At 68.2% G+C, this 57,671-nt stretch carries 52 protein-coding genes, 4 tRNA genes and 1 pseudogene (1 of these 57 running past the window's edge); 38 read left to right on the forward strand and 19 right to left on the reverse strand.

Annotation, left to right across the window (positions count from 1 at the left end; genetic code table 11):
- The 5 genes and pseudogenes from VF106_RS12965 to VF106_RS12985 form a co-directional block, all read right to left on the reverse strand.
- A pseudogene (locus VF106_RS12965) lies at positions 1-216 on the reverse strand (2-oxoacid:ferredoxin oxidoreductase subunit beta); the annotation flags it as partial.
- Entirely contained in the window at positions 213-2,105 is a 1,893-nt protein-coding gene (locus tag VF106_RS12970) for a 2-oxoacid:acceptor oxidoreductase subunit alpha (protein ID WP_330839913.1), read from the reverse strand. The gene VF106_RS12970 and the pseudogene VF106_RS12965, both read right to left, overlap by 4 nt.
- Before the next feature lie 135 nt (positions 2,106-2,240).
- On the reverse strand, positions 2,241-2,987 hold the full coding sequence (locus VF106_RS12975) for an enoyl-CoA hydratase (protein WP_330839914.1): 747 nt from the start codon (positions 2,985-2,987) through the stop codon (positions 2,241-2,243).
- A gap of 67 nt (positions 2,988-3,054) precedes the next feature.
- Positions 3,055-3,369 (reverse strand): hypothetical protein, encoded by a 315-nt coding sequence (locus VF106_RS12980; RefSeq protein ID WP_330839915.1) that lies wholly within the window; start codon positions 3,367-3,369, stop codon positions 3,055-3,057.
- Entirely contained in the window at positions 3,369-3,818 is a 450-nt protein-coding gene (locus VF106_RS12985) for an Lrp/AsnC family transcriptional regulator (RefSeq protein WP_330839916.1), read from the reverse strand. Before VF106_RS12985 ends, VF106_RS12980 begins: the two co-directional genes overlap by 1 nt.
- A gap of 74 nt (positions 3,819-3,892) precedes the next feature.
- Between VF106_RS12985 and ddaH the strand changes: the two genes are divergently transcribed.
- Entirely contained in the window at positions 3,893-4,723 is an 831-nt protein-coding gene (gene ddaH / locus VF106_RS12990) for a dimethylargininase (RefSeq protein WP_330839917.1), read from the forward strand.
- On the opposite strand, the gene VF106_RS12995 is transcribed toward ddaH, so the two are convergent.
- Complete coding sequence (locus VF106_RS12995) at positions 4,670-6,052, reverse strand: amidase (protein ID WP_330839918.1); 1,383 nt, start codon at positions 6,050-6,052, stop codon at positions 4,670-4,672. The genes ddaH and VF106_RS12995 overlap by 54 nt on opposite strands.
- A gap of 36 nt (positions 6,053-6,088) precedes the next feature.
- Between VF106_RS12995 and VF106_RS13000 the strand changes: the two genes are divergently transcribed.
- Both VF106_RS13000 and htpX read left to right on the forward strand, forming a co-directional pair.
- On the forward strand, positions 6,089-6,871 hold the full coding sequence (locus VF106_RS13000; RefSeq protein WP_330839919.1) for a siderophore-interacting protein: 783 nt from the start codon (positions 6,089-6,091) through the stop codon (positions 6,869-6,871).
- 84 nt (positions 6,872-6,955) lie between these two features.
- Positions 6,956-7,822, forward strand: coding sequence for a zinc metalloprotease HtpX (htpX, locus tag VF106_RS13005; protein WP_330839920.1), 867 nt, complete (start codon positions 6,956-6,958; stop codon positions 7,820-7,822).
- Between the two features lie 49 nt (positions 7,823-7,871).
- Here the strand turns inward: htpX and rfbA are convergent, their stop codons facing one another.
- Both rfbA and VF106_RS13015 read right to left on the reverse strand, forming a co-directional pair.
- On the reverse strand, positions 7,872-8,753 hold the full coding sequence (gene rfbA / locus VF106_RS13010) for a glucose-1-phosphate thymidylyltransferase RfbA (protein WP_330839921.1): 882 nt from the start codon (positions 8,751-8,753) through the stop codon (positions 7,872-7,874).
- Positions 8,750-9,241, reverse strand: a complete 492-nt coding sequence (locus tag VF106_RS13015; protein WP_330839922.1) for a YajQ family cyclic di-GMP-binding protein — start codon at positions 9,239-9,241, stop codon at positions 8,750-8,752. The genes rfbA and VF106_RS13015 overlap by 4 nt, the downstream gene beginning before the upstream one ends.
- 126 nt (positions 9,242-9,367) lie before the next feature.
- Between VF106_RS13015 and VF106_RS13020 the strand changes: the two genes are divergently transcribed.
- Positions 9,368-9,451, forward strand: a tRNA-Tyr gene (locus VF106_RS13020).
- Positions 9,452-9,675: 224 nt separating this feature from the next.
- Here VF106_RS13020 and VF106_RS13025 read toward each other — a convergent pair.
- From VF106_RS13025 to VF106_RS13040, 4 genes are all read right to left on the reverse strand, one after another.
- The gene (locus VF106_RS13025) at positions 9,676-11,007 is read right to left on the reverse strand and encodes a hypothetical protein (RefSeq protein ID WP_330839923.1); all 1,332 of its coding nucleotides are present in this window, start codon (positions 11,005-11,007) and stop codon (positions 9,676-9,678) included.
- 194 nt (positions 11,008-11,201) lie between these two features.
- Positions 11,202-12,290 (reverse strand): hypothetical protein, encoded by a 1,089-nt coding sequence (locus VF106_RS13030; protein ID WP_330839924.1) that lies wholly within the window; start codon positions 12,288-12,290, stop codon positions 11,202-11,204.
- Positions 12,290-14,362, reverse strand: coding sequence for a hypothetical protein (locus tag VF106_RS13035; protein WP_330839925.1), 2,073 nt, complete (start codon positions 14,360-14,362; stop codon positions 12,290-12,292). The genes VF106_RS13030 and VF106_RS13035 overlap by 1 nt, the downstream gene beginning before the upstream one ends.
- Positions 14,359-14,955, reverse strand: coding sequence for a TIR domain-containing protein (locus VF106_RS13040; protein WP_330839926.1), 597 nt, complete (start codon positions 14,953-14,955; stop codon positions 14,359-14,361). Before VF106_RS13040 ends, VF106_RS13035 begins: the two co-directional genes overlap by 4 nt.
- A 224-nt stretch (positions 14,956-15,179) precedes the next feature.
- On the opposite strand from VF106_RS13040, the gene VF106_RS13045 reads away from it, so the two are divergent.
- The 8 genes from VF106_RS13045 to VF106_RS13080 all read left to right on the forward strand — a co-directional run bounded on the left by VF106_RS13045 (position 15,180) and on the right by VF106_RS13080 (position 21,704).
- The gene (locus tag VF106_RS13045; RefSeq protein WP_330839927.1) at positions 15,180-16,337 is read left to right on the forward strand and encodes a type I restriction endonuclease; all 1,158 of its coding nucleotides are present in this window, start codon (positions 15,180-15,182) and stop codon (positions 16,335-16,337) included.
- 22 nt (positions 16,338-16,359) lie between these two features.
- Positions 16,360-17,385, forward strand: coding sequence for a winged helix DNA-binding domain-containing protein (locus VF106_RS13050; RefSeq protein ID WP_330839928.1), 1,026 nt, complete (start codon positions 16,360-16,362; stop codon positions 17,383-17,385).
- A 168-nt stretch (positions 17,386-17,553) separates the two neighbouring features.
- On the forward strand, positions 17,554-20,208 hold the full coding sequence (locus VF106_RS13055; RefSeq protein WP_414638951.1) for a putative bifunctional diguanylate cyclase/phosphodiesterase: 2,655 nt from the start codon (positions 17,554-17,556) through the stop codon (positions 20,206-20,208).
- Positions 20,209-20,293: 85 nt separating this feature from the next.
- Positions 20,294-20,366, forward strand: a tRNA-Thr gene (locus tag VF106_RS13060).
- A 55-nt stretch (positions 20,367-20,421) separates the two neighbouring features.
- Positions 20,422-20,494 (forward strand) — tRNA-Met (locus tag VF106_RS13065).
- Between the two features lie 179 nt (positions 20,495-20,673).
- Positions 20,674-20,841: a 50S ribosomal protein L33 gene (rpmG, locus tag VF106_RS13070; protein ID WP_330839929.1), complete on the forward strand. Its 168-nt coding sequence runs from the start codon at positions 20,674-20,676 to the stop codon at positions 20,839-20,841.
- Positions 20,842-21,297, forward strand: a complete 456-nt coding sequence (locus tag VF106_RS13075; RefSeq protein WP_330839930.1) for an FAS1-like dehydratase domain-containing protein — start codon at positions 20,842-20,844, stop codon at positions 21,295-21,297.
- Positions 21,294-21,704: a MaoC/PaaZ C-terminal domain-containing protein gene (locus VF106_RS13080; protein ID WP_330839931.1), complete on the forward strand. Its 411-nt coding sequence runs from the start codon at positions 21,294-21,296 to the stop codon at positions 21,702-21,704. Before VF106_RS13075 ends, VF106_RS13080 begins: the two co-directional genes overlap by 4 nt.
- Here the strand turns inward: VF106_RS13080 and VF106_RS13085 are convergent.
- Positions 21,701-22,006, reverse strand: coding sequence for an ArsR/SmtB family transcription factor (locus VF106_RS13085; protein WP_330839932.1), 306 nt, complete (start codon positions 22,004-22,006; stop codon positions 21,701-21,703). The two genes, VF106_RS13080 and VF106_RS13085, sit on opposite strands and share 4 nt — an antisense overlap.
- 57 nt (positions 22,007-22,063) lie before the next feature.
- Between VF106_RS13085 and VF106_RS13090 the strand changes: the two genes are divergently transcribed.
- Positions 22,064-23,224, forward strand: coding sequence for an MFS transporter (locus VF106_RS13090; protein ID WP_330839933.1), 1,161 nt, complete (start codon positions 22,064-22,066; stop codon positions 23,222-23,224).
- Here the strand turns inward: VF106_RS13090 and VF106_RS13095 are convergent.
- Positions 23,221-23,979: an IclR family transcriptional regulator gene (locus tag VF106_RS13095; protein ID WP_330839934.1), complete on the reverse strand. Its 759-nt coding sequence runs from the start codon at positions 23,977-23,979 to the stop codon at positions 23,221-23,223. The genes VF106_RS13090 and VF106_RS13095 overlap by 4 nt on opposite strands.
- A gap of 191 nt (positions 23,980-24,170) precedes the next feature.
- Positions 24,171-25,391 (reverse strand): pyridoxal phosphate-dependent aminotransferase, encoded by a 1,221-nt coding sequence (locus VF106_RS13100; RefSeq protein WP_330839935.1) that lies wholly within the window; start codon positions 25,389-25,391, stop codon positions 24,171-24,173.
- Positions 25,392-25,647: 256 nt separating this feature from the next.
- On the opposite strand from VF106_RS13100, the gene VF106_RS13105 reads away from it, so the two are divergent.
- The 5 genes from VF106_RS13105 to rplA all read left to right on the forward strand — a co-directional run bounded on the left by VF106_RS13105 (position 25,648) and on the right by rplA (position 28,406).
- Positions 25,648-25,720, forward strand: a tRNA-Trp gene (locus VF106_RS13105).
- Between the two features lie 44 nt (positions 25,721-25,764).
- Positions 25,765-26,241 (forward strand): preprotein translocase subunit SecE, encoded by a 477-nt coding sequence (secE, locus tag VF106_RS13110; RefSeq protein WP_330839936.1) that lies wholly within the window; start codon positions 25,765-25,767, stop codon positions 26,239-26,241.
- Between the two features lie 72 nt (positions 26,242-26,313).
- The gene (nusG, locus tag VF106_RS13115) at positions 26,314-27,159 is read left to right on the forward strand and encodes a transcription termination/antitermination protein NusG (RefSeq protein ID WP_330839937.1); all 846 of its coding nucleotides are present in this window, start codon (positions 26,314-26,316) and stop codon (positions 27,157-27,159) included.
- Positions 27,160-27,195: 36 nt separating this feature from the next.
- A complete protein-coding gene (gene rplK, locus VF106_RS13120) occupies positions 27,196-27,627 on the forward strand; it encodes a 50S ribosomal protein L11 (RefSeq protein WP_330839938.1) in 432 nt (143 codons plus the stop codon).
- A 59-nt stretch (positions 27,628-27,686) separates the two neighbouring features.
- On the forward strand, positions 27,687-28,406 hold the full coding sequence (gene rplA / locus VF106_RS13125) for a 50S ribosomal protein L1 (protein WP_330839939.1): 720 nt from the start codon (positions 27,687-27,689) through the stop codon (positions 28,404-28,406).
- A gap of 99 nt (positions 28,407-28,505) precedes the next feature.
- Here the strand turns inward: rplA and VF106_RS13130 are convergent, their stop codons facing one another.
- Positions 28,506-29,267 carry a S1 family peptidase gene (locus tag VF106_RS13130; protein ID WP_330840036.1) on the reverse strand — a complete coding sequence of 254 codons (762 nt, stop codon included), beginning with the start codon at positions 29,265-29,267 and terminating at the stop codon, positions 28,506-28,508.
- 243 nt (positions 29,268-29,510) lie between these two features.
- A complete protein-coding gene (locus tag VF106_RS13135) occupies positions 29,511-30,338 on the reverse strand; it encodes a hypothetical protein (RefSeq protein WP_330839940.1) in 828 nt (275 codons plus the stop codon).
- A 275-nt stretch (positions 30,339-30,613) separates the two neighbouring features.
- Here VF106_RS13135 and rplJ point away from each other — a divergent pair, with 275 nt between their 5' ends.
- The 19 genes from rplJ to VF106_RS13230 all read left to right on the forward strand — a co-directional run bounded on the left by rplJ (position 30,614) and on the right by VF106_RS13230 (position 54,756).
- Entirely contained in the window at positions 30,614-31,156 is a 543-nt protein-coding gene (gene rplJ / locus VF106_RS13140; protein WP_330839941.1) for a 50S ribosomal protein L10, read from the forward strand.
- 28 nt (positions 31,157-31,184) lie between these two features.
- Positions 31,185-31,571, forward strand: coding sequence for a 50S ribosomal protein L7/L12 (rplL, locus tag VF106_RS13145; protein ID WP_330839942.1), 387 nt, complete (start codon positions 31,185-31,187; stop codon positions 31,569-31,571).
- A 213-nt stretch (positions 31,572-31,784) separates the two neighbouring features.
- Positions 31,785-32,915 (forward strand): ABC transporter ATP-binding protein, encoded by a 1,131-nt coding sequence (locus VF106_RS13150; protein ID WP_330839943.1) that lies wholly within the window; start codon positions 31,785-31,787, stop codon positions 32,913-32,915.
- Between the two features lie 298 nt (positions 32,916-33,213).
- Positions 33,214-34,008: an MlaE family ABC transporter permease gene (locus tag VF106_RS13155; RefSeq protein WP_330839944.1), complete on the forward strand. Its 795-nt coding sequence runs from the start codon at positions 33,214-33,216 to the stop codon at positions 34,006-34,008.
- Positions 34,008-34,826: an MlaE family ABC transporter permease gene (locus VF106_RS13160; protein ID WP_330839945.1), complete on the forward strand. Its 819-nt coding sequence runs from the start codon at positions 34,008-34,010 to the stop codon at positions 34,824-34,826. Before VF106_RS13155 ends, VF106_RS13160 begins: the two co-directional genes overlap by 1 nt.
- Positions 34,827-34,845: 19 nt before the next feature.
- Positions 34,846-36,222 (forward strand): MCE family protein, encoded by a 1,377-nt coding sequence (locus VF106_RS13165; protein ID WP_330839946.1) that lies wholly within the window; start codon positions 34,846-34,848, stop codon positions 36,220-36,222.
- Positions 36,219-37,253, forward strand: a complete 1,035-nt coding sequence (locus tag VF106_RS13170) for an MCE family protein (protein WP_330839947.1) — start codon at positions 36,219-36,221, stop codon at positions 37,251-37,253. Before VF106_RS13165 ends, VF106_RS13170 begins: the two co-directional genes overlap by 4 nt.
- The gene (locus VF106_RS13175) at positions 37,250-38,245 is read left to right on the forward strand and encodes an MCE family protein (protein ID WP_330839948.1); all 996 of its coding nucleotides are present in this window, start codon (positions 37,250-37,252) and stop codon (positions 38,243-38,245) included. The genes VF106_RS13170 and VF106_RS13175 overlap by 4 nt, the downstream gene beginning before the upstream one ends.
- Positions 38,242-39,420 (forward strand): MCE family protein, encoded by a 1,179-nt coding sequence (locus VF106_RS13180; RefSeq protein ID WP_330839949.1) that lies wholly within the window; start codon positions 38,242-38,244, stop codon positions 39,418-39,420. Before VF106_RS13175 ends, VF106_RS13180 begins: the two co-directional genes overlap by 4 nt.
- Positions 39,420-40,598, forward strand: coding sequence for an MCE family protein (locus VF106_RS13185; protein WP_330839950.1), 1,179 nt, complete (start codon positions 39,420-39,422; stop codon positions 40,596-40,598). Before VF106_RS13180 ends, VF106_RS13185 begins: the two co-directional genes overlap by 1 nt.
- On the forward strand, positions 40,599-41,864 hold the full coding sequence (locus tag VF106_RS13190) for an MCE family protein (protein ID WP_330839951.1): 1,266 nt from the start codon (positions 40,599-40,601) through the stop codon (positions 41,862-41,864).
- Positions 41,865-41,889: 25 nt separating this feature from the next.
- Positions 41,890-42,579, forward strand: a complete 690-nt coding sequence (locus VF106_RS13195; protein ID WP_330839952.1) for a hypothetical protein — start codon at positions 41,890-41,892, stop codon at positions 42,577-42,579.
- A 19-nt stretch (positions 42,580-42,598) separates the two neighbouring features.
- Positions 42,599-43,612 carry a nuclear transport factor 2 family protein gene (locus tag VF106_RS13200; RefSeq protein WP_330839953.1) on the forward strand — a complete coding sequence of 338 codons (1,014 nt, stop codon included), beginning with the start codon at positions 42,599-42,601 and terminating at the stop codon, positions 43,610-43,612.
- Positions 43,606-44,199, forward strand: coding sequence for an Rv1363c family protein (locus tag VF106_RS13205; protein WP_330839954.1), 594 nt, complete (start codon positions 43,606-43,608; stop codon positions 44,197-44,199). The genes VF106_RS13200 and VF106_RS13205 overlap by 7 nt, the downstream gene beginning before the upstream one ends.
- The gene (locus VF106_RS13210; RefSeq protein WP_330839955.1) at positions 44,196-44,867 is read left to right on the forward strand and encodes a hypothetical protein; all 672 of its coding nucleotides are present in this window, start codon (positions 44,196-44,198) and stop codon (positions 44,865-44,867) included. The genes VF106_RS13205 and VF106_RS13210 overlap by 4 nt, the downstream gene beginning before the upstream one ends.
- A 410-nt stretch (positions 44,868-45,277) precedes the next feature.
- On the forward strand, positions 45,278-48,772 hold the full coding sequence (gene rpoB, locus VF106_RS13215; protein WP_330839956.1) for a DNA-directed RNA polymerase subunit beta: 3,495 nt from the start codon (positions 45,278-45,280) through the stop codon (positions 48,770-48,772).
- Positions 48,773-48,864: 92 nt separating this feature from the next.
- Positions 48,865-52,764 (forward strand): DNA-directed RNA polymerase subunit beta', encoded by a 3,900-nt coding sequence (locus VF106_RS13220; protein WP_330839957.1) that lies wholly within the window; start codon positions 48,865-48,867, stop codon positions 52,762-52,764.
- A gap of 624 nt (positions 52,765-53,388) precedes the next feature.
- Positions 53,389-54,138 (forward strand): D-Ala-D-Ala carboxypeptidase family metallohydrolase, encoded by a 750-nt coding sequence (locus tag VF106_RS13225; protein ID WP_330839958.1) that lies wholly within the window; start codon positions 53,389-53,391, stop codon positions 54,136-54,138.
- A 69-nt stretch (positions 54,139-54,207) separates the two neighbouring features.
- On the forward strand, positions 54,208-54,756 hold the full coding sequence (locus tag VF106_RS13230; protein WP_330839959.1) for a DinB family protein: 549 nt from the start codon (positions 54,208-54,210) through the stop codon (positions 54,754-54,756).
- Here the strand turns inward: VF106_RS13230 and VF106_RS13235 are convergent.
- Positions 54,722-55,453: an ABC transporter permease gene (locus tag VF106_RS13235; protein ID WP_330839960.1), complete on the reverse strand. Its 732-nt coding sequence runs from the start codon at positions 55,451-55,453 to the stop codon at positions 54,722-54,724. The two genes, VF106_RS13230 and VF106_RS13235, sit on opposite strands and share 35 nt — an antisense overlap.
- Complete coding sequence (locus tag VF106_RS13240; RefSeq protein WP_330839961.1) at positions 55,450-56,349, reverse strand: ABC transporter ATP-binding protein; 900 nt, start codon at positions 56,347-56,349, stop codon at positions 55,450-55,452. Before VF106_RS13240 ends, VF106_RS13235 begins: the two co-directional genes overlap by 4 nt.
- Positions 56,350-56,580: 231 nt before the next feature.
- On the opposite strand from VF106_RS13240, the gene VF106_RS13245 reads away from it, so the two are divergent.
- Positions 56,581-57,671, forward strand: partial view of a sensor histidine kinase gene (locus tag VF106_RS13245; RefSeq protein WP_330839962.1) — the 5' portion only. The gene runs 43 nt beyond the window's last position; the window shows 1,091 of its 1,134 coding nt (coding positions 1-1,091); the start codon lies at positions 56,581-56,583; the stop codon falls past the right edge of the window.

Below are 57,671 nucleotides of genomic sequence, written 5' to 3' on the forward strand. Positions count from 1 at the left end.
GCAGCCGATCCCGGAGATGAACACGATGTTCTCGCGTTTGAGACCCAGCGAGGGCAGGAACGACTGCATGGCGTTGAGCACCACGTAGTCACCACAGCCCGGACACCACCGGACCTCCTGATCCGACTTGAAATCCTTCGCTTTCTGCGGCGCGTCGTCGGTGGGCACCAGGTCGAGCCCGCCGAGCGACGGAAGCCCCAGATCGACCGCGGTCATGCTCGAACCCCTTCAACAGCCTGCACATGTTCGGTAAAGACGTGCTGGAGTTCCTCCGCCTTGAACGGCAGCCCCGCGACCTTCGTGTAGGACCGCACGTCGACGAGGTACTTGCCGCGCAGCAGCAGCGCCAGCTGTCCCATGTTCATCTCCGGCACGACGACCCGGTCGTACCGCCGCAGCACCTCACCGAGGTTCGCCGGGAACGGGTTCAGGTGCCGCAAGTGCGCCTGTGCGATCGCCATGCCCTGACCGCGTACCCGCCGGCACCCCGCCCCAATCGGCCCGTAGCTCGATCCCCAGCCAAGGACCAGCACCCGCGCGTCGCCGGACGGGTCGTCCACCTCGAGGTCCGGCACGGTGACACCGTCGACCTTCGCCTGACGCAGCCTGACCATGCGGTCGTGGTTGTCCGGGTCGTAGGAGATGCTGCCCTTGCCGTCCGCCTTCTCCAGGCCACCGATCCGGTGCTGAAGGCCCGGCGTGCCCGGGATGGCCCACTCACGCGCGAGGGTCTCGGTGTCGCGGACGTACGGCCAGTGCTCGTCGCTGCCGTCCAACGCGTTCGGCTCGCTGGCGAACGTCACGCTCAGGTCCGGCAGGTCCTCGACCCGCGGGATCAGCCACGGTTCGGAGCCGTTCGCGATCGCCCCGTCCGACAGCAGCATGACCGGCGTCCGGTACTTCAACGCGATGCGAGTCGCCTCGATGACCGCGTCGAAACAGTCGCCGGGGGAGTTGGGCGCGACGATCGGCAGGGGCGACTCACCGTTGCGGCCGAACATGGCCAGCAGCAGGTCCGCCTGCTCGGTCTTGGTTGGCAGACCGGTCGACGGGCCACCACGCTGCACGTCGATGATCAGCAGCGGCAGCTCGGCCATCACCGCGAGCCCGATGGTCTCGGACTTGAGCGCGATGCCCGGCCCGGACGTGGTCGTGACGCCGAGCGAGCCGCCGTACGACGCGCCAAGGGCCGCCCCGATGCCGGCGATCTCGTCCTCGGCCTGCACGGTCGTGATGTTGAAGTTCTTGTGCTTCGACAGCTCGTGCAGGATGTCCGACGCCGGCGTGATCGGGTAGGCGCCCAGCAGCACGGGCAGCCTGGAGCACTGGCCCGCGGCGACGATCCCGTACGCGAGCGCCGCGTTGCCGGTGATCTGCCGGTAGGTCCCGGCCGGGAACTCGGCAGGCGGCACCTCGTAGGTGACCGCGAACGCCTCGGTGGTCTCGCCGTAGTTCCAGCCGGCGCGGAACGCCAGGATGTTCGCCTCGGCGATGTCGGGCTTGCGTGCGAACTTCTCACGAAGGAAGCGCTCGGTGCCCTCGGTCGGCCGGTGGTACATCCACGACAGCAGGCCGAGCGCGAACATGTTCTTGCAGCGCTCGGCGTCCTTCTTCGACAGGCCGGTGTCCGCGAGCGCACCCTGCGTGAGGGTGGCCATCGCGACCGGATACACCTGGAAGCTGGACAGCGAGTCGTCCTCGAGCGGGTCGCTGTCGTAGCCGACCTTGGTGAGGTTGCGCTTGCTGAACTCGTCGGTGTTCACGATGACCATGCCGCCGACGGGCAGGTCGCCGATGTTGGCCTTCAGCGCGGCCGGGTTCATCACGACCAACACGTCCGGCCGGTCGCCGGGTGTGAGGATGTCGTAGTCCGCGAAGTGGATCTGGAACGACGAGACGCCCGGCAGGGTGCCTGCTGGTGCCCGGATCTCGGCTGGGAAGTTCGGCAGCGTGGCGAGGTCGTTGCCGAACGACGCCGCCTCCGACGTGAACCGGTCACCGGTCAGCTGCATACCGTCGCCGGAGTCGCCAGCGAACCTGATCACGACCCGGTCGAGCTTGGTGACCTTCGTGGCCCGCCCGCCTCCGTTGACGCTGGTACTCATGCTCTGCTGGTCCCTCTCTCGCACGACTACGTGCACTACATATGAGGGTAGTCGTGCCTAACTCAAGGTCTCCCTGGTGCACAGGGTATTCGCGTTGGACATCACAATGTCGGCGCCCACATGCTGGGACGGCCGTCACGCCTGGCGGGAAATCCTGGCGCGCATCGCGGCAAGCAGCTCGGCGAACGCCGGGGTGTCCATGGACGCCAGCTGCGCGACGAGCTCCGTCTCGACAGCGTCGTCATGCCGATCGTAGGCGGCGGTCGTGCGGAGGGTTCGCTTGGTGGCGAGAACCAGGTCCCGGGGCGCCTTCACGGCAGGCTGGGCGAGCTCGACGGCCGCGGCGACCACGTCATCGACCTTCCGCAGCGCGAGCCCGGTTCGCACGGCCTCGTCGGCGTCCAGCACCTGCCCGAAGAGCGTCATGGCCGTCGCGGTCTGCGGCCCGACCAGCCGCTGGACCATCCAGGTCATCCCGCCGCCCGGATGCAGCCCGAGCTGGAGAAACCGCGCGTCGAACCGCGCCGACGGCCCGGCGAGCCGCACATCACAGGCAAGCGCGAGGTTGAGCCCGGCCCCCACCGCGGCCCCGTTGACCGCGGCGATGGTCGGCAGCGAGGACTTCGCGACGGCGAGGAACCCGGCATAAATCGCCCGCAGCCCGTCCTCCCGAGCCTCCCCGAGCGCCGTGAGATCCGCTCCGGCACAGAAGGCGGGCGGCGCCCCGGTGACGACGATGGCGGAGACCCCGTCATCGGCCTCACAGTCCGAGACATGCTGGACAAGCTGGGCGGACATCTCCAACGTCAGCGAGTTCCGCCGCTCAGGAAGATCAATGGTGACGACGCCGACCCCATCACGCCGCTCAAGCAACACACCCATGTCGAGACCCTAGCCCCCGCGAGTCGCGCGTTCGGCCCCCGCGAGTCGCGTTTTCGTGTACGCCGGCTCAGGCGCCGATCCAGCGGAACCAGGCTCTGCCCTCGTCGATGTGGAGCAGGAAGTCCTCGACCGGCTCGCCGGGCGCGACCAGCGTCAACGCGCCCGTGATCTGCTCGTACAGCTCTTCCCAGCGGCTGATGTCCTCGGGGTCGTCGCGGTCGAGCAGCGCCAGCTCGTCCGCGAACAACGGGGCCCACCGGGCGAAGCCGGGTTCGGCGGCGAAGCTGCCGGAGAGCCATGGGAAGTCCTGGTCCTCGATGGTGATCGTGCCGACCAACTCGTCCCCGGCGCGTAGTTCCCACCGCTCACCGAGCCAGGCCATCACGTCACCTCGGGCGCGGGCGGCCGCTCCAGCAACGTCGACAGCACGACGGTCGACACGGTCCGGTCGATCATGTCCACCGCACGAAGGCGTTCCAGCGCGTCCTCGAGGTGGTGGATGTTGGCCGCCCGCAGGTGGACGATCGCGTCCGCCGCGCCAGACACCGTGTACGCCGCGACCACCTCCGGCAGGGGAAGCAGCCGTGCCCGGATGCGGTCCGGTGTGACGTTTCCCATGCAGTGGACCTCGACGAAGGCCTCCGTGCCCCAGCCGAGCGCCTCGGGGTTCACCCTGGCCGTGAACCCCCGCAGCACCCCGGTGTCCAGCAGCCTGTCCACCCGCCGCTTGACCGCCGGCGCCGACAGCCCGACCACTTTCCCGATCTCCGAGTAGCTGCGCCGAGCATCCGACACCAGCTGCGAAATGATTCGCTGATCTATCGCGTCCACACGCAACATTCTGCCGCTCAGAGGGCGTCTGTGCGACATTGATCGCCGATTGAGCCGCCATCTACATTAGAATCATGACGGGCCGGGAGCAGACCGCACGCCGCTACCTGATGTGCGAGCCGAAGTACTTCACCGTGGAGTACTCGATCAACCCGTGGATGGACCCGAACGAGCCGGTCAGCGCCGAGCTGGCGGTCAAGCAGTGGACCGAGCTGGCCGACACCTACCGGCGCCTCGGCCACCGGGTCGACACCATTCGTCCGGTGCGGGGCCTACCCGACATGGTGTTCGCGGCCAACTCGGGCACGGTCGTCCATGGCCGCGTCCTGGGTGCCCGCTTCCGCAACTCGCAACGCACCGCCGAGGCCGACCACTTCCGCCGCTGGTTCCTGGACCACGGCTACCGCGACGTCACCATGCCGGCAGCCACGAACGAAGCCGAGGGCGACTTCGCGTGGACGGGGCAGATCCTCCTGGCGGGCACAGGCTTCCGCACAGACCCGGCCGCGCACGCCGAGGCGCAGGAGGTCCTGGGCGTCCCGGTCGTGTCCCTACAGCTGGTCGACCCGCGCTACTACCACCTGGACACGGCCCTGTGCGTCCTCCAGGAGGCAACCCCAACCCGCCCGGCCCACATCGCGTACTACCCAGCAGCCTTCTCACCCGGCTCCCAACGCGTACTGACCCGCCTGTTCCCGGACGCGGTGATCGCCAACGCCGCGGACGCGGAATGCCTGGGCCTGAACGGCGTCTCCGACGGCCGCAACGTCGTGCTTCCCATAGAAGCCACCCACCTGGCAGCACAACTGATCAACGCAGGCTACGAACCAACATTCGTGGACATCGCAGAACTACGCAAATCGGGCGGCGGCCCGAAGTGCTGCACGCTGGAGATCAGGGACTAGCGACGACCAGTCGAGCACCGACTCCAGCTGTGCCGCGAGAGAGATCAACAACTCCTCACTGCCCGCCGGTCCGAGGAGTTGTGCGCCGACTGGCAGCCCGGCGATGAAACCGGCTGGCACGTTCAACCCCGGCCACCCCAGTGCGTTCCACGGCCACGCGTACGGGCAGGCCGCCATCACCGTGCGGTCCGTTCGCCATCCCGACAGGCCGTCGATGGCACCGATCGGTAGTGGCGGTGTCGCGGTCGTGGGCGCCAACACCACGTCCACCCGGTCGAACAGTTGGCCGACCCGCCGCTGGTAGTGAGCGAGTGACGCCCGTGACAGCCGTAGCGCTCGGCCCGCCAGCCGCGCGCCGAGTCGGCCGGTGTCGCTCGTGCGGAAGTCCAGCAGTGCACGGTCCGGCGCCGCGGCGCACCACTCCTCGACGCCCGCCAGCGAGCGGGGCAGGAAGTTCAACCCCAGCAACCCGTACCGCGGGTCGGCGATCACGATCTCGTGTCCCAGCGAATGCAGCCGGCGCGCCACGTCGAGCACCGCGGCCCGCACGCCGGGGTCCAGGCGGATCCGCAGGCCGCCCATGAACGCCGGGCGCAGGGACAGTGCCACTCGCAGCCGGCCCGGTTCGCGTGCCGCCGCGGCCTGGAATCGCGTCGAGCCGGCCAGTACGTCCAGTAGCAGTGCGGCATCGCGCGTCGTACGCGCGAGCGGGCCCCACTCGGTGATCCCGTTGAACGCCTCCGGGGTCGGCAGCGTGCCCCGACCCGGCTTGATGCCGACCAGGTTGCTCCACGCCGCGGGGATCCGGATCGAGCCCGCGCCGTCCGAGCCGACGGCCGCCGCCACGATCCCCGCGGACACGGCCGCCGCCGAGCCACCCGACGAGCCGCCCGGGGTGTGGTCGAGGTGCCACGGGTTGCGGGTGACGCCGAACGCCGCGCCCTCCGTGACCGGCCACAGACCGAACTCCGGCGTGTTCGTCTTGCCGATGATCACCGCACCGGCCGCCCGCAGCTGCCGCACCAGCACGCCGTCGTCGGTGGCCACCGGGTAGTCGCCGGCGCAGCCGAACGCCGTCGGTTCGCCGGCCAGGTCCATGTCGTCCTTGATCGCGATCGGCACGCCAAGCAGCGGCAGCCGCTCGCCGGCCGCGAGTCGCGCGTCGGCGGCCTTCGCCTCGACGAGCGCCGCGTCCTGGCGCAGCCGGCGGAACGCGTTGAGCGTCGACTGTGTCGCCTCGGCCCTGGCCAGCGCCACGCGGGTCAGCTCGACGGAGGTGATCTCACCCGCCGCCAGCCGCCGCGCCTGCGCCTCCAACCCCTCGACCATGAGGATCAACATTAGGCCGGTGCGAAGATGGACGCGATGAACACGACCGTGAGCAGGCGTTCGCGCCGGCAGCAGACGAAGTTGTGGCGGGTCCCGGTCCTGCGGGTAGCGCGGCTGACACCACACATGACCAGGGTGACCGTCGGCGGCCCCGATCTGGCCGACTTCGCGTACGCCGGCACCGACCAGAACGTGATGCTCTACTTCTACCCGGACGACGTCGAACTGCCCGAGCCGCTGACCCTCGAGGCGGCCCGCGGCATGTGGTCCCAGGTCCGCCCGCTGACCAGGACGTACACGGTCAGCCGGTACGACCGGGACACGTGCGAGATCGACTTCGACTTCGTGCTGCACGACGACGCGGGCCCGGCGTCGGACTGGGCGAAGCGGGCCGAGCCCGGTGACCTGCTGATCTTCGTCGGCCCGTCGCCCGCCTACCAGCCGGACCCGATGGCGGACTGGCACCTGCTCGCCGGCGACGAGACCGCACTGCCGGCGATCGCGGCGGTCCTGCGTGAGCTGCGGTCCGGCGTGCCGGCGCACGTGTTCGTCGAGGTCGAGGACGCGGCCGAGGAGCAGCCGCTGGTGTCCGACGCCGACGTCACGATCACATGGCTGCACCGCGACGGCACGGACGACCTGCTGGCCAGGGCCGTCGCCGCGGCCGAGCTGCCACAAGAAGGTCGGGTGGACGCGTGGCTCGCGGGGGAGCGGGCGGCGATGGTGGCGCTACGCGCGCACCTGCTGAACGACCGCGGCTACGAGCGGTCCAGGGTGCGCCCCACGACGTACTGGCGAAGGGGTGAAACAGGCAACTGACCTGCGGGTTTGTTGTTTCGGGGGAACTTCGGGCCGCGTTGATCCGTTATTCGGGTCGAAAGCGACGTCACGGAGGGCGCAGAGGTGCACAAGCACTACAACGGGCTGAAGACCGCCTTGCTGCTTGGCGGCATGAGCGCGCTGATCATCCTGATCAGCGGGCTTTTCGGGCGTGGTGCGCTGTTCATCGGTCTCGCGGTCGCCCTGTTGATGAACGGGTACGCGTTCTTCAACTCCGACAAGCTGGCGCTGCGCGCGATGCGCGCACGTCCGGTGTCGCAGGCGGAACAGCCCGCGATGTACCGGATAGTGCGTGAGCTGGCGACGTCGGCGCGGCAGCCGATGCCCAGGCTGTACCTCAGCCCGACGATGGCCCCGAACGCGTTCGCGACCGGCCGCAACCCGCGCAACGCGGCCGTCTGCTGCACGACGGGCATCCTGGAGCTGCTGGACGAGCGTGAGCTGCGCGCGGTGCTGGCCCACGAGCTGGCGCACGTGTACAACCGGGACATCCTGATCTCATGCGTGGCGGGCGCGCTCGCGAGCGTGGTGAGCGTGCTGGCGAACCTGGCCATGTTCGCGGGCCTGTTCGGCGGCTCCGACGACGACCGCCCCAACCCGCTCGCCATGTTGTTGCTGGCCATCCTCGGTCCTGTCGCGGCCGGCATCGTCCAGATGGCGGTGAGCCGGTCCCGGGAGTACCAGGCGGACGAGTCAGGCGCCGAGATGACCGGCGACCCGCTGGCGCTGGCGTCGGCGCTGCGCAAACTGGAGTACGGCACGGCCGCGGCCCCGCTGGCCCCGGAACCGAAGGTCGTGTCCCAGTCCCACCTGATGATCGCGAACCCGTTCCGCCCCGGCGAGCAGATGGCCAGGATGTTCTCGACCCACCCGCCGATCCACGACCGCATCCGCCGCCTGGAGGACATGGCCCGCCGCGGCCTCAGGTAGCACGAACGGCCGGCATCCGCGAGGGACGCCGGCCGTTGTCGTGGAGGGGTCAGCCGTCGGCGCCGGCAGCCAGCGCCACTTCCATCACGTAGTCGCCATAGCCGGACTTGGCGAGCTTGCGGCCAAGCGCGTAGCAGTCGTCCGGGCTGATGAAGCCCTTGTCCATGGCGATTTCCTCGAGGCAGGCGATGCGCACGCCCGTCCGGTGCTCCAGGACCTGCACGAACTGGCCGGCTTCCAGCAGCGAGTCGTGCGTGCCGGTGTCCAGCCAGGCGAAGCCGCGACCCAGGTCGAGCAGGCGAGCTCGGCCCTGCTTCAGGTAGGTCATGTTGACGTCGGTGATCTCGAGCTCGCCACGAGCCGACGGCGTCAGGTTCTTCGAGATGTCGACCACGTCGTTGTCGTAGAAGTACAGCCCCGTGATCGCCCGGTTGGACTTCGGCTTGGCCGGCTTCTCCTCGATCGACAGCAGCATGCCCGTCTCGTCGACCTCGCCGACGCCGTACCGCTGCGGGTCCTTCACCGGGTAGCCGAACAGGACCGCGCCGTCCATGTCGGACACGTACTCCTGCATGACGGCGGAGAAGTCGGCGCCGAAGAAGATGTTGTCGCCCAGCACGAGCGCGACGTCGTCACTGCCGATGAACGACTCGCCGATGATGAACGCCTCCGCCAGCCCGTTCGGCTGCGGCTGCTCGGCGTAGCTCAGCTCGACGCCCCACTGGTCGCCGTCCCCCAGCAAGCGCTGGAAACTGGCCATGTCCTGCGGCGTCGTGATGATCAGGATGTCCCGGATGCCGGCCAGCATGAGCACCGACAGCGGGTAGTAGATCATCGGCTTGTCGTAGACCGGGAGCAGCTGCTTGGAGACCGCCTGCGTGATCGGGTGCAGCCGGGTCCCACTGCCCCCCGCGAGAACGATGCCCTTCATCGGTAGTTGGTGAACTGGAGGGCGATGCCGAAGTCCTCGGCCTTGAGCAGCTGGATGACGTCCTGCAAGTGGTCCTTCTTCTTGCCCGAGACGCGCAGCTGGTCCCCCTGGATCTGGGCCTGCACGCCCTTGGGCCCCTCGTCGCGGATCTTCTTGGCGATCTTCTTCGCATGGTCGGAGTCGATCCCCTGCACGATCTTGCCGGTGACCTTGTAGGTCTTCCCGGACACCGCGGGCTCACCCACGTCGAACGCCTTCAGCGAGATCTGCCGCTTGACCAGCTTGTCCTTGAACACGTCGATCGCGGCCTTGCACCGCTCCTCGGTCTCCGCCTCGATGGTCACGGCCTCCTCACCGGCCCACTTCACCGAGGCCCCCGTCCCGCGAAAGTCGAAACGCGTGGACAGCTCCTTGCTCGCCTGGTTGAGCGCGTTGTCGACCTCCTGCCGGTCAACCTTGCTCACCACGTCGAAGGACGGATCCGCCACCAGTCTCACCTCTCGAGCCGTGCTGCCACGTACCTGGGCGAGCCTACCGCTGTGGGGGATACCGGTTGGCAGGCCCGCGAAGCCATTGGGTAAGGTTTCGCCCGTCCGAGCAGATCGGACACTCCCGGCGGGTTGCCCGAGCGGTCAAAGGGAGCAGACTGTAAATCTGTCGCGCAAGCTACGCAGGTTCGAACCCTGCACCCGCCACCACCAGCTCAAATGGCCACTGACCAGCCAACAGGTCAGCGGGCCATTTGCTATCTGTCCAGGTGTGCCCGGCTCAGCCCGGCCGTTGATCACCGTTCACGCCGAAGATCGTCAGCTCGTCAGGACCTGCTGAACCTACGCTCGTGCGGTCTGCTCGCCACGCTTCGCGAGCGCGGCCGATCTCGGCGACATGGCGAGCATCGTGCGGACCGCGGCCACAGTGGCCACTACCCGCTGAGCCGCCGCAATAGCGCCTCAGCCTTGGCGAGGCGCTCGGGGTACCAGTCCGAGTACACGTCTTCCGGTGGGTTCCGCACGATCTCGCGGTACAACTCGACCGCCTCCTGCGCGGCGGCCCGGCCGTCCTGCCCGATCTCGTCAAGGCAGGATGCGATGTCGACCAGCATGGCCGCGAGGATGTCCGCGAAATTCGACTGTTCAGGGCTCGCCGCGACCCGCCAGAGCCGCACCGCCTCCTCGAGGTTGGCGAGCCGCTCGGCCGGTTCGCCGACCCGGCCGAGCTCAAAGAGGACAAGCGCAAGCAAAGATGCGTAGTAGTCCGGGTCGGTCTCAGCCAGCCTTCGGTACAGCGCTGCCGCCTCGGTGCCGGCGGTCAGTGCCTCCTCGTCCCGCCCGGCGTCGATCAGCGGCCGCATCGACACGTACAGAGCCCCGGCGAGGTACGGCGTCTGGGCGTCGCTCAACCCTCGTATGATCCCGATCGCCTCACTGAAGTGCTCCGGTTCACCGCCGCTCACCTGGGCGAAGTTGAACGACACCTTGGCCAGAGGCTCCTGGTACTGGTCCTGGCCTGCGTCGACCAGCCGGCGCAGGATGGCCACCGACTCGGCCGCGATGTCACACGCTTCGTGCCACTGGCCAGTGTGCAGACGGCAGTTGACCTCAAAGGCCAGCGCCTCCGCCAGTTGGGCCTCGTGGGTGGCCGGGTCGGTCACCGTCAGCGGACGCAGAAGCCGGACAACCTCCACCACATGCGGCAGTGCGTCCGCCGCCCGATCGAGATCGAACAGTGCCGCCGCGAGCATGTTGATCTCCTCCCATGGACGCAACTCGGGCATCGCGCGGACCATCGGGATGTATCGCTCGAGCGCGGGCACAGCCTCGGCCAGCTGATCGAGGTCGTAGTGCGCCATGGCGAGGGCCCACCGCGCCTGACGCAGGTAGAAGGCGTACGGGCGAGGTTTCCTCGCGGCCAGCGGTTCAAGCAGCCGGATGGCCTCGGTAGCCACGTCGATCGCGCCCTCGTTGTCGTCGATCCGCAAGCGGCACACCGCTTGGATCGCCAGAGCCCGAGCGAGTACGTCGCCCTCGCGATCCACGCGCCGGGCGAGCGTCACCGCCTCGTCGAGCACGACCAGCGCGTCCCGGGGCCGGTTCGCGCGGTCCTGCTCCCTCGCCAGGGCGACCAGGTTCCGGGCATGCCGGCGTTTGGTCCGGACCGGTCGCATGGCCCGGGTCAGTTTCTCGACGCGTCCTAGGATCGCGTCCGGGTCCTCGTCGACCGCCATGTCGATGTAGCGACGTAATCGTTCCCTCATCCACCGATTGTGTCAGGTTGGACCGGCCTGATCAGGGATAAATCCCAGCTGTCCGATGAACGGGCGCTGGTGTTTGGCGGCCATCAACAGTTGCTTAATATGCCTTTATGGCCGTTGCCCACAGATGTCGTCCGATGAATTTGGCGGCAGCGATGTGCGGATTGTCCGGCTGTTGATCATCGCCAGATCCGGCACTACAAGGGATTGGGTGGCGTGGTCGATGGGTTGGCGTCCGGCTGTCCGTTCGGATGTATCGGGCTCGGCGAGGACGCCGGCGGAGTGTCGAAAAGCCCCGGGGATGTATCGGCGGCCCCGGTGAAGTCCGGGGCGTTGAACCGTTCTCGGATTGTGTGGGCCAGGTCTGTCGCGCCGGCGTCGGTTGCCAGGGTGGCCAGGCGGTCGGCCATGTCGGCGCGTTCTGGTTCCGAACCGTTGGGCAGGATCGCCGCCATCAGGAGGTCCACGAAGTCGTCTCCGTTGGTGCGCAGTGAGGGGTCGGTCAGGCTGTTCACGAACGTGCGAAAGACCGGCTCCACCTCGCGGTCTTGCGCGGCGGCCACCAGCTTCGCGAGCGTGCCGATCAGGTCGACCGTCTCCTGGACGCGGGAGGTGTCCCTTGCCAGCCACCACACGACCGCACTGCCTGTGCTGGACAGGACGTCCTCGCGCAGGAAGGTTCGCTTGTTCCGCTCGTAGGCCCGTTCGTACTCCCACACCTCCTCGTCCTTGCGTACGCCGGCGAGCTTGCGGAGACGTTCGCGGTCGTCGTCCGGGAGGGAGAGAGCGGCGTCCTGTGCCCAGACCTCCAGCAGGCCTGTCCGGTCCGGACGCGGGAACGACAGCTCCGCGGCCAACCGCGGCGCGAGCAGGTCGATATCGGCGGCCGGCTCCCGTTCGGTGAACACGATCGCCCGCTCACGGATGGCGTCGATCGCGAGTTGGTCTGGCCTCGGGTGTGGCATGCCCTGTGCACCCGAGTGTCGCCACAGGACGGTCGCGTCGAGGAGGAAGCGGTAGTCGCGCTGGACGCTTGGCAACGCCAGATTCCGCACCGTCGTGGTCGCGGGCTGCACAGGCTGGTGTGGCGGCGGCGCGTGAAACACGGGTTGCGGCACGTACAGGCGCTTGTTCTCGGTGTGGCGCTTCAGGATCAGGCCACTCACGACGAGCGGCACGAAGATCACCACGCCGACCCACCACGGCAACACGCCGGCCATCGTCACACCGACGACGACCAGGGACATGACCAGGAGGACGACCAGGTATGCCTTGTCTCTGGGCATCAGTGACTGACTCCTTGCGTGGCGAAGGGCTGTGGGACTTCGGCGCATGCCTGTCGCAGCACGGCCGCTGTATGGAGGCGGGCTTGGCGTTGCTCCGGAGGCGCCGCCGCGACCCAGTCGCGCGACACCGCGTACAGGACCGCACGTCGCGGGGACCGCCTACGCGTGGCGGCAGCCAGGATCTCGAGCAGTGTGTCCCGGCCTGGCGCCTCGGCGTGGGCGTCGAGCCAACGCGTCACGGCCACAGCGGTGTCGTCGTAGGGGCGATTCGCGAGCCACACCGCCCAGCCGCCGACGAGCATGCCCCGGACCACCCGCTCGGTGACGCGCGGGAAGCCGTCGAGCTCACCGGCGGTGAGTCGCACCGGGTCGGCGACGTCGGTGAACAGGACGTAGTCCACATCCCGCGGGTGGTCGCCGGTCAGGTCGTCGTGGGTGCGGGTGAGCATGCGGCGGGCGAACCGGCCGTCACCGCAGAGTCTCGCCAGCGCCGCGCGGGCGGCGGTCACGATGGCGGAGTCCACGTGCCGGGTGAGGTGACGCAGACGCACGAGCCCCTGGTGTGGCCGCGCCGGTGCGATCACGCTTTCGCACAAACCGATCAGCAGCACGGCAAGGCTTGGCCACAGCTGCCGGTTTCTCACCCATCTGTACACACGACGCCGGAACCGCCAGCCATACCGCTCGTCGAGCAGACATCGCGCCAGTGCGGCGCCCGCGACGTCGAGCAATTTGTCTGATGTGGACGGTGGATGCGCCGCCCACTGCTCGACGAGCGTCCACAGGTCCTCAGGATGCCCGATGCGCAGGCACTGGTCGGTGTAACGCAACACCGCCAGCGAGCGGCTTGTCGGGGCCATGGCTCCCGACCGGACAGTCCTGTCGAGCCACTGACGCAGATCGTCCCGAAGGTCAGGGAAGGTTCGCCAGAAGTGCGTGCGCACCGCGTCCGCGTAGGCCACGGAGTCGAAACGAACCTGGCCGCCGTCGATGCGGGCGTGGACCCTAGCGAGTGCTTCGGCGAGATCGGGAAGATCCAACCGGTGCCCCTCGTGCGGCGGGTACTTCGTGACCTCGAGGAACCTCGCTGCCGCGGACTCCACCACCTCCGGGGTCGCGTGCTCGAACACCGCGGAGGCCAGCAGAAGAGCACGCACTCTGCCGTCGGCGTTGTCCCGCATGAACCGTGCCGCGTCGTCGAGGTACGTGTCGGTCTCGAGCGCCGCGGTGAGCCATGCCACCAGGCCGCCTTGCCCGGCAGCGGTACTCCGCTCCCGCTGTACGCGGCGGGCGAGTGCCGCGATGTCCCGCATCGGATCGCGGGTGAGGTGCGTCTGGAGTGCCTCGTTCCGCAGCTCCGACCCGGTCACCACGATGCCGAATCCGGCCAGGTGCTGCCGGAACACCTCGACGCCGTCCGGTCGTCCGATGATCGTCGCCTCGGAGCCGAGCTCGGCGGCCACCTGCTCCTGTTCCGGCGGCAGCACGATCGCCAGGTAGGCCCGCCGGTCGGCGACGGCGGCGCGGTAGGCACGCAGGTTGGTCAGCAGGCGCTGGGGGAGCGGCCCTACTTCTGCGGACATGTCCAGCAACAGCCGTTCACCCGGCTCGATGACGCTGACGTCGAGGACGAACTGGCCGTCGACGTCATCGTCCGGTAGCTCACGGAACCGGGTGGTGCCTTCCCCCGAATCCTTCAGGACCATGAGCGCCGCGGAACGCCGGCCGGACCCGGGCGCACCGGATACGACGACCGTGCCGGGGTCGCGCAGGCGAGCCAGCAGGTCTCCGTAGCCGGACGGGATGACGAACCGCTTGGCGAGACCGGTCAGGATGTCCTCCGGCACCAGCCGGGGCGACCATGTCGCGTCCAGGTCACCGTCACCGGCGGCGGATTCGAGGAGGAACAAAGCCTCCTTCATGATGAAGACCGAGCCCTGCGGGTCCGTCACGCTGATGTTGTGGTTGCCGCGAACCGATCCGACACCGCCCGTCTGACCCCCAGGCTCGTCCGCCCAGTCGTCGAGCGCCTCCTCCGGCACCTCATCGACCAGAGGGTCCGGCTCGGTCATGTGTCCCCCTGCGGGCGGGCGAACCGGTCACCGATGTGCAGCGAACCGCGCGGGTCGGTCACGCTGATGTTGTGGTTGCCGCGAACCGAACCGATCCCGCCTGACTGGTTGCTACTCCGTCGGGGCTCGTCACGGTCGTCGGCGTCGGGTAGTTCGAGCACCCTGTCGAGCCGGGCGAATCCTGCCTCCGGCTGGCGGAGATCCAGGATCACGAACTGGTGGCGCGCCAGGGCAACGAGTCGTTCGGGCAACTCGTCCACTGTGGGGAACCGAGCCGCACCGACGAGAAGCGGCACGACACGCACCTGGTGGGTGAGGGCCTCGTAGAGCTCACGGTGGATCCAGTCGTCCGGATCATCGAGCGCACGCCCGGCACGCCCCGGGAAGTCGAGCCAGTTCACCCCCATGATCGACACCATCACGTCGCTGCGCCAGACGTTTTTCAGCAACTCGTCGTCGAACAGCGTGCCGGGCTCTATTGACCTGGTGTCCAGGAAGACGTTCGGCTCGCCGATCCGCTCGGACAGATATCGGGAGACCAGCAAGGCAGTGGTCCCCTCGTCCTTGGTCCGGTAGTTGACAAAGATCTTCATCGCCGACCCTGGCTCCGTTTCGTGTTCGCGATGTGTCGCGCCGTGACGCACGGCCATCATGCCGACGGGGCTTGGATGAAATCTGGACCAGATCTGAACTGTGCCGATGGGACGGTCACTGCCGGCCGGAAACTGGACCGTTTCCAACCGCCTGGCACGCAAGATGGTTGGGTAACACTTGCCGCGGTCTTGTCGACTCACTGAACATCACTTTGGAGGCCGGCATGGACATCGCGGAGCGCACGCAGGCGTTGGCGCTGAAGATTCGGAAACAGAAGGACAGCATCGAGACGGAGGAGGCCACCAAGAACGCCTTCGTCATGCCCTTCATCAGTACTGTCCTTGGCTATGACGTGTTCAACCCGGCTGAGGTGATTCCCGAGTTCACCGCCGATGTGGGGACGAAGAGGGGCGAGAAGATCGACTACGCCGTCGCGCACGACGGGAAGATCCAGTTGCTGATCGAGGTCAAGAAGGTCAACGACCCACTTCGCCTCGAGCACGCCTCTCAGCTCTTTCGCTATTTCGCGGTGACCAACACCCGGATCGCGATACTCACCAACGGTGAGGTCTACCAGTTCTACACCGATCTGGACGCGCCCAACCGGATGGATGCGAAACCCTTCCTCGTGCTCGACTTCGCCGACCTGGACGAGACGCTTCTGCCCGAGTTGGCCAAACTCACCAAGGAGTCGTTCGACCTCGACTCCGTGATCAGTGCCGCCGGCGAGTTGAAGTACATCGGTCAGTTGAAGCGTGTTCTCGCTGCTCAGTTCAAGGAGCCCGAGGACGAGTGGGTCAGGTTTCTGACGACCAGGGTCTATGAAGGCTTCTTCACGCAGCGTGTGCGCGAACAGTTCGTTCCCCTCGTCGTGAAAGCGACGCGGCAGTTCCTGAACGAGCAGGTGAACGACCGACTCAAGAATGCGCTGGGTGGGCCCGACGCATATGTCAGTGTCTCAAAAGATGTGGTGGAGACCGAGCCGACGCGGGAAGAGGCTTCGGTGCCCATCGACGCGAGCGACGAGATCGTCACCACCGAAGAGGAGGTCGAGGGGTACCGGATCGTGCGGGCCATTGTCTGCAGTGAGGTTCCGGTGTCTCGCGTGGTCGCCAGGGACGCGAAGACCTATTGTGGCGTGCTGCTTGACGACAACAACCGCAAACCGATCGCCCGGCTGTGGCTCAACCGTTCGAAGAAGTATCTCGGTGTGTTCGACGAGAACAAGATCGAGACGCGCATTCCCATCGCCGATGTCCAGGACATCTACGGCTACGCGGATCATCTGCGGAAAACCGTGGCACGGTATCTCGTCAAGGCACCCCAGGCGGAGCCGGTGGGTGACGTGATCTCGTCGTCAGGGCCCGTGCTCGCGGGCTGATCATTCGACTAGCGTCGCTCGCGTGGATGTCTGGGCTGTTCGTGCGCATGCCAACGGGCTGGACGGGCGCGCCGGTTCCGTTGTTGACGCGGTCAGCCAGGTTGTCGCGCTTCAGGGGCAGGACCTGCGGGCCAACCGGCTTGCCGTGCGGGCTCGGACGGGCGGGCTGACGGGGCAGGACGTCGACGACGCCGTCGCGAGGGGTGAGGTCGTCCGGACCTGGGCGATGCGCGGGACGCTCCACATGCTCGCGGCCCGTGATCTTCGGTGGGTGTTGCGTGCGGTGGGCGCCTACTTCCGGGATCGGCAGGCGCCTCGGCGGCGGCAGCTCGGGCTCGACGACGCCGTCTGTGAGCGGGGGGTGGCTCAGCTGGAGGACATCCTCACCGAGCCGCTCACTCGGGATGAGATCCGGGAGCGGGTCGATCTCGATCTCGCCGGGCAGGCTGCTCCTTATCTACTTGCGTTCGCTGCGCTCGAAGGGGTTGTCTGTCGTGGGCCGGAGCGGGGGAGCGAACCCACCTACGTGCTCGTGCGGGACTGGGTGACGGCGAGCGCGGACGACCGCCTCGCGCTCCGTTATCTGCGGGGGCACGGGCCTGCCGGGCCTCGGGATCTGGCCGCGTGGTCCGGGCTGCCGCTCACCACAGCCCGGGCGGCGTTCGACGAAGTCAGGGACCTGCTCGAACCCGTGGGGGAGCACTTCGTGGTCAGCGGGAGCGAGCTGCGGGAGGCTGCCGCCACGAAGCTTCTCGGGCATTTTGACGCTTTCCTTCTTGGCTACGGAGAGCGATCAGTGCCGGAAGGATTCACTCGAAAGATTCAGGCGGGTGGCGGGTTCGTGATGCCGGCCGTCTCAGTTGGTGGGCGGATTGTCGGCACCTGGCGGCAGCATTCCGCAGAGGAACCTCTCGCTATCGATGTGACGCCGTTCACAACGATGTCGGCACGGTTGCGGCGGGAGCTCGCCAACGAAGTCCTTGACCTGGGACGATTCCTGGGGCGGCGAACATCGCTGTCCGTGGGTAGCCCTGCCGCAGCGGACTGAGCGGTCTGTTTCGTCGGCAACTGGTCGGTCTTGTTCCAAATAGCACAGTCCAAATCTGTGCACGGAGGGGGTACAGTTACGCGACCGTGACTAGCCCAATCGGGGGGTTTGTCACGGTGGGGCGGATTGAGCCCGTGTTGTCGCCGGAGGGGCGGCAGAGGAGGTTGCATGCCGGACCATCCCATGCCGGCGACCACTGACCGCACCGCCGAGGTCTATCCAATGCTGAACCGCCGGTTCAGCGTTTTTTCGGTCCTGGTGCTGGCCGCTGGCGTGCTCGCCGCGGCAGGGGTCACCTGGTGGCTGCCGTTCCCGGCGAGCTCGGACCTCGTCTGGACCGGGCTGCTGCTTGCCCTCGGCTTCCTGATCGTCGAACAGCTCTCCGTCAACATCGACGTCCGCGGCGGGGTGTCGTGGACGATCTCCTTCACGGAGATCCCGCTGGCCATCGGGCTGTTCGTGGCGCCGTTCCCCGTCGTGCTCGCCGCGCACCTGGTCGCCGGGGTCGGCACCCTGCTGGCGCGGCGCGTGCAGGACCGCGTCCTTTACAACACGGGTGCCGAGACGCTCGAGATCGCTGTCGCCTTCGCCGTATACGCGGTGCTGAACGACAGGCTGACCGGGCACGCCAGCTGGTTCGCGGTATTTATAGGTGCGTTGTCCGCGCCGGTCACCAGCACGTTGCTCGGGCTGGTCGCCGTCTACGTCCTCGGCCGGCGGATGCGTATCGGCGCCGCCACCAGGCTCGTCTCCCGCACGCTGGTACTCGGCCTTGTCAACGCCTCGGTCGGGGTCGCCGGCTATGAGGTCATCGTCCACGTCGAGCACGGCTGGCCACTCGTCCTTGCACTGCTCGGCGGTCTCTGGGCCCTTTACTTCGCCTACTCCGGCCTGCTGCGCGAGCAGCGTGACCTGGAGGCGTTGTCCGAGGTCAGCCTCATCGTCGCGCGATCGGGGCGCCGCGCCGCCGCCCGGCCCGCCGCCGGCGGGGACACCGCCACCGCGGTCAACTCCGAGGACTGGCTCGGCATCGCCCAGCGGATCAAGGACCAGCTCGGCGCGGCCCGCGTCGTGCTGCGGCTGCGGTTCGACCCACAGCAACCCATGCAGACGGTCGTCGCCGGCGACGAGCTGCCGGCGGACATGTACGACCTGGAACCGACGGGCGCGCGTGCCGACGCGCTGCTGCGGTTACCCGGCTCGCACGTCCGCCACTTCCGCCGCGTGGACGCGTTACCCGAGGTCAGGGCCGCGCTCGGACAGCGGAACGCGCAGGAGGCGCTCGTCGTGCCGCTGCGCAGCGCCAGCCACCTGCTCGGCGTGGTCGAGGCGCACGACAAGCTGTCCCGCTGGCGTGGCTTCGGTCAGGCCGACCTCCGGATGATCGGCACGACCGCGAGCCACCTCGCCACCGCGCTCGACAACCGGCGCCTCCTCGCCACCCTCCGCCACGACGCCTACCACGACCCGCTCACCGGCCTCTACAACCGGCCCGGCTTCCGGCAGGTCGCCACCGAGCTGCTCGCCGACAACGCCGGCTCGGTCATGCTCCGCGTCGACCTCGAGGTCCAGCCCGCCATCAGCGACGCCCTCGGCTACGCATGGAGCGACCGGATCACGATCGCCGCAGGCCGGCGCCTGCGGGACACGCTCGGCGCCGACGTCCCGCTCGCCCGGCTCGAGGGTGGCGCCTTCGCGGCACTGCTCGTCGACTCGGACTTCGAGCAGGCCCAGATCGTCGCGAACCAGCTGGTCGTGAGCCTGTCCGAGCCCTACCCGGTGGACCGGCTGTCCATCGAGGCCGGCGTGGTCATCGGCTACTCGTCCGCGGCCGTGGCCGACGGTGTGCTGTTCTCCGAGACCACGTCGACGGCGGCCCGGGAGTCCAGCCCCGCCCCGATGGACGTCGACGAGCTGCTCAAGCGGGCAGACGTGGCCCTGCGGGCGGCGCGGAGCAGCGGCGAGCAGGCTCGCGCGTACGTGCCCAGCATGGGACAGATGTTCCTGCGGCGGTTCCAGCTGGTCACGCAGTTCCGGCAGGCCATGGAGACCGGCCAGGTCAAGATCCACTACCAGCCGAAGGTGGCCCTGCCGAGCCGCGAGATCCTCGGCGTCGAGGCACTCGTGCGCTGGCGGCACCCGGAGTTCGGCGACCTGCACCCGGACGAGTTCGTGCCGGCCGTCGAGGCCGCCGGCCTGGTGGACGCGCTCACCGACTTCGTGCTCGAACAGGCGCTGATCAAGGTCCGCAAGTGGATGGACCGCGGCCTGCGGATCGGTGTCGCGGTCAACATGTCCGTACGCAGCCTCGCGAACCTGTCCTTCCCGGACATGGTCTCGGCGGCGCTCACCCGGCAGAACGTGCCGCCGGAGCTGCTCACGCTGGAGCTCACCGAGTCCGGCGTGATGGCCGACCCGCAGCGCGCCCTGCCGGTACTGCGTGCCCTGTCCAACCTGGGTGTCGTGCTGGCCGTCGACGACTTCGGCACCGGCTACTCCTCGCTCGCCTACCTGCGGCGGCTGCCGGTGGACGAGGTGAAGATCGACAAGAGCTTCGTGTTCGGCATGGGCTCCGACCTCGGCGACCTGGCCGTCGTCCGGTCGATCGTCGAGCTGGGGCACTCGCTGGGCCTCACGGTCGTCGCCGAGGGCGTCGAGGAGGACGTGGCCCGCGACCAGCTGGCCGCCATGGGCTGTGACGTCGCGCAGGGGTACCTGATCTCGCGGCCGCTGTCCGAGGAGCGGCTGGAGGCGTGGCTCCAGGCCAGAACGGCGCAGGCCAGGGGCCTTCGGGACGAGATGGTGCTGACGCTGCTCACGTAAGAGGGATACCCGATTTCAGGATCATGTCGGGGCCGTGTAGTCTTCTGACGGCTCCAAAGGAAGCGGGGAAACCTCTTCTGGATCCGCCCCAATAGCTCAGTCGGTAGAGCGTCTCCATGGTAAGGAGAAGGTCTACGGTTCGATTCCGTATTGGGGCTCGGTGAGCTGGCCGCGGTGTTCGGTTCCTTCGGGCACCGCGGTACAGGCATGTCAGGCGGTGTAGCTCAGTCGGTAGAGCAAGCGGCTCATAATCGCTGTGTCGCCGGTTCAAGTCCGGCCACCGCTACGCGATTGGGCGACGTGTGTCCGCGGAAAACGCGGACTCTCATCGCTCCGCCATAACCCTGGGGGCCCAGCCCCCAGACCCCGGCCGGGGGCAAGCCCCCGGACCCCCACGGAGGCTCGTGTTTCATCGTCGGGTTCCAGGGGGTCGGGTCGGGCCTGAGTTGGAGAAGAGGAAGCTCGGTGGCTAGCAGCAGTGACGTTCGCCCCAAGATCACGCTCGCGTGTGAGGAGTGCAAGCACCGCAACTACATCACCAAGAAGAACCGGCGTAACGACCCGGACCGCTTGGAGCTGAAGAAGTTCTGCCCCAACTGTGGCACTCACCGGGCGCACAAGGAAACCCGCTAGGTGCCGCTGGATCCGTCGTTCGTGGGTCACTCGTACCCACGTTCGGAGGTCTACGAGGTAGGCCGGGCCAAGATCAGGGAGTTCGCCGAGTCCATCGGCGACGACCACCCCATGTACCGGGACGTGGCGGCCGCGCAGTCGGCCGGCCACCCGGACGTGGTCGCCCCGCCGACCTTCGCCACGATCCTGTTCGGCCGGTACGCCCTGAAGGACGTGGTCGACGACCCGAAGCTCGGCGTCGACTACGGCCGGCTCGTGCACGGCGACATGAAGTTCGAGTTCGCGCGGCCCGTGTACGCCGGTGACCGGCTCACGATCACCACGCACATCGCCGACATCGACACCCGCATGGGCAACGACTTCCTCACGTTGCGCGCGGAGATCGACAGCGAGGACGGCGAACGGGTCGTCACCGCGCTCTCGCAGCTGATCATCAGAGCAGAGGACGCGGAATGACCGCTGTCGGCGACGAGCTGCCCCCGCTCGAGGTGCGGCTGCACCGTGCGGACCTGGTCCGCTACGCGGGCGCCTCCCTCGACTTCAACCCGATCCACTGGAACGAGAAGGTCGCCGCCGAGGTCGGCCTGCCCGGCGTGATCGCCCACGGCATGCTCACCATGGCGGTCGCCGGCCGACTCGTCACCAACTGGCTCGGCGACCCGAGCGCGATCGTCGAGTACGGCGCGCGTTTCATCCGCCCGGTCGTGGTTCCCAACGACGCCGAGGGCGCGGTGGTCGAGCTGACCGGCAAGGTGAAGGAAGTCCGCGAGGACGGCACCGCCCGCGTCGACATCACCGCCAAGTTCGACGGCAAGGCCGTGCTGGGCAAGGCCATCGCGGTCGTGCGCCTGCCGAAGAGCTAGCCAACCACCGCGTCGAGCAGCCCGGGAAAGCGCTGGTCCAGATCCGCGCGGCGCAGGTCCACCCAGCGACGCCGCCCTTCGACGAACGTCGTGGTCACCCCCGCCTCCCGCAGCACCCGGAAGTGGTGCGACAGCGTCGCGGCCGTCACCTCCACGTCATAGGCCTCCGCCGAGGCCGGACACCGCTCGTCTGCCGCCGCGATCACGCGAAGCATCTCGAGGCGCACCGGGTCGGCCAGCGCGCGGAGCACCGTCACGAGATCGATGTCGTCCCTGCTCGGCTGCGGAAGTGTGCGGCTCACGGCCATCCTTCATTAGATGCTTTGACAATGATCGAACTGTACGCCACGATCACGGCCATGACATTTCGATCGGCGTCAAACAGTCTGCTGATCCTCGCGTTGGGTGTGTTCACCGTCGGTACCGACCTGTTCATCCTCAACGGACTTCTGCCCACCATTGCCGCCGACCTGAAGGTCACCGAGTCCACCGCGGGCCAGCTGACGACCGTGTTCGCCGCCACCTACGCGCTCGGCTCGCCCCTGATCGCCGCGTTCACCGGCGCCTGGGACCGGCGCGTGCTGCTGGGCGGCGGGATGGCGATCTTCGTCGTCGGCATGGTCGGGCAAGCGGTCGGCACCACCTTCGCCGTGCTCGCCGCCGCCCGCGTGGTCGCGGCGCTCGGCGCGGCGGCGTTCCAGGCCAACGCGTTCGTCGTGGCCGGTGCGACCGCGTCCGAGGCGACCCGCGGCCGCGCGCTGTCACTGGTGGCCGCCGGTGTCTCGGTGTCGAGCGTGCTTGGTGTGCCGATCGGCGTGTTCGCCGGCGCGTCCGTGGGCTGGCGCGGCGTCATGTGGGGCATCGCCGCGATCGGCACGGTCGTGGCGGTCGCCGTGCTGGCGTTGCCCCGCGTCACCGTTCCGTCCGCCGGGCTACGCGCCCGCCTGTCCGTGCTCGTCCGGCCGTCGGTCACGCGGGTCCTGCTGGTGACCGTGTTGGGCCTGACCGCGTCGTTCAGTGTGTTCGTCTACCTGCCGGTGATCGCGGCGGACGTCGCGCCGGGCGTCGCGATCTCGTGGGTGCTGGCGGCCAACGGCCTCGGCTCGGTCGTCGGCAACTGGTTCGCCGGCCGATGGACCGACCGGGTGGGGCCACGGCGGGTGCGGCTCGTGTCGATCGCCGGTTCGGCCGTGCTGCTGGCCGTGATGAACGCCGCCCTGCTGTCGCTTCCGAGCCTGCTGGTCGCGGCGGTCATGCTCGGCGCGGTCGGCGGGATGCTGATGGTGCCGCAGCAGCACCGGCTGTTCACCCTCGCGCCGGACGCGCCGACCGTGGCTCTGGGCCTCAACGGCTCGGCCATCTACGTCGGCGCCGCCCTCGGATCCGCGATCGGAGGGCTGGCGCTGTCCTCGGCCGGTGCCGCGTGGCTCGCGCCCGTCGCCGCCATCGTCGCCGTCGGCGCGGTGATCGCGGCCGCCGAGAACACGGCCGTGCCGGTCCGCGAACCGGCGCCTGCTTAGAGCACCACCGGCGCCAGGTCCTCCGCTGCGCGGATCGTGTGCCAGACGACCTCCGGAGGCACCTCGTCCTCCCTGGTCGACGCCACGATGGCCCAGGACGACTCCGGGGAGTCGCGCCGGACGACCGCGCCGACGCACGACACGCCTTCGCGGAACTGGCCGTGTTCCAGCACCGGGCCCTTGCCGAACGACCGGAGCTCGACGTCGAGCGCGGCGACGTCGATCAACGTGCGGGACGTGAAGCGGCGCATGCCCTGGTCGGCCAGGTACTCGGCCCGCCTGCCCTGTGGCAGTTCGGCGAGCAGCACCTTGCCGACCACGGTCGCGTGCGCGGCCACCTCCAGCCCCACCTCGAGGTCCTCCAGGTGCGGTGACAGAGGGCCCTCGACGATGTCGGTGATGACGATCCGGCCCGACACGAACCGGCCGAGGTAGGCCGTGCGCCTGGTCATCGCCGACATGTGCCGCAACACCTCGTGGACCTGCGGAGGTTGGTCGAACGACGCGAGCAGTTCGTGGAACCGGCGGGCCACGGCGGAGCCGAGTACGTAACCCCCGTCGGGTGCCCGAAGCAGGTAGCCTTCGTAGGTCAGAGTGCGAACCAGGTGGTACGCGGTGGACAGGTGCAGTTGGCACCTGCGAGCGATCGCCTTCACCGTGAGCGGTGTGCGGCTGGCCCCGACTTCCTCGAGGATCCGGCAGGCCCGGGACACGGACTGAATGAGATCGCTTGGTTGGGGCGCTCTGTCGCGCATGCGTCACCGTCCCGCGAGCGCCGCTTTTTCACTATTTGAAATTTTAGCGGTTCCTCCAAAGGGCTGCCCGCTGCCAGCCTCGAAGCATTGTGACGTGCGGTTCGTCGCACGCCGGCCCTGACCCTGCCGGAAAAACCTGAATGGCGCCTTCCGGGCTCTCGGATGCTCGGAAGGCGCCATTCAGGCCACGACTATTCGGCCTCGGCGAGCAGGGCACCCATGCGGGTGATGCCCGTCGCGAGGTCCTCGTCGCCAAGCGCGTACGACAGCCGGAAATAGCCAGGCGTACCGAAAGCCTCGCCGGGGACGACCGCGACCTCGGCGTGCTCGAGCACCAGCGCGGCCAGCTCGACACTGGTCGCCGGCCGCACGCCGCGGATTTCCTTGCCGAGCAGATCCTTCACCGACGGGTACACGTAGAACGCGCCCTGCGGCGTCGGCACCTGAACTCCCGGGATCTCCGACAGCAGCTTCACGATCGTCTGCCGGCGCCGGTCGAATGCCGCACGCATCTCGTGCGCGGCGTCCAGCGAGCCCGACACGGCGGCCAGCGCGGCCCGCTGCGACACGTTCGCGACGTTCGAGGACAGGTGCGACTGCAGGTTCGACGCCGCCTTGGTGACGTCGGCCGGGCTGATCATCCAGCCGACCCGCCAGCCGGTCATGGCGTAGGTCTTGGCCACGCCGTTGATCACCACGCACGTGTCGGCCAGCTCCGGCACCGCCACCGGCATCGACACGGCCTCGACGCCGTCGTAGGTCAGGTGCTCGTAGATCTCGTCGGTGATCACCCAGATGCCGTGCTCGACCGCCCACCGGCCGATGGCCTCGACCTGCTCACGCGGGTACACCGCGCCGGTCGGGTTGGAGGGGGAGCAGAACAGCAGTGCCTTGGTGCGCGGGGTCCTTGCGGCCTCGAGCTGCTCGACCGTCGCGAGGTAGCCGCTCGTCTCGTCGGTCACCACGGGCACCGTCACACCGCCGGCCAGCGCGACGGCCTCGGGGTAGGTGGTCCAGTACGGCGCCGGCAGCAGCACCTCGTCGCCCGGGTCGATGAGCGTGGCGAAGGCCTGGTAGACGGCCTGCTTGCCACCGTTGGTCACCAACACCTGGCTGGCCTTGACCTCGTAGCCGCTGTCACGCAGCGTCTTGGCCGCGATGGCCTCCCGCAGCTCGGGCAGGCCGGCCGCGGGGGTGTACCGGTGGTTCTTCGGGTCCTTGGTCGCCTCGGCGGCCGCCGCGACGATCTCGGGGGGAGTGGGGAAGTCCGGCTCGCCCGCGCCGAAGCCGATGACCGGCCGGCCGGCCGCCTTCAGCGCCTTGGCCTTCGCGTCCACCGCCAGCGTGGCGGACTCGGCGATGCCGCCGATTCTGGCGGAGATCCGGCGCGGGGGGACGGTGGCTTCACTCATGTGGGCATCGTCCCAGATTCGCCAACGCGTTTAATGGGGGGTGGTGAGGTCAGGCCGGTGGCTGCCTGATCAGGGTCGAGGGACCCGTCCGGACCGGCGTCGGCCTCGTCCGAGGCGGTTTGACCGGCGCGGTTGCGGGTCGGTTTTGCCCTTGCCGTACACTCTTGAACTTGGAAGTTGCCGACCCCGCTCCGCGTGCGACACGGGGCAGGTCGAATGCGTCCGCAAACGTGGTGTCGAGTGATCGACAGCGCGAAGGGGTGTAGCTCAATTGGCAGAGCAGCGGTCTCCAAAACCGCAGGTTGCAGGTTCAAGTCCTGTCACCCCTGCGTCAGGCGCATGTCCGTGAAGAGCATCGAGCGGAGGAACTGGCGTGGTTGACGACCGGGACAAGGAGCCGAGTAAGGGACAGGAGCGCCCTTCTCGTCCGGTCACCGCCGCGGCGCGGCGAGAGCGCCGTGCTTCCGCTCGCCCTGCCGCGCGGAAGGAGTCGCCGGCCGAGGAGGGCACCAAGTCCTCGCGGCCGAGTGACGAGAAGGCGAAGCCGAAGGCCAAGGCCAAGTCGGACGCGAAGGCCGAGCCCGAGGCGAAGGCCTCCGCCAAGAAGGGCGAGCACAAGGGCCGGCCGACGCCGACACGCGACGGCAAGGACTCGCGCCCGGGTCTGTTCGCGAGGCTCTTCCGCTTCCTGCGGGAAGTGGCGGCGGAGCTGCGCAAGGTCATCTGGCCGACACGCAAGCAGATGATCACGTACACGGCCGTCGTGTTGGTTTTCGTGGCCTTCATGGTGGCGGTGATCGCGGGGCTCGACTTCGCGCTCACCAAGGGCGTAATCGCGCTCTTCGGCTGAGCTGCGCCTGTCCGGGCGCGCCGGCAGAGTGCCGACTACGCGATCTATGAAATAAGGAAGCGGGACCGAACAGTGAGCTCCGACAACGGTGCGGCTGCCAGCGACGAGCTGACCGGCCTGTCCGAGGACGGCGACGTGCGCACGGAGGAGATCGCGGCCGCCGAGGCCGCGCTGGCCGTCGACCCCGACGTCGAGGCGGCCGCCTCCACCGACGCCGACGCCGACGACTCGGCGCAGACCGTGGCGGACAGCGACACGGACAGTGACGCGGACGAAGACACGGACGAAGACACGGACGCGGTGGTCGAGGATCCGGCAGCCGAGATGCGCGATGCCCTGCGTCGCGCGCCCGGCGACTGGTACGTCGTGCACTCGTACGCGGGTTACGAGAACAAGGTCAAGACCAACCTCGAGACCCGGATCCAGACCCTCGACATGGAGGAGTACATCTTCCAGGTCGAGGTGCCGACCGAAGAGGTCACCGAGATCAAGAACGGGCAGCGCAAGCAGGTCCAGCGCAAGGTGCTGCCCGGCTACATCCTCGTGCGCATGGACCTGAACGACGCGTCCTGGTCGGCGGTGCGCAACACCCCTGGCGTCACCGGGTTCGTCGGCGCGACGTCGAAGCCGTCGCCGCTGACCATCGACGAGGTCCTCAAGTTCCTCCTTCCGCAGGTGGAGGAGGCCAAACCGGCGGCGGACGGCAAGGGCAAGACGGCGGCCCCGGCCAAGGGCCCCGTTGTCGAGGTCGACTTCGAGGTCGGCGAGTCGGTCACCGTCATGGACGGCCCGTTCGCCACGCTGCCCGCGACGATCAGCGAGGTCAACGCGGACGCTCAGAAGCTCAAGGTCCTGGTGTCGATCTTCGGCCGGGAGACCCCGGTCGAGCTGTCGTTCACCCAGGTCTCGAAGATCTGAGCCGGGTCGCCGCCGAAACACTAGTCAGGGAAAGAAATGCCACCCAAGAAGAAGAAGCTGGCCGCGATCATCAAGCTGCAGATCACGGCCGGCCAGGCCAACCCGGCGCCGCCCGTGGGTCCTGCCCTTGGTCAGCACGGCGTCAACATCATGGATTTCTGCAAGCAGTACAACGCCGCCACCGAGTCGCAGCGCGGCACCGTGGTGCCTGTGGAGATCTCGGTCTATGAGGACCGCTCGTTCGACTTCAAGCTCAAGACCCCGCCGGCGGCGAAGCTGCTGCTGAAGGCCGCGGGTGTCGACAAGGGCAGCGGCGAGCCGCACCGCAACAAGGTCGGCAAGGTGACCTGGGACCAGGTGCGTGAGATCGCCGAGACCAAGAAGGCGGACCTCAACGCCAACGACATCGACCAGGCAGCCAAGATCATCGCCGGCACCGCCCGGTCGATGGGTCTCACGGTCGAATAAAGCAACCCCGTGGGAGGGCCAACGCGCGGCCCGCTACCACATCCTGATTGGAATCAGACATGGCAAAGCGCAGCAAGGCCTACCGCCAGGCCGCGGAGCAGATCGACCGGGAGCGGCTGTACTCGCCGCTGGAGGCCGCGAAGCTCGCGAAGGAGACGTCCCGAGTCAAGATGGACGCGACCGTCGAGGTCGCCATCCGGCTGGGCGTCGACCCCCGCAAGGCGGACCAGATGGTGCGCGGCACGGTGAACCTGCCGCACGGCACCGGCAAGACCGCACGCGTGATCGTCTTCGCGACCGGTGACAAGGCCAACGAGGCCGTCGCCGCCGGTGCGGACGAGGTGGGCGCCGAAGACCTGATCGAGCGTATCCAGGGTGGCTGGCTCGACTTCGACGCCGCGATCGCGACCCCCGACCAGATGGCCAAGGTCGGTCGCATCGCCCGCATCCTCGGCCCGCGCGGCCTCATGCCGAACCCGAAGACCGGCACCGTCACCCCCGATGTCACGAAGGCTGTCGCCGACATCAAGGGCGGCAAGATCAACTTCCGGGTGGACAAGCAGGCCAACCTGCACCTGGTGATCGGCAAGACGTCGTTCGACCAGGAGAAGCTGGTGGAGAACTACGCGGCGGCCCTCGACGAGGTCCTGCGCGCGAAGCCGTCCGCCGCGAAGGGCCGCTACCTGAAGAAGGTCACCTTCACGACGACCATGGGCCCGGGCATCCCGGTCGACCCAGCTCGTACCCGCAACCTGCTGCAGGACGAGCCGGTCGCCTGACAACCGCATACGAAAACGGGGCCCTCCGCGCGACGTGAGGGCCCCGTTTTTCGTGTTGTTGGTTGGGCAGGCCTGGGGAGGCCCGCCCAACCGTTGTGCTCAGCCGATCGTGGCGCCGACCGCTTCCAGCGCCCTGGTCACGGGCTCGAAGAAGGTGACGCCGCCGATCGTGCAGTCACCCGAACCGCCAGAGGTCAAGCCGACCGCGCCGCCGTCCTCGGTGAACAAGGGACCGCCGCTGTCACCGGGTTCGGCACAGACGGTCGTCTGGATCAACCCGGTGACCGTGCCCTCCGGATAGTTCACCGTCGCGTCCAGCGCGGTGACGTCCCCGTCGAACAGGCCGGTGGTGCTGCCCATGCGGAACACCTGCTGGCCGACCTCGGCCTCGATAGCCTGGTTGATCTCGAACAGCTGACCGTCGCCCAGGTCGACGACGCTCTGCGCGTCCTCGGCCGGGTCGTCGTAGGTGAGCAACGCGAAGTCACCCTCACCGGGGAACAACGCCTCCTGGACCGTGGCGATCGGGTCGCCGTTCTGCTCGTCGGACCACTCTTCGGCGATGACCCCGCAGTGACCGGCGGTCAGGAAGCCGGGGGTGCCGTCCGCCGTGACGACGTTGAAGCCGAGCGAGCAGCGTCCGCCACCGGCGAAGATCGCGTCACCACCCTCGGCGAACAGACTGAACTTGCCGGCAGCACGCGTCAGCGTGGCGACGTCGTCGCCGACCTTGTTGACCGAACCCTCCAACTCGTCCCAGGTCTCCCCGGTGACGGTCGAGTCCGCGGTGACGATCATCCGACCTGTGGCAGGGTCCGTCGCCCAAGCGGTGCCTGGAATGCGGTCCTGACGTAGCTCCATCAAATTGGCCAGGTCGCGGTCCGGCGAGGGGGCGGCGGTCTGACCGCCCTCACGCTCAGCATTGGCCTGTGGCAACAGGACAGCGACGAGTGCCACGAGCGCCACGCCTCCAGCTCCTGCGAACAGAGCTTTCCGCGTGGCTGGCCTGTGTTGGGCACGCAATTCGCGACCTCCTCGGTAAGTGGAATCGGGCGCACTGGTGTCTGCCCGATTACACGAGGAGATGTTGATAACGGTTCAGCGTCAGTTTGAAGGTGTAGTGGGAGGGGTGAGTCCGGCACAGTCGACCGGTTCAGCTTGGTGGGCAGACACGATCCACTGTCCCTCGCCTCCGCCGGCCTGTTCAGAGTTCGGGATCTGCCTGAGGGTGAAGAGACCGAGCCGCGGTCCGCCAGTGACCTCTATCGCGCAGGAGCTCACGGATGCCGTGGCCCCGTCAATGGGAGCAGCGGAGGCTGGAATCCGCGGGTTCGCGTACTCGGATTTCATGCGGTCCGCTGCTACTGCCATGTAGATGGTCTGAACAATGTCCTTGCAGGTGTGGCCGTATTCCGCCATGTTCTTCGTGAACTGATCGCGTGCCGCTGGCTCGAACCGGTCGCATGTTCTCGTGCTGTCGCCCTGGGCGATGTCTTCGTAGATACGCCGCACCGCGAGGTCCGGTGATGTCTCGAAAAGCAGAGTGCCTTCCGCTTTCTTGCCGCCAACTTCCGATGCCTTGGGTTTGTCGAGGTCGGGGCCGAGGAAGTAGTCGATCGCCAGGTATCCGCCGATGATCACGACCGCCAGGATCACCAAGCCGGTGATGATCTTGCCGACGGCCGCCTTGAACAGGCGTTTCGGCAGGCTCTCCTTCGGGGGCTGGCCCCACGGTGCGAGGAAACCGGGCGGGGGCGGCGTGTCGGGCGGCGGGAAGCCCTTGTCCGCCTGATCGCGCATCAGTTCCTGGAACCGTTGGAAGTCCTGGAACTGGCGGATCTGCTCCGGCGTGATCTCGGTGGGCGGCCGCACCGCGGGTGGGGGAGCCGCAGGATCCACGGGCTGCTCGCGCGGGTGCTCGTTGTCGGCCACGGGTTCATCATGCCGTGTCCGCCCCCACATCGACCCCGGTTGGGGGGCCGCGCCACCGCAACGTACGATTGTCGATGGTTCTACCGAAGACCGCTGGTTTCTGCCATCCGGCAGACGAAGGTCCCGTGTGACAGCGGGCGGCCCGCGCAGGCAAGAACGAGGCTCGTGCGTTGTCATGCGCACATCAGATACGCCCCGTGCCTTCCTGCGCCGGGGCGTTCGTCGTCTCTGTGGCTGGATCGCCAGTGGGCAACAGCCAATGAGAGGAGGCGACCATGGCGAAGGCAGGCAAGGTCGAGGCCGTCGCTGAGATCGCGGACAAGTTCCGCAGCAGCTCGGCAGCCGTTGTCACCGAGTACACCGGTTTGACCGTGTCCCAGCTGACCACCCTGCGTCGCGCTCTCGGCGAGGGCACCACCTACCGGGTCGCCAAGAACACCCTTGTCAAGCGGGCCGCGGAGGATGCTGACATCCAGGGCCTCGACGCCCTGTTCGTCGGGCCGACCGCGATCGCGTTCGTCGAGGGTGAGCCGGTGGACGCCGCGAAGGCTCTTCGCGACTTCGCCAAGGACAACAAGGGCCTGGTCATCAAGGGCGGCTACATGGACGGCCGCCCGCTCACGGTCGACGAGGTCGACAAGATCGCCGACCTCGACTCCCGCGAGGTGCTGCTCGCCAAGCTGGCGGGCGCCATGAAGGGCAACCTTGCCAAGGCCGCCGGGCTGTTCAACGCCCCGGCCTCGCAGGTCGCGCGTCTGGCCGCCGCACTGCAGGAGAAGAAGGCGTCCGCCGAGCAAGCGGCTCCCGCCGAGAGCTGAAAACCACTTTTAGAAAGGAAATGCCGTCATGGCGAAGCTCAGCACTGACGAGCTGCTCGACGCGTTCAAGGAGATGACGCTCCTCGAGCTGTCCGCCTTCGTGAAGCAGTTCGAGGAGACCTTCGAGGTCACCGCGGCTGCCCCGGTCGCCGTCGCCGCGGCCGGCCCGGTCGCCGGTGCGCCCGAGGCCGCCGAGGAGCAGGACGAGTTCGACGTCGTCCTCGAGTCGGCCGGTGACAAGAAGATCCAGGTCATCAAGGTCGTGCGCGAGGTCGTTTCCGGCCTCGGCCTGAAGGAGGCCAAGGAGCTCGTCGAGAGCGCGCCCAAGGCCGTCCTGGAGAAGGTCGCCAAGGATGTCGGCGAGGCCGCCAAGGAGAAGCTCGAGGGCGCTGGCGCCAAGGTCACCCTCAAGTGATCTGACGCACATCAGCCAAACAGGCCGGTACCCGAACGGGTGCCGGCCTGTTGCGTCTTGTGGGTGCAACCCCGAGTTCACGCACGGTCAGTAACTAGGTACTTTCCCCCTCCAAGTGGGTGCTGACTCACCAGTAACCATGACGCGACGTGCTCGTTGCACGTACGACGACACCAATGTCGGGGGTGTCGCACAGCGAACCGGGAGGTTTCGATGGGCGCCGAAGTGGTCGTCGAGGGCCTGACGAAGTCCTTCGGGCGCCAGACAATCTGGCGGGACGTCACGTTGACACTCCCCGCGGGCGAGGTCAGCGTCATGCTGGGACCGTCGGGCACCGGCAAGTCCGTGTTCCTCAAGTCGATCATCGGGCTGCTCAAGCCGGAACGCGGTCGCTGCGAGATCAACGGCGTCGACATCGTCACCTGTTCGGAGCACAAGCTCTACGAGATCCGCAAACTGTTCGGCGTCCTTTTCCAGGACGGCGCGCTGTTCGGGTCCATGAACCTCTACGACAACGTCGCCTTCCCACTTCGTGAGCACACCAGGAAGTCCGAGTCGGAGATCCGGCGGATCGTCCTCGAGAAACTGGAGATGACCGGCCTCGCCGGCGCGGAGAAGAAACTCCCCGGCGAGATCTCGGGTGGTATGCGCAAGCGGGCCGGGCTCGCGCGGGCGTTGGTGCTGGATCCCGAGATCATCCTGGTCGACGAGCCGGACTCGGGCCTCGACCCGGTCCGCACCTCCTACATCTCGCAGCTGCTGATCGACCTGAACACGCAGATCGACGCCACGATCCTGATCGTGTCCCACAACATCAACCTCGCGCGGACCGTGCCGGACAACATCGGCATGCTGTTCCGCCGCGAGCTGGTGATGTTCGGCCCGCGCGAGGTGCTGCTCACCAGCGAGGAGCCGGTGGTCAAGCAGTTCCTCAACGGCTCGCGCATCGGCCCTATCGGCATGTCCGAGGAGAAGGACGAGGCCACGATGGCCGCCGAGCGAGCCCACATCGAGGCCGGGCACCACGACGGCGGCACCGAGGACGTCCGCGGTGTGGTGCCACAGGTCCAGCCGACTCCCGGTCTCGGTGAGCGGGGCGCGGTGCGTCGCCGGCAGGACCGCGTCATGCAGATCCTTCACACGCTGCCGAAGCCGGCGCAGCAGGGCATCATCGACTCGCTGACCGCCGAGGAGCAGGCGCGGTACGGCGTGCGTGCCGGCGCTCTGCGACCCAGTCCGCACCCGAGAGACGGCTGGACCGCCGCGTCGGGCGACCTCCGCGACGGCGACCTGGCCAACCTGCCCACCTCGAGCTGGCGCAACACGCCGGGTGCCGGCGCATGACGGCGCTGCCCGCGTTCGGGCGCGCACGTGTGTCCCACCCCGCCGACTGGCCGCCTGGGCATGGCTTCGGCCCGGATCGGCGCACGGGAGTCCCATTCGCTCGCACTGACCGGCAAAAGTTGTCCACAGGCGCCTTCGACCAGGGGTTTTGTCTGTGTGGCTTGGTACGATGGCCTCGGGGTGGCCCCCCGGGTACGGGTGGGGGATGCCTACGCAACCATCTGGGGTCGCTGTTCGGCGAAACTGAAATCTTTCGGAGGCCGCGGCTTTTCGCGGGCGTTGTTCAGCGGGTCGGGCCATGACCAGCCGGACCGCGACCGCGCGCTTTCCCGGTGCCGCGGCGCTGAGGGAGACCGGGCGGCTGTTCGCTCTCGCGCTGGACGTGGTCGTCCAGACGTTTCGGCGGCCGTTTCAGTTCAGGGAGTTCGTCCAGCAGTGCTGGTTCATCGCCAGCGTCACGATCCTGCCGACCGCACTCGTCGCGATTCCCTTCGGTGCGGTCATCGCGTTGCAGCTGGGGTCGTTGATCGTCCAGCTCGGGGCGCAGTCGTTCAACGGGGCCGCCGCCGTGCTCGCCGTGATCCAGCAGGCCGCGCCGGTCGTCACCGCGCTCATGGTGGCCGGGGCCGGTGGCTCGGCGATCTGTGCCGACCTCGGCGCACGCGCCATCCGCGAGGAGATCGACGCCATGGAGGTCCTCGGCGTCAACCCCATCCAACGGCTCGTTGTGCCGAGGGTGCTGGCCGCCATGGTGGTCGCGGTCCTGCTCAACGGGCTGGTCTCCGTCGTCGGTGTGCTCGGCAGCTATTTCTTCAACGTGGTGCTCCAGGGCGGCACCCCGGGCGCGTACCTGGCGAGCTTCTCGGCCCTCGCGCAGCTTTCGGACCTGTGGATCTCCGAGTTCAAGGCGCTGATCTTCGGCTTCATCGCCGGTGTGGTCGCCGCCTACCGGGGGCTCAACCCGAAGGGCGGGCCGAAGGGCGTCGGGGACGCGGTCAACCAGTCCGTGGTGATCACGTTCCTGCTGCTGTTCTTCGTGAACTTCATCATGACCGCCGTGTACCTGACCGTCGTCCCGCAGAAGGGGAGCTGATGCGGCGCATCGTCAACGCACCTCTGGGCTGGCTCGACACGCTCGGCGACCAGATGTCCTTCTACCTGCGTGCGCTCGCCTGGATCCCACGCACGCTGCGTCGCTACCTGCGCGAGACCATGCGCATCCTCGCCGAGGTCAGCTTCGGCTCCGGTGCGCTCGCCGTCATCGGCGGCACGATCGGCGTGATGGTCGGCATGACCGTCTTCACCGGCACGGTCGTCGGTCTGCAGGGTTACGCGGCACTGGACCAGATCGGCACGGCCGCGTTCTCCGGCTTCGCGTCCGCCTACATCAACACCCGCGAGATCGCGCCGCTCGTCGCGGGCCTGGCGCTGTCGGCCACGGTCGGTGCGGGCTTCACCGCACAGCTCGGCGCCATGCGGATCTCCGAGGAGATCGACGCGCTCGAGGTGATGGGCGTGCCGAGCCTGCCGTTCCTGGTGACCACGCGGATCATCGCCGGCTTCATCGCGGTCATCCCGCTGTACATCATCGGCCTGCTGTCCAGCTATCTCGCGTCCCGCTCGATCGTCGTCTACTACTACGGCCAGTCGGCGGGCACCTACGACCACTACTTCAACCTGTTCCTACCGCCGCAGGACGTGTTCTGGTCCTTCGGCAAGGTGCTTATCTTCAGCGTGGTGATCATCCTCGTGCACTGCTACTACGGCTACCGCGCGTCCGGCGGCCCGGCGGGCGTCGGCGTGGCGGTGGGGCGCTCGGTGCGGACGACGATCGTCACCGCAGCGGTGCTGAACTTCTTCATCGGCTTCGCCGTCTGGGGCACGAACGTGACGGTGAGGATCGCGGGATGAGCGAGCTTGCGAGCGAATCATGGATACCGCGGCAGAACCGAGCCTGCGAGGTAATGCCGTGAGGCAGGGAATCTGGGCCACGGTCCGGCGTCGCTTCCTCGGCGTCGGCTTCCTCGTCGTGATCGCCGCGCTCGTGAGCCTCTCGATCGCCATGTACAACAAGGCTTTCACGCCCGTGGTGAACGTGAAGCTCACCACCGACAAGGTCGGCAACCAGCTGCAGGTGCTCGGCGATGTCAAGGTGCGCGGCCTGATCGTCGGTTCCATCCGGCAGATCACGCCGACCACGCGCGGCGCCGAGCTGGACCTCGCCATCGATCCGGACAAGGCCGACCTCATCCCTCGCAACGTGACAGCGCGGTTCATCCCCAAGACCCTGTTCGGCGACCGGTACGTGGCCCTCCAGATCCCGGAGGACCCGGCCAGGGACCACCTGGGTGACGGCGACCTCATCCAGCAGGACACGTCCGCGCCGGCTGTCGAGCTGTCCCAGGCACTCGACCACCTGCTCCCGGTGCTGCAGGCCGTCCAGCCGCAGAAGCTGTCGACCACGCTGACCGCGATCTCGACCGCCCTGGACGGCAGGGGCGCGCAGCTCGGCCAGACGCTGGTGGAGCTGGGCAAGCTGGTCGACGAGATCAACCCGCACGTACCGCAGCTGACCCACGACCTGCAGGCGCTCGTCGACGTCAGCGACACCTACTCGGAGGCGATCCCGGACTTCGTCGACGCCCTCGACGACCTGACCGTCACCTCGCGGACGATCTACGAGCAGCGGGACAACCTGAACACGTTGTTCGCCGACATGACCACGGCCGGCCGTGACCTGGAGTCGTTCCTGCGTGCCAACTCCGACAACATGATCCGCCTGGCCGACAGCAGCAGGGACACGCTCGAGGTTCTCGCCAAGTACGCGCCGTCCTACCCCTGCTTCCTCAAGCAGATGGCGTCCCTGGTCGATGCGGCGAAGCCGGTGTTCGGCGCCGGCACCAACCAACCCGGCCTGCACGCGACCATCGAGATCGTCGTCGACAAGGGCAAGTACGAGCCGGGCAAGGACACCCCGGAGTTCGACGAGCACCGCGGCCCACGCTGCTACGACCCGGCACAGATGGGCGACCCGTTCCCGGACCAGCCGCCGGACGGCCCGCTGCGGGACGGCACCTCGCGTGGTTCGGCGAGCAAGACCCAGCAGAACGGCCTGCTGCCGAACGACGACTCGACCTCGCCGAACGCCTTCACGGCCGCCGACTCGATCGCCAACACCCCGGAGGAGGCCGAGTTCCTGGCCCAGCTGATCGGTCCCGGCATGGGGTTGTCGTCCTCGCAGGTGCCCAGCTGGTCCACGCTGCTGCTCGGCCCGCTGTTCCGTGGGGCGGAGGTGACCGTGAAATGAGGGGGATTGCCGCGCCGCTGGTCAAGCTCGGGATCTTCACCGTGGTCACGATCGCCGCGACCGCGCTGCTCGCGATCAGCATCGCCAACGTGGACCTGTCAGACACGTCGGACTACAAGGCCCGCTTCACCGACGCCACCCTCGTGCTCCCCGGCGACGAGGTGCGGATCGCCGGCGTGCGGGTCGGCCAGGTCGAGGACGTCGGCATCGTCGACCGCAAGCAGGCCGAGGTGACCTTCTCGGTTGGCGCAGGCCGGACGCTGCCGAAGAACGTCATCGCGCAGATCAAGTTCCGCAACCTGGTCGGCCAGCGGTACATCTCGCTGTCGCAGGGCAGCGGCGGCAACCCCAACGCCGTGCTGCGGCCAGGCGAGACGATCCCGCTGAAGCAGACGCGGCCCGCCCTCGACCTGACCGAGCTGTTCAACGGCTTCAAGCCGCTGCTCCGCGCGTTGTCGCCGGACGACGTCAACAAGCTGTCGTACGAGATCATCCAGGTCCTGCAGGGAGAAGGCGGCACGGTCGAGTCGCTGCTCGCCCACACCGCGTCGCTGACCTCCACGATCGCCGGCAAGGACCAGGTGATCGGTCAGGTCATCGACAACCTCAACACCGCGCTGACCGCGATCAACCAGCGCGGGGAGAAGCTGTCGAACCTGATCGTGACCGTGCAGCAGCTGGTGTCCGGGCTGGCGGCGGACCGGGAGCCGATCGGCGACGCGATCCAGGCGCTCGGCGGCCTCACGGAGACCACGGCCGGCCTGCTCGACGAGGCCCGCGAGCCGCTGAAGGCGGACATCGCGGCACTGGGTGGGCTCGTCGGCAACCTCAACGACAGCGAGTCGGTGGTGGAGCACTTCATCCAGTTCCTGCCGCAGAAGACCGCCACGCTGACCCGGCTGGTGAGCTACGGCTCCTGGTTCAACTTCTACCTCTGCTCCGCGGAGGGTTCCGTCGGCCTACCGGGGATCGTCACCCAGCCCGTCGACATCCCGATCTCCTCGGCGAGCTCGGAGAGGTGCACCCGATGAGGTCTTTTCGTTCCCGCAACCCGATCCCGATCGGCGTCTCCGGCATCGTGGTGATCGCGCTCGGGCTCACTGTGGCCATGTTCTCCGACGACCTGCCGATCATCGGCGGTGGCACCAGCTACTCGGCCGAGTTCAGCGAGGCGGCCGGGCTGGCGCCGGACGACGAGGTGCGCATCGCCGGGGTGAAGGTCGGCAAGGTGTCCGACGTGTCGCTGGACGGCGCCAACGTGGTGGTGACGTTCAAGGTCAAGGACGCCTGGGTCGGCGACCAGAGCAGCGCGGCCATCAAGATCAAGAACGTGCTTGGCCAGAAGTACCTGTCCGTGGAGCCGGACGGCCGGGAGGTGCTCGACCCGGCCACGCCCATCCCGCGCAACCGCACGGTCGCGCCATACGACGTGCTGGAGGCGTTCCGCGGGTTGGCCGAAACCACCAACGACATCGACACCACACAGCTCGCGCAGAGCTTCGAGGTCATCGCCGAGACGTTCGGCGACACCCCGGACGACGTGCGGGGCGCCTTGACCGGCCTGCAGCAGCTGTCGCAGACGATCTCCAGCCGCGACCAGCAGCTCGCCACGCTCCTGTCCAACACCAGGAAGATCAGCGACACGCTCGCCGACCGGGACGCGGAGGTCGTGAAGCTCCTGCAGGACGGCAACCTGCTGCTGGAGGAGTTGGGCCGCCGCCGCGAGGCCATCAGCACGCTGCTCGACGGCACGCGGGCGCTCGCGACCGAGCTGCAGGGCCTGGTCGCCGACAACCAGCAGCAGCTCGGCCCGGTCCTGCAGAGCCTCGACCAGCTGACCGGCATGCTGCAACGCAACCAGGACGCGCTCGGTCAGGGCATCAAGAACCTGGGTCCGTTCATCCGGCTGTTCAACAACGCGGTCGGCAACGGGCGCTGGTTCGACAACTACATCTGCGGGCTGCTTCCGCCACCACTTGGCCCCGTCAACCAGCAGGGCTGCCTCGGGGAGGCGTCACGATGAGCTTCGCATCCCGATTAGGGCGGGACCTCACCCGCGCCGTCTCCATCTCCGTCGTGTTGGGCCTGCTGGTGGCGTTCTTCCTGTGGTGGACGCTCGTCGATGGCAACCAGCGGCGCTACTCGGCCGTGTTCACCGGCGTCGTCGGTCTGTACGAGGACAACGACGTGCGGATCCTCGGCGTCAAGGTCGGCCACGTCGACAAGGTCACCCCGGAGGGCGACACCGTCCGCGTCGACATGTTGGTGGACCGCACGGTGAAGATCCCGTCCGCGGCCAAGGCCGTGATCGTCGCGCCGTCGCTGGTCAGCGACCGGTACGTGCAGTTCACGCCGGTCTACACCGGCGGGGCGGCGATGTCGGAGGGCACCGTCCTGCCGAAGGAGCGCACCGCGACGCCCCTGGAGGTCGACGACCTGTACGCGAGCCTCAACCGGGTCAGCGTCACGCTCGGCCCGAACGGGGTGAACCGCAACGGCGCGCTCGCGGACCTGCTGAACACGCTCGCCGCCAACCTCGATGGCAACGGCGCGGCGATGAACGAGACCATCACGCAGCTCTCGAAGGCCGCGAAGACGTTGTCCGGCAGCGACGAGGACCTGTTCGCGACGCTCGACAACCTGCAGAAGTTCACCTCGGCGCTCGCCGAGAGCGACGATGCCGTGAACGAGTTCAGCGAGCAGGCAGCCGACGTCACCCAGTTCCTCGCCGACGAGCGCGGTGACCTGGCCGAGGCCGTGAAGCAACTCGGCATCGCGCTGGGCGTGGTGCAGCAGTTCATCAACGACAACCGCGCGCACCTCAAGACCAACGTCGACAAGCTGGCGACGATCACCCAGGTCCTGGTCGACCAGCGGGCGGCGCTCGCGGAGTTCGGCGACATCGCGCCGGTCGCGCTGTCCAACATCATCAACGCCTACAACGGCTCGTCCGGCACGCTCGACGCCCGCGCGGACCTCAACGAGCTGGCCCAGCCGCCGATCGTGGCCGTCTGCAACCTGGTCAAGCAGGTCACGCCGAACGAGCTGCCGCAGGTGCTCGCCGACACGTGTGCGGAGCTCCAGCCGGTACTGGACGGCGTGGTGAAGCTGCCGTCGGCGGCGGACGTGCTGACCGCGCTGCAGAACGGCACGGCCCCGGCGCTGCCGATCCCCGGCACGATCGAGGGGGGCAACTGATGCGAAGGCTCCTCCCCGTTCTCGCCGCGGTGTTGGCGCTCACGAGCTGCAGCTCCTTCAACGGCATCTACGACGTCCCGCTGCCAGGCGGCGCCGACCTCGGCGACCACCCGTACACGGTGAAGGCCAACTTCCGGGACGTGCTGGACCTGGTGCCGCAGTCCGGGGTGAAGGTCAACGAGGTGCCCGTCGGCCGGGTCGAGGACATCCAGCTCGCGCCGGACGGTTGGACCGCCCAGGTGACGATGCGGGTCAACGGCGACGTCGAACTGCCCGCGAACGCGCTCGCCATGCTGCGTCAGTCCAGCCTCCTCGGCGAGAAGTACGTCGAGCTGTCCGCGCCGCCGGAGAACGAGGCGCAGGGCAGGCTGGCGAACGGCGCGGTGATCCCGCTGGCGCGGACCAACCGCAACACCGAGATCGAGGAGGTGCTCGGCGCGTTGTCCATGCTGCTCAACGGCGGTGGCGTCGAGCAGCTGCAGAACATCGCGCAGGAGCTGAACAACGCTCTCGAAGGGCGCGAGCCGGACCTGCGCGCCACGCTGTCCAGTGTGGACACTTTGGTGTCTACTTTGGACGAGAGTAGGTCCGACATCACGCGTGCGATCGACGGCGTGAACGAGCTGGCGAACACCCTCGCCGCCGAGAAGGACCAGCTCGCCGGCGCCATCGACTCGCTCGGCCCCGGCCTGGAAGTGCTGAGCCAGCAACGCACCCAGCTCGTGACCATGCTGCAGACGCTGGACTCGCTGTCCGACGTCGCCGTGGACACGGTGAACGCGAGCCAGGAGGACATCGTCGCCGACCTGAAGGCGCTCACGCCGACACTGCAGAAGCTGGGCGAGGCAGGCGCCGATCTGCCCAAGTCACTGGAGATCCTGTTCACCATCCCGTTCACGGACGAGGCGATGAACGGCGTGAAGGGCGACTACTTCAACCTGTACGCCAAGATCGACCTGAACCTGCAGACGATCGTGGACAACCTGTCCCGCAGCCGGCGCAACCCGTTGGAGAACGTGCCGATCCTCGGTGACCTCCTCGGCGCGTCGGAGGGCGGGGCGGCCGGTCCACTGCTGCCGTTGCCGATCGTCGGCGGGACCTCGCAGCCGGGGCAGCCGTCCGGGGACTCGGATCTCGGCGGTCTGCTCGGCGGTCTGCTCGGGGGAGGTGGCAACTAGATGCTCACCAGGCGGGTACGTATCCAGCTGATCGCCTTCGCGGTGATCGCCACGCTGGCGGTCGTGTACGCGGCGTTCCGGTTCACCGACGTCGGCAAGCTGTTCGGCGCGGACGGCTACACCGTGAAGATGAACCTGGCCGACTCCGGCGGCATCTTCACCAACGCCGAGGTCACCTACCGCGGCTACAACGTCGGCCGTGTCGGGGAGATCCACCTGACCCACGACGGCATCCAGGTGGACCTCGACATCGACCCGGACGCGCCGCCGATCCCCTCGGACCTCGACGCGGTCGTGGCGAACCGGTCCGCCGTCGGCGAGCAGTACGTTGACCTGCGGCCACGGAACAACAGCGGCCCGTACCTGTCGGCGGCGTCGGTGATCTCCTCGGACCGGACGATGACACCCGTCGGCACGGACACGGTCCTGCGCGACCTGGACAGCCTGGCCACCTCCGTGCCCACCGAGTCGTTGCGCACCGTCGTGGACGAACTGGACCGGGCGTTCTCCGGCACCGGCGACGACCTGCAGGTCCTGCTGGACTCGACGCGGGACTTCACGTCCATGGCCAACGACCACCTGCCGCAGACGATCACCCTGCTCCACGACGGCGGCACCGTGCTGGACACGCAGAACGCGCAGGCCGGCAACATCAAGTCGTTCGCCGACTCGCTGCACCTCCTGACCGAGCAGCTGAAGACGTCCGACCCCGACCTGCGCCGGTTGATCACCGAGGCGCCGAAGGCGGCCACACAGGTGCGGGACCTGCTCGCGGAGACGGGCCCCGCGCTCGGCGTGACGGTGGCGAACCTGCTGACCACGTCGGACATCCTGCGGACCCGCAAGGACGGGCTCGAGTACGTGCTCGTGGCGTACCCGCTGTTCAGCGCGGCCGGGCAGGGGCTGCTCGCGGCCGACCCCGGCCAGGTGCACCTCGGGTTGGTGCTCAACCTGTTCAACCCGCCGCCGTGCACCCAGGGATACGAGCAGACGCAGCGGCGCGACGGCACCGACACCGAGAGCGCGCCGGCGCCGACCCCCGAGCAGACCTACTGCGCGGAGCCGACCGGGAGTTCGGTCAACGTCCGCGGTTCGGCGAACGCGCCGTACGGCGGAGTGCCGGTGGCGGAGGACCAGCCCGCGGCTCCGCCGAATGGCGGCTCTACTGTCAGTACTCCTTTCGTGCTGGACGGGGTGCCCGGCACGATGGGGCAGCCAGGCACCAGCCAACTCAGCCTCGCGGCTCTGCTCGGACTGCCGGGCTAGCAACCACGCAGTGACTGGAGACCCAGTGAAAACCGACACCAAGGTCACGGACGACGACGCCGTCGACGTCACCGACTCCGACGCAGCTGAAGCCGAGCCGGACGGCGAGGACCCCAAGCCGGTCGAGAAGTCGGGCAAGCTGCCGCAGTCGCTGCTGATGGTCGCGATCGCGCTGGTCGTCGCCGCGACCGCGGTCGCGGGCTGGTACGGCGTGCGGTGGATCTCCGCCGCGAACGACGACTCGCTCGCGTACTCGAAGACCCGCGACGAGGTCAACCGCGTGGCACTGGCCGCCGTCGTCACCATGAACCAGCTCGACTACCGCAAGATCGACGAGGGCCTGGACGACTGGGAGGCGGCGACCACCGGCAAGCTGCACGACGAGATCGTCAAGAACCGCGGCACCGTCCGCGACAGCATCGTGCAGAAGCAGTCGATCAGCACGGCGACCGTCCTCTCGTCGGCCGTGAAGGAGCTCGACGAGCGCGCCGGCAAGGCCTCGGTGATGGTCGCGATCAAGATGAACGTCGACGTGACCGAGACGCTCACGTCGCCGCCCGCCCAGGTCCCGGGAATCACCTGCAAGCAGGTCGAGGGCCAGAACTACCGCTGCCAGGGCGTCAAGTACAAGCGCCTCGAGGGTTCACTGCAGCGCACGGACGCCGGATGGAAGCTCGAAACGCTCGCCGACGTCCCGTACGTCCAGGGACAGTAGAGCCGAAAGGACTTATGCAGTGCCACCGCATCGCCGCAGGCCTGTCCCGACTTCCGGTCAGACGCCGCCCGTCCGCCGCCCGAAGGTCGCCGGTTTACGCAACAAGCCGACCCACACCGAACCGCCGGCGGCTCCCGAGCCTGTCGACTCCGCTGACACCGTCGAGGACAAGGTCGAGGTCGAGACGCCCGATACCGAGGAGCGCGTGTCCGGCGTGCTGACCGGCGTGCTGGGCGAGTCACCAGCACCCGACGAGCCGGCGAGCGAGGCCGACTCGGATGCCGAGCCCGAACCCAAGCCCGAACCCAAGCCCCGCCGGAAGGCGGCCGACGAGCCGACGACCAGGTCGACGCCGCGTCCCGCCGGCAAGCGCCGCACCGCGGGCTCCGCCCGCCCCACCGACCTCGCCGCCGCCGAGAAGGGCGCCGGCACGCAGTCGAGGCGACCGGGCCGCCACGTCAGGGTCGACGACCGCCCCACCCGCAGCCCGTCCCAGCGACAGCTCTCCGTCGCGATCGTGCTGGCCGTGGTCGCGGTCGTCCTCGGTGGCCTGGCGGTCTTCTTCCGCGGCCAGGTCGACAACCTGACCAGCGGCGACAGCAACAGCGCACTCACCGACTCCGCGGGCACCAGCCAGGTCGTCGGCCAGCTGAGCGACGCCATCAAGAAGACGTTCAGCTACAACTACACCGACATGGGCGCCACGGAGAAGGTCGTCAAGGAGGTCCTCTCCGGCAAGGCGCTGTGCGAGTACAACCTGCTGTTCACCGAGCTCAAGCAGTACGCGCCGCAGCAGAAGATCATCCTGGCCACCACGGTCCGCGAGATCGGCGTGGTGCGCCTCGAGGGCGACCGCGCGGAGGCCCTGGTCTACATCGACCAGCAGTCCACCCGCGCCGACGTGAACAAGACCGTCTACGTCGGCGGCCAGTTCGCGGTGCGGGCACAACGCGTCGACGACCGCTGGAAGATCACCAAGTTCGACATGTTCGGGCAGGCGCTCGTCAACGGCAAACAAGCCCCGACGTGCTGACCCAGCCGCCGGTCCGTCGCCGGTTCGGCCCGCTGCTGGTCGGGGCACTCGTGCTCGCGGTGGTGGCCGCCGGGTTCCTGGCCTGGTCGGTGGTCGAGCTGGTGTCGGCCGGCACGGACACCGACCGCGCGCGGCAGGAGCTGGCCGCGGCCGACGAGCGGCTGGCGGACCTGCGCGCGGACGACGCCGTGAAGACGAGGACCGCCCGCGACGAGGCACGCGAGGCCGCGTCGAAAGGTGTCGCGGTGATGAACACCCTCGACTACCGAGGAGTCGACGCCGACCTCGACGCGTGGGAGCGGGTCAGCACGGGCGCGTTGCACGACGAGATCGTCGACAACCGCGCACGGAGCCGACAGGCCGTCGTCGACGCGAGGTCCGTGACGAAGGCGACGGTCGTGTCCTCGGCCGTCCAGGCCGTGGACGCGCGGTCGGGCACGGCGACGGTGCTCGTGGCGGTGCGGATCGACGTCACGACCGGCGAAGCCGGCCCGACCCAGAAGTACATGCGGATACGCGCCACGCTGCTCCGCACCGAACAGGGCTGGAAGCTGGACGGCCTGGGGCAGGTGCCGTACCAGTCATGAGCACGTGGGAGCCACCGACCGGGCCCATCCAGGTCCAGCCCTACCCCGGCCAGCCACCACGACAGGGCGGTCGTGTGGCCTGGGTCGTCGCACTGGTCGTGGTCGCCGTCCTGCTCGTCGCGTTCGCGCTGTGGGCGCGCGTCGAGACCGGCGTCCGCGTGGCGGAGGCGGACCGCGTGAACGGGGCCGCGGCCAGGGCCGACGCCGAGGCGAAGCAGCTGGTCGAGCGGGCCGGCGACGAGGCGCTGAGCGACCAGGAACTGACCCAGCAGGTGATCGACCAAGTCACCGCGGCCGTCGAGGCGACCTTCAGCTACGACCACACGAACATCGAGGCGACCGCGGCCGCCGTCGAGGAGTACCTGACGGATGACGCGCTTTGCGTGTACGAGGCGTTGTTCGCCGAGGTCAGGCGGCTCGCGCCGCAGCAGGGGATCGTATTGTCCACCACGGTCCGCGAGGTCGGCGTGGTGCGCCTGGCGGGTGACCGGGCGGAGGTCCTCGTCTACATCGACCAGCTGTCCACCAGGGCCGACTCCAACCGGACGGCCGCGGTGGGCGGCCAGCTCGTGGTGCGGGCCCACCGCGACGGGCGCCGCTGGAAGATCGCCGAGCTGGACCTGCTCGGTCAGCCGCTCGCCAACGGCGAACCGGCTCCAACCTGCTGACGCCACGAAAAAACGTGACGTTGCACACAGTTTGAACCGAGGTTTCGAGATCGCCATCAAGATCACCAGTCGCGGCTCGTTCGGTCGCTCCCGAGCCCTCCGTACCTGCGCTCACCTGGTGAAGTATCGCTAGCATCGCCCTGGCCCCGCGGCTGAATAGCCGGTGAGAACATGGCGCGGCATCTTGACTCAGGGCCACGTCAGGGTCACGCTATTCACCAAGCACGCCTTCGGCGGGAGGACGGTTGGGTGCGGGCCTGGACAGTCGCCGCCTAAGTGGCTAGACTGCCCCTTTGCGCTGCCCACTTTCGCATGCCCTAGACTGTTGGGCACGACCGCACCCCTGAACAGCTTCGTTACAGTTGCTAACAAGGCTGCTCAACCGCACATTAGTCCTGGAAGGACGCATCTTGGCAGTCTCCCGCGCGACCCAAGCCACTGCTGCGACCAACTCCACCACGTCGAACTCCGGCATACCAGGCGCTCCGCTGCGGGTCTCGTTCGCGAAGATCCGCGAGCCGCTGGCGACGCCGAACCTGCTCGACCTGCAGATCCAATCGTTCCAGTGGTTCACCGGTGACGAGGCGTGGTTCCAGCGTCGCGTCGACGCCGGTGACGAGAACCCGGTCGGTGGCTTGGAAGAGGTCCTCAACGAGATCTCTCCGATCGAGGATTTCTCGGGCTCGATGTCCCTGTCCTTCTCCGACCCACGCTTCGACGAGGTCAAGGCCTCGACCGAGGAGTGCAAGGACAAGGACATGACATACGCGGCCCCCCTGTTCGTGACGGCCGAGTTCACCAACCACCAGACTGGCGAGATCAAGAGCCAGACGGTGTTCATGGGTGACTTCCCGGTCATGACGGACAAGGGCACTTTCGTCATCAACGGCACCGAGCGCGTCGTGGTGTCGCAGCTGGTCCGTTCGCCCGGCGTGTACTTCGACACGTCCGTCGACAAGACCACCGACAAGGACGTGTTCGTCGCCAAGGTCATCCCCAGCCGTGGCGCATGGCTGGAGTTCGACGTCGACAAGCGCGACACCGTCGGTGTCCGCATCGACCGCAAGCGCCGCCAGCCGGTCACCGTCCTCCTGAAGGCCCTCGGCTGGACGACCGAGCAGATCCGGGAGCGGTTCGAGTTCTCCGAGACGCTGCTCGCGACCCTGGAGAAGGACCACACGGCCGGCCAGGACGAGGCGCTGCTCGACATCTACCGCAAGCTGCGCCCGGGCGAGCCGCCGACCAAGGAGTCCGCGCAGACGCTGCTGGAGAACCTGTTCTTCAAGGACAAGCGGTACGACCTGGCCAAGGTGGGCCGGTACAAGGTCAACAAGAAGCTCGGCCTGCGCATCGCCACCGACTCCGGGGTGCTCACCGAGGACGACATCGTCACCATCATCGAGTACCTGGTCCGCCTGCACGCCGGTGAGACCACCATGCAGGGTGCCAGCGGTGACGAGGTGCCGGTCGAGGTCGACGACATCGACCACTTCGGCAACCGCCGCATCCGCACGGTCGGCGAGCTGATCCAGAACCAGATCCGGGTCGGCCTGTCCCGCATGGAGCGTGTCGTCCGCGAGCGGATGACCACCCAGGACGTCGAGGCCATCACGCCGCAGACCCTGATCAACATCCGGCCGGTGGTGGCCGCGATCAAGGAGTTCTTCGGCACCTCACAGCTGTCGCAGTTCATGCAGCAGACCAACCCGGTCGACGGCCTGACCCACAAGCGCAGGCTGAACGCGCTCGGCCCCGGTGGTCTGTCGCGTGAGCGTGCCGGCATGGAGGTCCGGGACGTCCACCACAGCCACTACGGCCGCATGTGCCCGATCGAGACGCCGGAAGGCCCGAACATCGGCCTGATCGGCTCGCTCTCGTCGTACGCGCGGGTCAACCCGTTCGGCTTCATCGAGTCCCCGTACCGGAAGGTCATCGAGGGTCAGGTCACCGACCAGATCGACTACCTGACCGCCGACGAGGAGGACCGGCACGTCATCGCGCAGGCGAACGCGCCGCTGGACGACCAGAACCACTTCGCCGAGGACCGCGTCCTGGTCCGCAAGAAGGGCGGCGAGGTCGAGTTCATCGAGCCGTTCGACGTGGACTACATGGACGTCTCGCCTCGGCAGATGGTGTCCGTCGCGACCGCGATGATCCCGTTCCTCGAGCACGACGCCGCCAACCGTGCCCTCATGGGCGCGAACATGCAGCGTCAGGCGGTGCCGCTGCTGCGCAGCTCGGCTCCGCTGGTCGGTACCGGCACGGAGCTCCGCGCCGCGATCGACGCCGGTGACGTCATCGTCGCCGAGAAGGACGGCGTGGTCGAGGAGCTGTCGGCCGACTTCATCACGGTCATGGCCGACGACGGCACCCGCCGCACCTACGGGCTGTACAAGTTCCGCCGGTCGAACCAGGGCACCTGCGTCAACCAGAAGCCGATCGTGGCCGAGGGTGACCGCGTCCTGGCGGGCCAGGTCATCGCCGACGGGCCGTGCACCGAGAACGGTGAGATCGCGCTCGGCAAGAACCTGCTCGTGGCGATCATGCCGTGGGAGGGCCACAACTACGAGGACGCCATCGTCATCTCGCAGCGGCTCATCCAGGACGACGTGCTCACCTCGATCCACATCGAGGAGCACGAGATCGACGCCCGCGACACCAAGCTCGGCGCGGAGGAGATCACCCGGGACATCCCGAACGTCTCCGAAGAAGTGCTAGCGGACCTGGACGAACGCGGCATCGTCCGCATCGGCGCCGAGGTCAGCGATGGCGACATCCTGGTCGGCAAGGTCACCCCGAAGGGCGAGACCGAGCTGACGCCGGAGGAGCGCCTGCTCCGCGCGATCTTCGGTGAGAAGGCACGCGAGGTCCGCGACACCTCACTGAAGGTGCCGCACGGCGAGACCGGCAAGGTCATCGGCATCCGCGTGTTCTCCCGTGAGGACGAGGACGAGCTGCCCCCGGGCGTCAACGAGCTGGTCCGGGTGTACGTGGCCCAGAAGCGCAAGATCCAGGACGGCGACAAGCTCGCCGGCCGGCACGGCAACAAGGGCGTCATCGGCAAGGTGCTTCCCGTCGAGGACATGCCGTTCATGCCGGACGGCACCCCGGTCGACGTCGTGCTGAACACCCACGGTGTGCCACGGCGTATGAACATCGGCCAGGTGCTCGAGCTGCATCTCGGCTGGCTCGCCAGCCAGGGATGGAAGGTCGAGGGCAGTCCGGACTGGGCGAAGAACCTGTCGCAGGAGCTCTACGAGGTGGCTCCCGGCACGAACACCGCGACGCCGGTGTTCGACGGTGCCAAGGAGAACGAGATCACCGGGCTGCTCGGTTCGGCGCTCCCCAACCGGGACGGCGAGCGGATGGTCAGCGAGGACGGCAAGGCGACGCTCCTGGACGGGCGTTCCGGCGAGCCGTTCCCGTACCCGGTGGCGGTCGGCTACATGTACATCCTGAAGCTGCACCACCTGGTCGACGACAAGATCCACGCCCGGTCCACCGGTCCGTACTCGATGATCACGCAGCAGCCGCTGGGTGGTAAGGCGCAGTTCGGTGGTCAGCGCTTCGGTGAGATGGAGTGCTGGGCCATGCAGGCCTACGGCGCGGCGTACACGCTCCAGGAGCTGTTGACGATCAAGTCCGACGACGTGCTCGGTCGCGTCAAGGTCTACGAAGCGATCGTCAAGGGCGAGAACATCCCGGAGCCGGGCATCCCGGAGTCGTTCAAGGTGCTCCTCAAGGAGCTCCAGTCGCTCTGCCTCAACGTCGAGGTGCTGTCCAGCGACGGCGCCGCGATCGAGATGCGCGACGGGGACGACGAGGACCTCGAGCGTGCGGCCGCCAACCTCGGCATCAACCTGTCCCGCAATGAGTCGCCGTCTGTTGACGACGTCGTGAACTGACCGGGCCGCGGGCGCGGCCTCACCCGCCGCGCCCGCGGTCCCCGATCCCCAAGTACTTCAAAGCTGTAACCAACAAAAGGGGAAGACCCGACGTGCTGGACGTCAACTTCTTCGATGAGCTCCGCATCGGCCTGGCAACCGCCGACGACATCCGCCAGTGGTCCTACGGCGAGGTCAAGAAGCCGGAGACCATCAACTACCGCACCCTGAAGCCGGAGAAGGACGGGCTCTTCTGCGAGAAGATCTTCGGCCCCACCCGGGACTGGGAGTGCTACTGCGGCAAGTACAAGCGCGTGCGCTTCAAGGGCATCATCTGTGAGCGCTGCGGTGTCGAGGTCACGCGCGCCAAGGTGCGCCGTGAGCGGATGGGTCACATCGAGCTGGCCGCTCCCGTCACCCACATCTGGTACTTCAAGGGCGTGCCCTCGCGCCTGGGCTACCTGCTCGACCTGGCCCCGAAGGACCTGGAAAAGATCATCTACTTCGCCGCCTACGTGATCACCACGGTGGACACCGAGCAGCGGCACACCGACCTGCCCACGCTCGAGAGCGAGATGAACGTCGAGCGCAAGCAGGTCGAGAACCGGCGTGACGCCGACATCGAGGCCAGGGCCCAGAAGCTCGAGGCCGACCTGGCCGCCCTCGAGGAGGAGGGCGCCAAGTCCGACGTGCGCCGCAAGGTCAAGGAGGGCGGCGAGCGCGAGATGCGCCAGCTCCGCGACCGGGCCCAGCGCGAGCTGGACCGGCTCGACGAGATCTGGAGCACCTTCACCAAGCTCGAGCCCAAGCAGCTGATCGCCGACGAGCTCCTGTACCGCGAGCTGATCGACCGCTACGGCGACCACTTCACCGGTGCCATGGGCGCGGAGGCCATCCAGAAGCTGGCCGCCGACTTCAACGTCGAGGCCGAGGCTGACAACCTGCGCGACACCATCCGCAACGGCAAGGGGCAGAAGAAGCTCCGTGCCCTCAAGCGGCTGAAGGTCGTCGCGGCGTTCTCGCAGACGAACAACTCGCCGATGGGCATGGTCCTCGACTGCATCCCGGTGATCCCGCCGGACCTGCGGCCGATGGTCCAGCTCGACGGTGGCCGGTTCGCCACGTCCGACCTGAACGACCTGTACCGCCGGGTCATCAACCGGAACAACCGGTTGAAGCGACTGATCGACCTCGGCGCGCCCGAGATCATCGTGAACAACGAGAAGCGGATGCTGCAGGAGGCCGTCGACGCGCTGTTCGACAACGGCCGCCGCGGCCGCCCGGTCACCGGTCCAGGTAACCGCCCGCTGAAGTCGCTGTCCGACCTGCTCAAGGGCAAGCAGGGCCGGTTCCGCCAGAACCTGCTCGGCAAGCGTGTCGACTACTCCGGCCGTTCGGTCATCGTGGTCGGCCCGCAGCTGAAGCTGCACCAGTGCGGTCTGCCGAAGGCCATGGCGCTCGAGCTGTTCAAGCCGTTCGTCATGAAGCGGCTGGTCGACCTCAACCACGCGCAGAACATCAAGTCCGCCAAGCGGATGGTGGAGCGTGCGCGGCCCGCGGTGTGGGACGTGCTGGAAGAGGTCATCACCGAGCACCCGGTGCTGCTCAACCGCGCGCCGACGCTGCACCGCCTCGGCATCCAGGCCTTCGAGCCGCAGCTGGTCGAAGGCAAGGCCATCCAGCTGCACCCGCTGGTCTGCGAGGCGTTCAACGCGGACTTCGACGGTGACCAGATGGCGGTCCACCTGCCGCTGTCCGCCGAGGCACAGGCCGAGGCGCGGATCCTGATGCTGTCGGCGAACAACATCCTGTCGCCGGCCTCGGGTCGTCCGCTGGCCATGCCGCGTCTGGACATGGTGACGGGTCTGTTCCACCTGACCCGTCTCAAGGACGACGGCAAGGGCGCGGGCCTCGCGTTCTCGTCGCCGGCGGAGGCCATCATGGCCTACGACCGCGGCGTGATCGACCTGCAGGCCACGGTCAAGATCCGCATCGCCGACCGCGCCCCGAACCCGGCCGACAAGCCGGAGGGCTGGGAGCCGGGACAGCCGTGGCTGGCCGAGACGACGCTGGGCCGCGTGCTGTTCAACGACCTGCTGCCCGACGACTACCCGTTCATGAACGAGGCCATGCCGAAGAAGCGGCAGGCCGCGATCGTGAACGACCTCGCCGAGCGGTACCCGATGGTCACCGTGGCGCGGACGCTCGACAAGCTCAAGGACGCCGGCTTCTACTGGGCCACCCGTTCCGGGGTCACGATCGCGATCTCCGACGTGGTCGTGCCGCCGAACAAGCAGGCGATCCTCGACGAGTACGAGAAGAAGGCCGACGCGGTCGAGAAGCGCTACCAGCGTGGTCAGCTCTCCGCCACCGAGCGGAACAACGAGCTGGTCAAGGTGTGGAGCACCGCGACAGAAGAGGTCGCGAAGGCCATGGAGGACAACTACCCCGACACCAACCCGATCCCCACGATCGTGAAGTCGGGCGCGGCGGGCAACATGACCCAGATCCGCCAGCTGTCCGGCATGAACGGCCTCGTGACCAACCCGCGTGGTGAGTTCATCCCGCGGCCGATCAAGGCCAACTTCCGTGAGGGCCTGTCGGTGCTGGAGTACTTCATCGCGACGCACGGCGCCCGCAAGGGTCTCGCGGACACCGCGCTGCGTACCGCCGACTCGGGTTACCTGACCCGTCGTCTGGTGGACGTGTCGCAGGACGTCATCGTCCGCGAGGTCGACTGCGGCACCACCCGCGGCATCATGATGAAGGTCGGCCAGCCCGGTCCGGACGGCACGGTCATCCCCGCCGAGCACGTGGAGACCTCGGTCTACGCACGTACGCTGTCGTCGGAGATCACCGACAAGGACGGCAACGTCCTGCTGAACCGCGGCGACGACCTTGGCGACCCGGCGATCGCCAAGCTGCTCGGCTCCGGCGTCACCGAGGCCAAGGTCCGCTCGGTCCTGACCTGCGAGTCGGCGGTCGGCGTCTGCGCCACCTGCTACGGGCGGTCCATGGCGACCGGCCAGCTGGTGGACGTCGGCGAGGCGGTCGGCATCGTGGCCGCGCAGTCCATCGGTGAGCCGGGTACCCAGCTCACGATGCGTACGTTCCACCAGGGTGGTGTGGCCGGCGAGGACATCACGACCGGTCTGCCGCGTGTCCAGGAGCTGTTCGAGGCCCGTACCCCGAAGGGCAAGGCGCCGATCGCCGAGGTCGACAGCCGAGTCCGCATCGAGGACGGCGACCGCTACTGGAAGATCACCCTGATCCCGGACGACGGCAGCGAAGAGATCATCTTCGACAAGCTGTCGAAGCGTCAGCGCCTGGCGGTCACGCCGGACGGCCCACTGGCGGACGGTGACCACGTGAAGGTCGGTGCGCAGCTGCTCGAGGGCACGCCGGACCCGCACGAGGTCCTGCGCGTCATGGGACCGCGTGAGGCCCAGCTGCACCTGGTGGACGAGGTCCAGAAGGTGTACCGGGCCCAGGGCGTGTCGATCCACGACAAGCACATCGAGGTCATCGTCCGGCAGATGCTCCGCCGGGTCACGATCCTCGACTCCGGCGCGGCGGAGTTCCTGCCGGGCGCGCTCATCGAGCGGGCCGAGTTCGAGCGGGAGAACCGTCGGGTCGTGGCGGGCGGCGGCGAGCCGGCCTCGGGTCGCCCGGTACTGATGGGTATCACGAAGGCGTCGCTGGCCACCGACTCGTGGCTGTCGGCGGCCTCCTTCCAGGAGACCACTCGTGTCCTGACCGACGCGGCCATCAATGGCCGCTCGGACAAGCTGGTGGGCCTGAAGGAGAACGTGATCATCGGCAAGCTGATCCCTGCGGGGACCGGCATCAACAAGTACCGGAACATCCAGGTCCAGCCGACCGAGGAGGCCCGGGTCGCGGCATACGCGATCCCGAGCTACGACGACGGCTACTACACCCCGGACGTCTTCGGCACCGGCACAGGCGCAGCCGTCCCACTGGACGACTACGACTTCGGCCGCGACTACCGCTAACGGCATAGCAACAGGGAGCCCCCGACCAAAGGCCGGGGGCTCCCTGCTTTTGGCGGCAACGGGGACACAGCGCCAGCCCCAGCAAAGACCCCGCCCGCCGCGAGTCTCGTCTTCGGCCCCCGCGAGTCTCGGTTTCGGCCCCTGTGAGTTACGTTTTCGGGAACGCCCGCGTCCCCAAAGGTCGACTCGCGAACCCGCAAATGTTGAACTCGCGGGTCCCCAATGTTGGACACGCAGGTCTCGACGGTTGAACTCGCGGGTCTCCAGTGTTGGACACGCGGGTCTGTGCGGTTGGACTCGCGCGCCAACCAGCCATCTGGCGTGGTGACCAAACCGAAGGTGGGTTCGGTGGTGGTGGCGGGCCCGGGCCGGGCAGGCGCCAGCCTGTCCGGTATTTGCCCGCCCGTAAAATCCGCCGCCACCACCGAACCCACAAACCCCACAGACAGCCCCCAACACCCCGGCGTGTACACGAAAACGCAACTCGCAGGGGCCGAAGACGAGACTCGCGCCGGGGTGGGATTCGGACGAAGTTGGGCTTTTGATCGATTGACCGAAGCGGGCTAGTGGGCCAATGTCCCCGGGGACATCACCTTTACCCTGCCACGAAAGGTGCCCCGAACGATGAGAACCAGGATCGTCCTGGCCACATTGGCCTGCCTACTCGCGTTACCCGCGACAGCAACCGCCGACCCGGGTGAGGTCACCGCAGCGGACATGAGAGCCGCCGATGGTTGCTTCACCTGGACGCGGACGCTCTCCCAGGGCACGAGCGGAAGTGACGTCACGCAGCTGCAGATCCGCGTCGCCGGTTGGGTCGCCTCGGGGGAGAACCTCGTCGTCGACGGCGCGTACGGCGCGGCCACGACCAACGCGGTCCGTCGCTTCCAGTCCGGGTACGGGCTGACCGCGGACGGCATCGCCGGCCCGCAGACGTTCAACAAGATCTACGAGCTGCAGGACGACGACTGCACCCCGATCCACTTCAGCCACGCCGAGTTCGACGACAACTGCGGCGCCAACAACTACGAGGGCGGCAAGGTCAGCGCGGCCACGGTCCGCGAGAACGTCAGGCGGATCATGTGGCAGCTGGAGGCGCTGCGCCACAAGCTGGGCGACCGCGCGCTGGTGGTGACCTCGTCCTTCCGCAGCGTGTCCTGCAACAGCTCGGTAGGCGGCTCGTCCACCAGCCTCCACATGTGGGGTCAGGCGGCTGACCTTGGCCTGAGCAGCGCTCCCACCCAGTGCCAGATGTTCAGCGCCGCGAAGTCGGCCGGTTTCGAGGAGATCCTCGGCCCTGGCTATCCGGACCACAACGACCACGTGCACGTTGGCAACAAGTCCGGCCAGTTCTGGAGCGCCCCGAACTGCTGAACGTCTGCTTAAGACATCGTGAAGCAGAAGTCGCTGGTGCCGAGCCCGCGTCGGGCTGATCCTGACCCCATGGAACCTGACACGAAGGACTGGACCTGGGTCCTGGACCGCCCCTGCCCCGAGTGCGGGCTCGACACCAGCACCATCGACCACGACGACGTCCCGGCCCTGCTGCGCGCGAACGCACGGGCCTGGCAGGACGTGCTCGCCGGGCCGAACGCCCGCACCAGGCCCGACGACCACACGTGGTCCCCGCTGGAGTACGGGGCCCACGTCCGCGACGTCTGCCGCGTCTACACCGAACGCCTCCACCTCATGCTCACCGAGGACGCCCCGGACTACCCGAACTGGGACCAGGACGCGACCGCCGTCGAGGACCGCTACGACGAGCAGGACCCCGCGACGGTCGCCAGGGAGCTGGCCGCCGCTGCGGACCGTCTGGCGGACGACTTCGCGCAGGTCACCGGTGCCCAGTGGGACCGCACCGGCTCGCGGAGCGACGGCGCCCACTTCACCGTGGACACCTTCGCCCGCTACTTCATCCACGACCCGATCCACCACCTGCACGACGTCACCACGAAGGTCAGCGCCGGGGCTCCCAGCGGAACAGGCGGCTGAACACCACCCCGGCCACGGCGAGCCACAGCACCGCGGACGCGATGTCGAGCGGTACGACCGGCACGTCGCCGACCATGGCCCCGGCCGACGACCATCCCTTCGCGACCAGGTCGGCCGGGCCCATGAGCGGCATCGCGACCCCGACCGCGGCGAGTGCGGGTGACGCCATGCCGGACAGGAAGATGCCGGCCACCCCGGCCATCACCACCGGGACCGACGTGATCTGCGTGGCCTCCACACTGCGGCTCAGGCACGCGGTCGCCACCCCGAGCGCGGTCGCGACCACGACCCCGAGCAGCACGCCGAACACCACCAGCAGCGGGTTGGCCGGCGCGGGCGCGTCGGCCAGCAGGCAGGCGGCGAAGTAGGCCGCCGACTGCGCGAGGCCCACGACCATCACCGGCCCGAGGACGCCGAGCAGGATCTGGCCGTCGGAGAGCGCCGAGGTCCGCAACCGCTTCAGCACCAACGACTGCCGGCGGGCGGTGAACACCATGAGGCTCACCATGAACACCGACAGCGCCAGCAGCAGCATGAACTGGCTGGACAGCACGTTCGCCCACTCCGCGGCGTTCGGCGGCGGCTTGCCGAACAGCGTCATCGCCACGAGCGCGAGCGGCACGACGATCGCCGAGAACGCCGTGAGCTTCTTACGCAGCAGCAACTTCAGTTCCACGACGGACAGCGCGAGCATCATGACGCTCCTGTTCGGACGGCGGCGAGTTCGAGGAAGACGTCCTGCAGCGAGGCCGACGCCGCGTTGAGCTGGTCGAGCCGGACGCTGTGCTGGTCCGCCCACCCCAGCAGCTCGGTGAGGTCGTCCTGGAGTTCAGTGGTGTCGATCGTCAACGCTCCACTCGCGATGGACACCGTGCCGGAAAAGCTTGGCAGCACAGGAAAATCGAGCGGCAGCATGGCCGAGATCCGCGCCGGTCGGGACGCCAGCACGGACTCGAGCGTGCCGGTCACCCGGATCCGGCCGCCGTGCATGATCGCCACGCGGTCGGCCAGCGCCTCGGCCTCTTCGAGGTAGTGGGTGGTGAGCAGCACGGTGGCGCCGCCGGCGGCCAGGTCCTCGATGAGTGCCCAGACCCGTTGCCGAGACTCGGGGTCCAGCCCGGTGCTCGGTTCGTCGAGCACGACCAGCCGCGGCCGTCCCCAGGTCGCGAGCGCCACGTCGAGCCGTCGGCGCTCACCGCCGGACAGCTGTTCGACGGCGACCCCGGCCCGGTCGGCGAGGTCGAGCCGGTCGAGCACGGCGGCCCGGTCGTCGGTCCGGCCCGAGATCTGCGCCCACAGCGCGACGGTCTCGCGGACGGTCATCTCCCCGACGAACCCGGACTCCTGCAGCATCACGCCGACCGACGGCGCGAGCGCGGTCCGCGCCGCGAAGGGGTCCCGCCCCAGCACCCGCACGGTGCCCTCGGCCGGCCGGCGGAAGCCCTCGACGATCTCCAACGTCGTGGTCTTCCCCGCCCCGTTCGTGCCGAGCAGCGCGAACACCTCGCCCTCAGCGACGGTGAAGTCGACGCCGTCGACGGCCGTGAAGGAGCCGTACACGTAGCGCAACCCGGAAACTTCGATCGCGTTCATGACGGAGCCGTGCCGGCTCCGTGGCGCCGGCACGCTCCGCAGGCTCCGCTCCGCCGGCGCCCTCCGCCGGCCCGGCGCCGTCCTGAGTGCTGATGGTTCGCTCCGCAAGCTCCGCTCATGAACTCAACAGTGCCGTCCCTGCAGTGCCCCTCGGCAGTGTGCGGGCTCATGACCTGCGGTGACAGCCGTCCGGGGGACGCGTGACACGTGTCATTCCGCTAGCGTCGCCCCGTGCCCGAACGCGATGCGCTGGTGTCGATGCGGCGCTACACGCGCCTGACGCTGCTCAGCACGGTGCCTGTCGTCGCGATGACGCCGACGCTTGCCACGTTTTCCAACGGTGCGTCAGTGTGGCGCTCCCTGCCGTTGCTCGCGGGCCTCGTCGTGCTGGTGCCGGTGCACTGGAAGCGGATCGCCCGTGCCATCGAGACCCCGATGGAGATACCGCCGGGGCGGCCGTCCGTGGTCACCCTGGTCGTGTCGTCCGTTCTGATGGTCTACGGCTACGTCTACGCGGATCCGGGCAACGTGCTGTGGGTGGTCCTGCCCGCGATGTCAATCACCGAGCTGCAGTTCGGCCGCACCCCGGCGGAGTCGTGGCGGCGCAGCCTCTGGTCCGCGGTCGTCTTCGGCGCCGTCGTCGGCGGTATCGCCGCGTTGTCGCCCTTCGGCTCGGATAATCCGCTGCCGGCGACGGCGATCACGGTGTTCCTCCTGCTCGTGTTCCCGTTCGGGGAGCTGATCGGGTTGCGGCAGTGGCGGATCGCCATCGAACTGGACCAGGCCCGCCGCGACGCGGCCGAGCTGGGCGCGACCCGCGAGCGCCTGCGGCTGGCCGAGGACCTGCACGACATCCTCGGTCACGCGCTGGAGGTGGTGTCGCTGAAGAGCGAGCTGGCGACGCGGCTCGGCAAGGTCGACCCGGACCGGGCGCACGCCGAGATGGCTGAGGTGCAGAAGCTGGCACGCGGCGCGCTCCAGGACGTGCGTGAGCTGGCGCAGGGTCGCCCCCAGACCGACCTCGACACCGAGCTTGCCGGCGCGCGGACGCTGCTCGCGTCGGCCGGCATCGACTGCGCGGTGGACGTCGAGGAGGCCCATCAGCGCCACAGCGAGCTGTTCGGCCGCGTGCTGCGTGAGGCCGTCACCAACCTGCTACGGCACGCGGACACCCGCCGATGCTGGATCACGGTCCGCCCCGCCGCGTTGACCGTGGTGAACGACGGTGTGACCGACACACCACCACGGGGCGACGGCACCGGCCTCGCGAGCCTCGCCCGCCGGGTCCGGGAGGCCGGTGGGGAGTTCACGGCGGGCCCGGG

This window comes from Actinophytocola sp. (genome assembly GCF_036378875.1).
Lineage (GTDB): Bacteria > Actinomycetota > Actinomycetes > Mycobacteriales > Pseudonocardiaceae > Actinophytocola.

Coding starts and splice junctions, on each gene's coding strand:
- VF106_RS12970 (WP_330839913.1), bottom strand. CDS start 2,105: ATGAGTACCAGCGTCAACGGAGGCGGGCGGGCCACGAAGGTCACCAAG.
- VF106_RS12975 (WP_330839914.1), bottom strand. CDS start 2,987: ATGGGTGTGTTGCTTGAGCGGCGTGATGGGGTCGGCGTCGTCACCATT.
- VF106_RS12980 (WP_330839915.1), bottom strand. CDS start 3,369: ATGGCCTGGCTCGGTGAGCGGTGGGAACTACGCGCCGGGGACGAGTTG.
- ddaH (WP_330839917.1), top strand. CDS start 3,893: ATGACGGGCCGGGAGCAGACCGCACGCCGCTACCTGATGTGCGAGCCG.
- VF106_RS12995 (WP_330839918.1), bottom strand. CDS start 6,052: ATGGTCGAGGGGTTGGAGGCGCAGGCGCGGCGGCTGGCGGCGGGTGAG.
- VF106_RS13000 (WP_330839919.1), top strand. CDS start 6,089: ATGAACACGACCGTGAGCAGGCGTTCGCGCCGGCAGCAGACGAAGTTG.
- rfbA (WP_330839921.1), bottom strand. CDS start 8,753: ATGAAGGGCATCGTTCTCGCGGGGGGCAGTGGGACCCGGCTGCACCCG.
- VF106_RS13025 (WP_330839923.1), bottom strand. CDS start 11,007: ATGAGGGAACGATTACGTCGCTACATCGACATGGCGGTCGACGAGGAC.
- VF106_RS13030 (WP_330839924.1), bottom strand. CDS start 12,290: ATGCCCAGAGACAAGGCATACCTGGTCGTCCTCCTGGTCATGTCCCTG.
- VF106_RS13035 (WP_330839925.1), bottom strand. CDS start 14,362: ATGACCGAGCCGGACCCTCTGGTCGATGAGGTGCCGGAGGAGGCGCTC.
- VF106_RS13040 (WP_330839926.1), bottom strand. CDS start 14,955: ATGAAGATCTTTGTCAACTACCGGACCAAGGACGAGGGGACCACTGCC.
- VF106_RS13045 (WP_330839927.1), top strand. CDS start 15,180: ATGGACATCGCGGAGCGCACGCAGGCGTTGGCGCTGAAGATTCGGAAA.
- VF106_RS13055 (WP_414638951.1), top strand. CDS start 17,554: ATGCCGGACCATCCCATGCCGGCGACCACTGACCGCACCGCCGAGGTC.
- VF106_RS13080 (WP_330839931.1), top strand. CDS start 21,294: ATGACCGCTGTCGGCGACGAGCTGCCCCCGCTCGAGGTGCGGCTGCAC.
- VF106_RS13090 (WP_330839933.1), top strand. CDS start 22,064: ATGACATTTCGATCGGCGTCAAACAGTCTGCTGATCCTCGCGTTGGGT.
- VF106_RS13095 (WP_330839934.1), bottom strand. CDS start 23,979: ATGCGCGACAGAGCGCCCCAACCAAGCGATCTCATTCAGTCCGTGTCC.
- VF106_RS13100 (WP_330839935.1), bottom strand. CDS start 25,391: ATGAGTGAAGCCACCGTCCCCCCGCGCCGGATCTCCGCCAGAATCGGC.
- rplK (WP_330839938.1), top strand. CDS start 27,196: ATGCCACCCAAGAAGAAGAAGCTGGCCGCGATCATCAAGCTGCAGATC.
- rplA (WP_330839939.1), top strand. CDS start 27,687: ATGGCAAAGCGCAGCAAGGCCTACCGCCAGGCCGCGGAGCAGATCGAC.
- VF106_RS13130 (WP_330840036.1), bottom strand. CDS start 29,267: ATGGAGCTACGTCAGGACCGCATTCCAGGCACCGCTTGGGCGACGGAC.
- rplJ (WP_330839941.1), top strand. CDS start 30,614: ATGGCGAAGGCAGGCAAGGTCGAGGCCGTCGCTGAGATCGCGGACAAG.
- rplL (WP_330839942.1), top strand. CDS start 31,185: ATGGCGAAGCTCAGCACTGACGAGCTGCTCGACGCGTTCAAGGAGATG.
- VF106_RS13150 (WP_330839943.1), top strand. CDS start 31,785: ATGGGCGCCGAAGTGGTCGTCGAGGGCCTGACGAAGTCCTTCGGGCGC.
- VF106_RS13155 (WP_330839944.1), top strand. CDS start 33,214: ATGACCAGCCGGACCGCGACCGCGCGCTTTCCCGGTGCCGCGGCGCTG.
- VF106_RS13160 (WP_330839945.1), top strand. CDS start 34,008: ATGCGGCGCATCGTCAACGCACCTCTGGGCTGGCTCGACACGCTCGGC.
- VF106_RS13165 (WP_330839946.1), top strand. CDS start 34,846: ATGGATACCGCGGCAGAACCGAGCCTGCGAGGTAATGCCGTGAGGCAG.
- VF106_RS13170 (WP_330839947.1), top strand. CDS start 36,219: ATGAGGGGGATTGCCGCGCCGCTGGTCAAGCTCGGGATCTTCACCGTG.
- VF106_RS13175 (WP_330839948.1), top strand. CDS start 37,250: ATGAGGTCTTTTCGTTCCCGCAACCCGATCCCGATCGGCGTCTCCGGC.
- VF106_RS13180 (WP_330839949.1), top strand. CDS start 38,242: ATGAGCTTCGCATCCCGATTAGGGCGGGACCTCACCCGCGCCGTCTCC.
- VF106_RS13185 (WP_330839950.1), top strand. CDS start 39,420: ATGCGAAGGCTCCTCCCCGTTCTCGCCGCGGTGTTGGCGCTCACGAGC.
- VF106_RS13190 (WP_330839951.1), top strand. CDS start 40,599: ATGCTCACCAGGCGGGTACGTATCCAGCTGATCGCCTTCGCGGTGATC.
- VF106_RS13210 (WP_330839955.1), top strand. CDS start 44,196: ATGAGCACGTGGGAGCCACCGACCGGGCCCATCCAGGTCCAGCCCTAC.
- VF106_RS13225 (WP_330839958.1), top strand. CDS start 53,389: ATGAGAACCAGGATCGTCCTGGCCACATTGGCCTGCCTACTCGCGTTA.
- VF106_RS13230 (WP_330839959.1), top strand. CDS start 54,208: ATGGAACCTGACACGAAGGACTGGACCTGGGTCCTGGACCGCCCCTGC.
- VF106_RS13235 (WP_330839960.1), bottom strand. CDS start 55,453: ATGATGCTCGCGCTGTCCGTCGTGGAACTGAAGTTGCTGCTGCGTAAG.
- VF106_RS13240 (WP_330839961.1), bottom strand. CDS start 56,349: ATGAACGCGATCGAAGTTTCCGGGTTGCGCTACGTGTACGGCTCCTTC.